We start from the raw sequence: 50,160 nt of genomic DNA, 5'->3' as shown, positions 1-50,160 counted from the left end.
CGCTCGACCCCAAGAACCTCGCCCCGCATACACCCTCCGTCTCAGACACGTCCCTAGCGACGTCGCTATGCACGTGTCTTAGCCATTCAGGTCAGGAATGGGCAGGCGGTGCCAACCGGGTGATTACGCTATTACGCTAAATCCCGGACAGCCGTTTCAGTAATTCCCGGACAGCTCGGGCACGGCTGATCCTCTGCCTGCAGTTATGTTTTTGATGGCATCTTCGGCCAGTCTGGCTCGGTCAGGTCCCCCGGTGGGCGGCCAACGCGCTGGAACACAACCTGCTTCAGCGTGGAATCGTCATCCCGGCCCTTGGGCAGCGGCCAGCAGTTCAGCCCTGCTTCCCGGGCCCGGTTCAGGTATGTTGCCACTGTCGTTTTGCTGAGCTTCAGACGCGCGGCAACCTCACGCGCCGAAAGCCCTTGTTCATGCGTCAGTCGCAGTATGGATCGTATGTCTTGCACAGTCGTGCGCCTCGCTCGCTTCTGTCTCGGCATGGTCCCTCCCGGCCTTGTTCAAGACCGGCAGAATGCCGCGACGGCGCAGGCGATGACCAACCGAGCCCAAGCCCTCCCGGAACTGCCCGGGAATTAGCGAAATAGCTGTCCGGTATTTCTGAAATCCGCACCCATCGCGCTCATCGGCCGGCAGGACGAGATCGCCGTCCTTCGCCATGCGCCGCCAAGCCGACAACTGGTTCGGCCGGATACCATACCGCGCCGCCACCGCGTTGACCGTTGCACCAGGCCGAAGGGTCTCCGCGACAACCTGCGCCTTCACCTCATCCGGCCAGCGTCGTTGACCGGACGCATAGACCTCCACCCCCAACGATCGGAGAAACGCATTCGTAGCACACATTGAGAAACGCACTCCCTGTCTTGTGACAGGACCGGCCTCGCATTGCCCGGAACCTGGTAGAAGGTGGGGGCCAGCTCGCGCTTACGCTGAAAAGCCCGTGGGGCCCAGCTGGCGCTTACCAGGGGTGGCCGAATACCCCGGAATCACTGACCGGATAAAATTGGATTGGGTGGCCGGATACTTTCGGAATCGGTGGCCGGATGACCTCGGATTACGCAATCGCCGCCAGCCATCCGAAAAACCTGATCGACGAGCTCCTCCCTTGGAACTTTCAGCCGTCAAGCTGAAAAGCTCGTGGGGCCCAGCTGTCGCTTACATACCAGTTCTTCAAGGTGATACCCACCTCTCGCTCGATCTCATCAAGTGATGCGGCCTGTATAGAACTGATGTCCGGCTCGAGCCCCAGAGAGGCCTGCAGACGACCCATCGAAGAGTGGAAACCTGCAAGAGCCTGATAGCGCAGTAGATCCGCCATAATTGCCTCTGCCTGAGCACCCACCAACTCGACGTCGCTAATGGTGCCGGCCTTGTGCTGATTCACCATTCGGAACTCGATCTCCTGCTCTACATGTTGCAGCTCTTCCGCGATATCGAGCCGACTTAGGGCGTTTCTCGAGTGAAGCGCCGCCATATGGACCTGTGCGACAACGGTCATCTGCAAGGCGACTCGGCGCATATGGGCAAGCTTTTCCCGAGCCTCGGCATGGTTCCTTACGTTTCTGATATTCAGCAAACTAAACAGGTTGTAGCCCACCGACAGCGCGCCTTCGTTCCACTGATTGTTGAGTGAGAAAGAGTCCGTAGTATATCTCGGCCCCCAGCTGAAGGAGAGGTCGGGCATCAAATCGAGCAAAGCAGTCCGGGTTTCCAGCCTTGCGATTTCAAGGCCGTAAAACTGCTCTTTGAGATCAGCATTATTATAAAGGGCCACCCTCTCAAGTACTTCCATCGGTTCTTCCAGAACTCGCGGCCGATTTTCAAGGGACATCGGCGGATCCAGATCTAACGGCTGATCAACTGGTGCATTGATCAAATTAGAGAGCTCAACGCGCGAGGCCACAAGCTCCTGCTGTACCTGCTTCATATCGCGCAGGGTCCTCAGAAGAGCCCGCTCGTGCCGGAGATGTTCCATCGGCCCCTGCGCGTTGCCCTGTTGGGCAAGCCGTGTGTCCTGAATGGCTGCTCGGGTTACCTGAATGGTTGCCTCGACCTCGGGCTCTAGAGCCTGGGCGCTGGCCGCACGCCAGTAAGCCGTCTGGACGTCCATGATAAGCAGATGCATCGCCCGACGACGTCGCTCTTTGGCGATCAGAAGCCGATTCGCATTCTGCTGGGAGTCGTAAAAGCTAGCTCCGAAATCCAGCAAGCTCCAGCTGAGCTCAGAGGAGAAATCCCAGCTGGATTGATCTGCGCTAATGGTGGGATCCGACTCCAGCTCCTCGCCGGTGACTGCATTAACCGATCGGGTGAGGCGGGGCTCGCTACGTATACTGTAACCGGCATCGGCGAGTAAACGAGGCAGCATATCGTAACGGCTTAAATCAAACTCTCCACGAGCGACGGCCTGCTCCATCAGGGTCACTCGATGATCAAGGTTGAACTTGATCGCTCGTGCAATTGCTTCCTCGAGGCTAAGTGGTCCGCTAAGCGGCGGGACATCTTTCTGGGCGAACAGGCGATCCTGAATCAGATCATTGCTCATGGTCTGCCGATCGATGGCCACCGGCTCAGCCGCACACCCGGCGAGCAAGATCGCGGAGAAACCGCAACATAGGACGACACCGCGCCAGCCGCGCGCCAAATTCTGGTCATTCATGGATTGAGCTCCCGTATCAGACTTAAGACGACTATACGTAAGTACTGTCCAGCCAGAGAAGCCGGTCGCGCACCTATTTTTAACCGGCCATAATGGACGCTAGTTACCCGGTTACGTCCAGTGCCGTCGAGCTCAACAACAACCCGATACGTCGCGCGTTCCGGGATTAGCTCACCGGCTTTTTCACGCGCTAGAATATCGCCGCCGAAAACTGAGGCCATTGCTGGAAACGACAGAGAATTAATCGCGTCACTTCCGATCTCTACCACCCGTCCAGAGATAACATCACCGTAGCTTTGCGAGAAAAAGGTAGCCTTGGCACCGATCGATACACGGTCGATAGCGGATTCATCAATCCAGGTCAAAACTTCCATCCCGCTATCCGCATCAACTAGCGTCCCGACGACCGTATCCTTTGCCAGCCACTCGCCCTCGGCAATGTCCGGATTGTTTAGCCGAAACGTTCCATGATATGGTGCGATATGCGAAAGCTTTGTTACTTCACGATTGGCGCGCTCGAGCTCGGCCAGTCTAGACTCCCGCTGGTCGTTGGCCAGCCGCGGCGAGCCAGCGCGCTCCTTGTCAAGGCTGGCGGCCTGATGTCGCCTAGTCGCCGTTTCGGCACGCATAGCCGCCATCTGCTGGTTCAAAAGCAACATGGGGGAAACTAGCTCCACCAACTGACTACCCGCAACCACTTCCGCTCCGTCGCTCACAGCCAGCGCTTTTACACGGGCTGCTTCAGGCACTACCAACTGCGTTGACCGGACCGGCCGCATCAGTGCCTCAGAGGTCACCGGCTTCGGCAGTGGTACAACAAACACAAGCAAGAATCCCAACGTCACCATGATTGTAGCGCGTGTACGAAGCTGTGCCCATATCTCCGCTCGGCGTTCCCACCACAGTTTTGCTTCCTTGATCACAGGTGCGAGGATGAACCAGTAGATTTCGACAACAAACAGGAGAAGTCCCAACACTTTAGTGAACTTGAAGTACACCAAAATAGCAATGCCAATAAAAAGGATGAACCGATAAGTCCAGGTGAGAATGGCAAACACCACGAGGAAACGCTGGAACCCCAAGGATAATGTCTCGGGTGGGGGCTCATCCAAGCCAAATAGTAAGCGACGGATTCGCCACCGTGCCAACGCCGAACTCCTCGCATGCAAATTGGGATAGTCCAGCCAGTCCATTAGCACAAAATATCCGTCAAAGCGCATGAACGGGCTGATATTGAGCAACACTGATAGCACCCAACTTACCGAGGCCAGAAAGAAAACTGCTGATCGAATTGCACCGTCGGGTAAAATCACCCAAAGTAAGGTTGCCCAAACTGCCACCAGAAGTTCTAAACGCAATCCGGCGGTTGAAACCGCGAGGCGCTTACGCCGATCGCTGATCTTCCAGACTTCGTTGGTGTCAGTGTAAGGCATTGGGAACATCACGAGGAAGGCCACACCCATCACTGGTACTCGGCAGCCGTACCTTTTAGCCATGAAGCCATGGCCGAATTCGTGAAAAACTTTCACGCTCACCAAGGCAAAGGCATAGGTCATAAATCCTTTTACGGAAAAGGTATCCAGCAGAGTCGACTGAAAGACCTCCCACTGCTGGCCCACCTTGATCAGCGAAAACAGGAGCACTATGCCGGTCGTCAGTGTAAAGCCCCGTGAGAAAAGAAAAATGCCAATAAAGAGCCAGCGTTCCAAGAAGCGATCCGGGTTGATCAACGGCACCCTAAAGAAGAGGTAACGATGCATCAGGTCAAGCCACCACGCTTTTTTACTCGCCTGTTTGCGCCGAGCAAGCTCCATGGCGTCCGCAAAATCAAGTCGCTTGACCAAGCAGTGCGTATTGAGAAACACAGCAACGCTTTCAACGTCCTCAAGTGTAATCTCAAGTGTCGTTTCCCGGTTCACTGCGTCAACGATGAGCTCCGGCGAACGATAGTCCCATCGACAGAGAATCTCGTAAGTGGGCCAATCCAGTCGGAAAAATTGATTTGGCGCCGGATCGTGTAGTACCCAGCTCGGATGCCCCTTAGACCCAGTGGGCCCAGGATAGACAGTGATTTCGTCGCGCAAGATGGAAAGGGCTGTCGAGTCTGTCATGGTTCAGGTACCGAGCCGCGTCCGCAGGCTGGCAATCGGCCGCCGCAGTATCCAGTAACCCAGCGTAGTCCAGCCGCCACTGAGTCGGCTTGTGCCTTTAAGGCCAACGCGGTGAAGATCCGCTTGATCAAGACTCGCGCGAACGCGGTAGGCCACGTTCCCGCTGGGTCGCTCCGTGGCGTCGTAGGCGACGTAGCGAACTTCCCCGCGGACCGGCTTGAGCGGCGCGGAACGAAGATAGAGGTTGACCGGTGAGCCGGGCGGCAAATTGACGGCATCTGCTACGGACAACCACGCCTCAATCTCGATTTTACCCGGATCGACGATGCGCAGGATCTGCTCACCCACGCCGACTGGCTGGCCAATCAGCGCCGAGACACTATCAAAAATCGCAACGCCACCAATCGCGGCGCGGACCGTTGAGTCGTTCAGCCGCGACTCGAGAAAAGTCAGTTCCGCGCGCGCCTGCTGAACCGCCCCCGCTGCTTCAATTAACTCGGCACTAAACTCGTCATTATCCAACGCCTGCTGGGTAAATTGCTGATACTGCTCCGTTGCGGCGCTCAGAGCTCGACGGGAGACTTCAACGCGCTTCTCGAGAATTTCATCATCGAAGCGGAAAAGCGGATCTCCCGCCTCGACATGTTCTGCCGGTCTCACCAGCACTTCCGAAATCACCCCCTCAATGGGGGCCCGGACCCTTAGCGGATCAACCGGCACAAGCTGTCCAGGTGCGATGACCGTCATGCGAACTGGGAGCAGCATAAGCACCAGAAAAACCGCAGCAATCCATATCAGCCGCTTGCGATACCATGGACGCTCTGCCGGCAACAGCCACTGCCTGACCACCCCAGGAGTGAGGCGCCGACGCGCCTCTTGACCGCCCTGGAGCGAGCGTTTGGCATGAGCCCAAACCTGCCACCACTCCTCGAGCAGGGTGCCTTCCTCATCGCTCCAGGGTATCGCCCGCACCAATAACAAGCCAGAGGGCACCGAGGTGGCCGTTATGTCCGGCAACCACAGGGCATACAACGGTAGGTATTCCTGCCAGGCCGCCTGATCTTCCTCACTGAGAGACTCAACATTCACCGGCCCCGCAGCACGATCACTCAATACACGGCGATGGAAGTTTGTCAGCCAGCCCATCATCGGAGCATTGGCATCCAGCGACATCAGCCCAGACAGAGCGGCAGGTTGATGGACATCGCGCCAGAGAATTGCCTGCCGATAGGGGGCCAAGCGATGCGTGGCATTAACAACAAGGTAGTCCAGCTCCTCGATACGCTCGACCATTCGCGCCTTACGCGAGAGCTCCACGAGCGTAACCATCCGATCGTTGACCTGCCCGGCTCGCGAGCGCAACTGTACTGCCATTCTTAACGGGCCTCGCGCAAGCGCTCAGCCAGACTGCGGGCGCTCTCAATGCGGATCACCTCACCGCTGAGGTGCAGTCGGATCACAAAACTTTTCTTATTGCCCTGGTCATCGGCGGCCGTCACCCGCAAAATAAGTTTGTCAGGTGCGTCCACTGGCGGCTCAATGATTAACTCACCCGTGCGGCTGTTGAACTGAATCCATTCTGGCAGCACCTCGTCGTCAAACGTATCCAGTTTCAGCAACACCTGTGCTGCCGGATCGGAGTGCACAAAGGCGTCGGGACGAATGACATCCATATAGCGCTCACCGGACTCCAGATGCAGGTCCGGGTGTCCTCGAAGGACCGCAAGACCAGGCACCTCCAAAGGCATCACTAGGGTGTGGAACCCACCACTGCGCGTGTATTCGAAGGTCGCGTCCATTCGCAGCCAACTCGTCGAGCGTTCGGTTTGCCACGGATCCGAAATAGTCCTAACCAAATCCATCATCCGATTGCCGCGCACGGCCATGCCACGCAAGGGACCTGCTTCGCCGAAGGTCTGTTGCAAACCGATGGGGGTTTGTTGGGCGATGCCCAAGTCACCTATTTCAGACTGCCTCAAGACAGCCGCATCCAGCCGATCCGGTGCGTTCTCTGCCCGTTTTTGCGGAAGGTGAATCTCCCTGTTGAAGCCGCTATCATTCCAACGATCTGCCGGCCTAATGTTACTCTCCACCATCGGAGGAACGCCTCCCCCGCCAGGAGAGACCGGCCCGGGAGAGACCGGCCCGGGAGAGACCGGCCCGGGAGAGACCGGCGTAATGGTTTCCTCGTCAGCAGTCGGCCTAAAGAAAACGCCAAACCCGGGATCGAGCACCACGCCGTCGGCTACGCCATCCACATCACCACGGCCGCCTTCACGGATAAACAAGGTAAATAAATCATAGAAACCATCACCGTCGGTGTCCTGCGCCCGTGCACCTGTCTGTGAGACCGGATCCCAGTCAAAATGCTCGACTGTTCCATCCGGATAGATCTTGTAATAACGCGCCTCAAATTCATCCACTGCGTAGGTGGAGTCCTCGATGTGCACATCGACCTGGTGGCGAACGCCGGTATAGGCTTCGCGCACACGGTTGACAAAGTCATTCTGTGCTTCTGGGCTGACATCGCCCCGATCCACCATGGTCTGAGGGTAGAGCCGGAAGCGCACTAAGTCGGTCGCTTCAAAGGCATCAAAGGCAGAATGCCCAAAGCGATCCAATAAATCCTGCTGGGCTATATTAAGGTCACTGACATCCGCACTTTGCGCACCCACCAAATCCATCTGTGTTTCGGCGCGCATCGCCCCACCTTCGGTGAGAATGATGTCGGAGTTAAGCTCACGAATGGCATCAATGCGATCACCCGTGGCATCCAAGGTGAGGTCATTTGAATCACCACGGATTGACAAGCGATCACGCGAAATCGCATCCAACAGAATGCCGGCCTCAACGTTATGCCCGAATGGATCATTCTCCGAGAGCACGTTTTGCGGCGAGCTAATCGTTAGCGACACTGCCTCACTTTGTTGCGAAGCGGTACCCGCGAAATCCACCAGCTGATACGACAAATCCCAGCCACCCTCAGGCAGAGCGTACAGAGGAATCAGCGAGCCGGTCTGGGCATGAAATACGCTCGGAATTTCCCTCGGATCATCACCATCGTCCGGCGCCAACATCAAGCGCACGGCACCCGTGTTGGCGAGGATATCGTCACTGCTAATATCGACTTGCAAGCGGATCGCATCGGCTGGTATCGAATTACTTTCATCCACCCCAGGAACTTGCAGCGTCGGGCCTTCGAAATCCTGAAATAGCGCTGGGTCGTAGTAGCGATAAGCCTGCGTGCGAATAGCGCTTTCGCGATCAGCCTCTTGCGTATCGACCACCTTAAATTGAACCGCTTTGCCGGTACCCTGCTCGACGGCGGCCCCGGTCCAGGTGAAGTGATTGCCATCCCAACTCACACCGCTAAGCTGATCGGGACCATTAAGCGCCTGCCAGCCATCCTCATCGCTCACCCCCGGGCCACCCGCGCCATCCATTCGGCCATACACCAAATAGCGGCCGCCGGTCGGATCAACCGCGACATCCAAACTTCCAGTGATTGTCACCCCGGTATCAGCAAGCGGTAGCGGCCCCCCTTGCAGCGCACCGGGTGGTGTCTCATCAAGTTCTATTGCCAAGCTGTTTGGTTTGGGCAGTTGATTGAGTAGCTCGGCGACCGCTTCGCGAATATCAAGATACTGATCAATCGGCTGTCTGGTCTCACCATCCGCTGGTTCAGGGCCTTGGAGTACGCTGAGCACACCATCGAGATTGAAGTCTGTAACGCCGGACATGCCCAGTAAGGTGAAATCGGCCGGTGTGACCGGGTCCGCTGGCTCGGCATTAGGTGAGAGGATGCTATTCATCAGACGCTGCGAGGCACTCGCCAGTTGATCGACCTGCGCAACCGTTGCCACCGCATCGGTGTCAGCCAGCTTCAGGGCCTCAATGAACAGTGTGGCCGTCTGATCCGCACTGTCACCCGGTGCGGGCATGATCTGTGCGGCAACATTAGCGCCAATCGCCGTGAAATCGGCCGCGACCGGGTCTACGGTGGTATCGGCATCGGCAGCAACACCATTCGCCTCGGCGAGAATCGCCGCATAGCTGCCAGTAATTGATTCTAGATCGGCTAGCGCCGTGTCATCACTGGCGTCTAGTACGACATTGTCACCGGCGAGGGCATCATTAAAGGCATCAATATGGACCGGTGAGTCGAACTCAATCCCGTTGAGCGCATAGTCGCTCGCTGGTGGCGCTTGATCCGATTCACCAGCGGCATAGGCCCGCAACCGATCAAGTGCGTTAAGCCGTGCCGCTTCGATGGATAGAACACGGAGTTCCTCAACGCTATCCACTGCCGTTGGATCACCGGTCTCGGCCACTAACCGATAGAACTGCTCAAGGTCATCCATCGACAAGGTACGAAACCCAAGCTCATGGAGCGCCTCGAGCGAGGTTTGATCCATGCCGGTGCCATCCGGTAGCGGCGCATCGGCGGCAAGATTCGTGGCTGACAGCGCCATTAGCTCATCCACTGTGCCGGCGAGCGACTCAATCATCGGCGTGCTGGCAATGGTTGGCACGGCTTTTCGCGTGATCACATCATTGAGCAGCGCGATGCCGTCGGCCGATAATGCGCCGGCGGTATTCGCACCGATAGCGTTGTAATGGCTAGTATCAGGCACCGCAACATCAGGCTCACCTGGTGTTGCTGAATGCATCAAAATCGCGGCAAAGCTATCAACGAGGGCTTGTAGCTCACTGACCGAATCGACATCTTCGCCAGCAACGACAGCGGTGGTTAGCGCGCTCGTCACCGCCTCATGGAGCAGGATGTTATCGGTGCCATCGGCCTCAATCGCGTTACCCTGCTCGTCGATGATCACACCGCCACCAGCAACTAACTTATCGATACCGGCCGCTTCGAAAATGTCGATACCTGGCGCCTCACCGCTTGCCTCACCCTGACTATCCTCGGTGAACTCAATGATTGCTCGTAGCGCTGCCGCTTGCGCGTTGGCCTGTTGCGCTAAGTCAAGTAAGGCGGCGTAGTCGGTGAGTCTGTCTGCCTCGGCGTAGGCCCGCTGCAGGAATGGCTCGACAGCCAACTCATCTAATGCAATTAAGCCCGCCTCGCTGGCATTGGCTAAAAACGCTGCCGGGTCATTAAGGGCTGCCGTATAATTGTCGACCGGATCACCATTGGCGAGCTCGGAGAGTTCGGCCACAAAATCCGCGGCAGCCTGAAGATAACCATGGCTAACCGGCCGATCGACGGCATCTTGAGCGACTAAATCATTGAACAAATCAATGCCCGCGTCGTATTGCCCAAACCCGGTGTCCGGATCAATCACCACACTGTCAGTAATGCCAGTGAGATCGACGCCAATGGCAGCAAAGTCGGCCGCGGGTGACGTTGTATCGCTGTTAACGTGGTTATAGGCATCAATAATCGCTTGCAGCTCAGCAATCGTGTCGGTTTCATCAGCCCCGATGGTAGCCGCCGCCAACACTGAATCGAGCCCGGATAAGTTATCCGCACTCACCCCTGAGAGCCCCGCCAAATCATAAGTGCTCGTTGTCGGGGCGGGGTTATCCGTTGGGCTATCGGCGTAATCCCGAATCTGCGCCAATCGATCACTCTGCAGCTGTTGCGCTTGGTTAACGAGCGCCTCAATATCCGCGCGGCTATCAACGGCAGAGGCGTCATCCGGTGTCTGCTCAACCAAATACAGGAAGGCAGGCATCAGCGAGGCATCAAGGCCTGTGATGCCGACATGTTCGAGGGCGTCGAGTGTGACCAAGTCAGGGTCACCATCACCCGCTAGTTCGCGCAAACCAACGACTAAGTCAGCGATTGTTTGCTGATCGGCGTGAGTCTTGACTGCCGCCTGATAGTCCATGGTATCGAGAAGGTCATTTGCTAAGTCAACGGCAACTGAATCATTGAGCTGACCCATCGCCAGGTCGACAAAATCCGCCTCGGTTAGCGGTACGCTGCCAGCGGTCGTGTTGGCCAACGCCTCGAGTTTGCCGCGAGCGTCGAGATACGCATCGGTCAGCGCCTCGACGTCTTTGAAGCTGTCTTTACTCTCGCTTGCCTGTTTGGCGAAGACCGCATTTAAGACCCCGGCGTCATAGGCTGAAATGCCCGAAATGCCGGCGTTGAGGAAGTTGCCGTCACGAACCGGTGTGGCCGTCTCCGAGCCATCCTGCCCCAAGGCTGCATCGACCAGCGCCTGACGGCCTTCGTTCAGCGCGGCGATGCCGTTGAGCACACTCTGCACACCAGCCATTGTCGGGGCGGGCTTGGTGTCGGTCGCAGAGTCATCAAAGGTTGTGCCGATTTTCTCGATCAGCTCATCGACGTTGTCGTCGGTCACATTGCGGATGCCGAGTGTCGCGAAGGCCGCCGGGTCAAGGTCATGATCAGCATCAGCACCCTGTTCAGCGACGGCAAAGACATCGTCGATGAGTGCGATCACACCGGCTAGATCGTCATAGGTCGCCACATCCGCGTTATCGAGCAGGTCGAGTGACGACTGCAGGAAGTCGGGGCGCTCGTCAGAGAGATTGGCAAAGCCCAGCGTGGCGAGCAGCGCATTATCCACATCGCCCGCATTGAAGTTAAAGGTATCGTCCGCGGCGGTGAAGACTTTGGCGTAGGCATCGGCAATAGCCTGGACATCCGCGGCAGTATCGGCATCGGTACCGACAACGCCATCGGTGGCAAGCACCGAGGTCACGGCTGTGGCCATTTGCTCGGCATCAAAGCCCTTCAGGTCCATGCCGATGGCTTGGTAATCATCGGCGTCAGGGGCAGGCTTGGTCGCATCACCAGCGTAGGCTTCGATCTTCGCCAGCGCCGCATCGAAATCCGCGACCGCGGCATCCACCACACTCTGCAAACTAGACTGCGTGTTCACGCTGCTGCTATCGCTCTCAGCGATGGCGCTGAGTATGGCGGCGAGGTTGTCGCTGGTGATGCCGGTAACGCCCAGGGCCTCAAGATCGGCTTTGGAGACGTCAGGAGCGGAGTCTGCATCTGCCGCCAGCGCCACCACCGCCTGCGCCTGGTCTGCCAGTGCTTGCAGCGCGGCTGTTGTATCAACCTCACCCACCATTTTGCCAGGCAGGACACTATTGAGAAGCACCGCGCCATCGGCATCCACCCCGGTTATGCCCAAGGTGGCGTAATCGGAATCACTGAGATTGAGGCTGCCGGGGTCAGCAGACGCAGCACCGAGGACGCTCGCGTAATCATCGACAATCGCCTGCACTTCGGCGGTGGTGTCAGCGTTTTCGCCAGCCATTGGCGCTGCGGCCAGCGCGGTGTTGACCGCATCGATGAGTTCACCATCGCTTACTCCAGCTGGGCTGACGACTGCGACGCCAGCGAGGTCAAAATCACTAGCTGTGGGAGCAGAGGCAGTGCCATCACCATCACTCTCGGCATAGTCCTCGATGACTTGAAGGGCGTTGGTGTAATCAGTGTTGCCGTCAGTAACTGCCTGTTGCAGTTCGGTGAACGTGTCAACGGCGGTGGTCGCTAATCCGGTGATTTCTGCAGTCACCGCATTCAGGTTGTCGTCAGTGACGCCCGTCAGACCCAGTTTCTCCAGATCGGCGACGCTTAACGCCGGGCTCGCGGTGCCACCGTCGGCAGCATCCATCACCCGACCGACAACCTCAGCCACCGCTTCAAGGTCAGCCCATTCATCGACCTCACCCACATCGGCGGACTTCGCATCCAGCACGCTGTTGAGCAGCGAGAGCCTCTCGGTGGCATCAGTGGTGAAATCCACCACGCCACCAAGGCCGAGCGCTTCGTAATCTGATTGATTGAGGTTAAGCGCTGTAATATTTGTATCCGTAGCATCAGCCGTGCGGATCTTATCGTAGGCGGCAAAGAGCGCTTTGACTTCCGCCGCCGTACTGACATCCGGCTCAGCCACATCGTCGGCACCTACGACCGGGCTGGATGCAAGTACGGTGTTCACCGAGTCGACTAGATCGCTGCTGTTGGCATAGCTCGCCAGATCAACACCCAGATCCTCGTACTGCGCATCAGTGGGCGCAGGGTACTGTGCATCACCGTTGGCACTATCTAGGCCAATGGCGTCGGTGCTGTCGCCAGCGTAATTCGTAACCGCCGCGCGGGCGGCATTGAAGTCGCTGATTGCAGTATTGACCACAGACGTTAAGTCATTCGTATCGTCGCTATCGCCATCAGAGAACGCCTGCAGATCGGCAGGATTACTATCAGCAATCGCTTGTAGCACCGCATCTAGATTGTCTGTATCGACGTTACTGAAGCCAAGCGTATCCAAATCAGAAACACTAAGCGTCGTGCTGCTCGCACCCGACGCCGCACTCGCAATCAGCTCATCAACCGTGCCAGCCATTCCCTCGAGATCACTCCACGAAGCGACGTTCGTCGTATTGACGCCCGAGCGCTCATCCAGGACACCATTCAGCAGCGCAAGCTTTTCGGTCGCATTGGCGGTGAAGTCCACCACGCCACCAAGCCCGAGCGCTTCGTAATCGGATTGATTGAGGTTAAGCGCTGGAATATTTGTATCCGTGGCATCAGCCGTGCGGATCTTGTCGTAGGCGGCAAAGAGCGCTTTTACCTCCGCCGCCGTACTGACATCCGGCTCAGCCACATCGTCGGCGCCTATAACTGGGCCTGAGGCGAGCACCGTATTCACCGAGTCGACTAGATCGCTGCTGTTGGCATAGCTCGCCAGATCAACGCCCAGATCTTGGTACTGCGTACCAGTGGGCGCAGGGTACTGTGCATTACCGTTGGCACTATTTAGGCCAATGGCGTCGGTGCTGTCGCCAGCGTAATTCGTAACCGCCGCGCGGGCGGCATTAAAGTCGCTCACCGTGTTGGTGATCAACGTATCTAATTCACTCAATGAATCGACGCTCGCAACATTGGCGTTTGCCAGAGCGGCGGTGACCGCGGCCAGATTATCGTTGGTGACCGGTTCATCGACGGTAACCGGATCATCGGTGAGACCCAGGGCATTGAGCTCGATGGCTGTCAGCGCAGGATTAGCAGGCGTGCCATTTGCAGTCCCGATGACCCGCGCGGCTGTATCGGCAAGCGCAGCAATCTCACTCCATTCATCCACCTCGGCCAGTGGTTTACTCTCGAGCACATCATCGAGCAGATCAGCGCTATCGTTATCTAAGCCAGTAATGCCGAGCTTTTGGTATTCGGCCGGCGATATATCAAGCGTTCCATTGCCACCCGCCGCCGTGCGGATCTGCGAATAAACATTACTGACATCGGTTACCTTAGAGGCGGCATCAACATCACTGCCGGCCAGCTGCGTCGAGGCAAGGGCTGAATTGAGCGAGCTAATAAGCTGTGGGTCACCCGCGAGTGCATTTAGACCAAGACGCTCGTAATCGCTTGCGCGTGGCACAGTGCTATTGCCATCGGCATCGGCATAGGCTTGCACCACCGAGAGCCCATTGTTGTATGCCGCCACAGCGCTTGTGACAACACTCTCGAGCCCAGTCTGACTGTTCACGGTAGCGGCATCACTGGCCTCAATGGCTGCCAATACCGCGGCCTCGTTATCGGCATCCAGGCCGGTTGCTGTGCCAATCAGGTTCTCTAAATGACTGCGATTGAGTGCAGTCGAAGGGTTATTGTTGGCCGCCGTATCCACGACCCGCTGGGCCTGCTTGGCGAGCGCATCGAGCTCGCTCCATGTATCGATCTCTAACTTCGTTTTATCGGGCAGCAGGTCACTGAGGAGCGCCGCGGCATTGGCATCCAATGTCAGGCCCAGCAAGGCATAGTCGGTCTCATCTAACGCGAGCGTGCCGTTCGGATCATTTGCCGCGTTGAGTATGCCGCTGTAGGTGTCGACCACGGCCTGCATTTCTGCCGTTTCATTGACTTCAGCGCCCGCTACGCTAGTAGCTGCAAGCACCGTATTGAGTGCCGTTGCAAAATCACTCGTACCGAGCGGTTCGGTTTGCTCAGCCAGATCTACCCCTGCCGCCCGATAATGGCTGGCTGCCGGCGTAACGAAGGCATTTTCGTCATTTGGGTCACTACCATCGGACTCGGCATAACGATCAATGATGGCTAATGCGTCGAGATGCGCCTGATCACCTGCATCGACGACGTTCTGTAAGTCAGTCAGCGACGTAACAGCCGCTGTGCCGGTTTGCGCGGCGATCTCATCAACCACAGCATTGATATTGTCAGACGTTACCCCCGTCCGGCCCAGGGCTTTCATATCCTCAATGTTGAGTGCCGGGATCGGGTTAGTGACGTTATCATCGACGGTGTCCATAACCCGACCAACAACGTTGGCGAGCGCCTCGAGCTCAACCCACTGATCGACATCAGTGAGCGCGCGCGCTTTGAGTGCGTCATCAAACAGCGCAGCACGATCGTTATCTTCGGAATCGCGAGTCGAATTATTGAGAAGGCCTAATGCATCACTCAGGCCAAGTGCCTGATAGGCATCTGCATCAAGGCCAGGTGCCGCGGTGCTATCACGACTCTTATCCAGAATTGTCTTGTAGGCATTTACAACGGCCTGAATGCCAGTGGCATCGGCAAGACTGTTCTCGGTGATTGGGCCTGAGGCGAGTGCCGTATTAACGGCATCAACCAGCTCAGTTGATGTGATACCCAGTGGCGGATCAAGCGTTATATCGGCCTTTTCATAGACCGCAACGGCCGGCGGAGCACCGTCAGCGTCATCGACTGTATCGCCGGCGTACTGACGAATGGCCTCCACCGACTCGCGGGCGAGCTCTGTATCGACAAAAGCCTGCAACGCGGCGCGATCCAGCGTTTTAGTCGCGCTCAAATCGAGTACGTCGTTAATCAGGGACGGACCAGAGGAAAGCGTCATATTTTCAATGACGAGCGTGCCCTCTAATGCAGAGAGATCGGGCAGCACGACGAGCTGATCCGACTTGCTGCCGTTTGAGGCGTTATCAACGTCGCTCTTATTGCCGGCAGCGTCATCAAACTCGGCCAGTTTGATGGTGAGGGTGTTACCCGATGCTGGCAGCTCACTCGAGTCGAGATTGAGGTAACCAGATTTTTCAGAAACCCCAGAGAGATCGTAAACGTTATTTGTCGCTGTAGTGATTTCTTGACGGCCATCCTGAATCTGGCTGGTTGTGGCAAGCGAATCGTTCGCCATCAAAAAGCCGAGTAACTCGTCGTCTGTCAGGGTGTTAAGCGAAGCTAGATCACTAACACCGGTTATACCCGCATAAGCAGTATCCGCCTTGATTAGATTCGTGAACTCGATACTTCCAGTGCCAATATTGGCGGTAAACGTGAGATATCCATTTGTCTCTTCCGTTGCCGAGATATTGGTCAACTCGGCTGTGAAATCTGCTTCGATGGAATCATTAACGGCAGCAATGTTATCGGCGGTGACACCGGTAACTCCGAGGATGGCGTAATCCTCTTCATTCGGAGCAATCGAGGCCGTCTCACCCTCGAAGTTGGCATTGGCGTAGGTATTGAGAATATCCAACGCCTCGGCCTTGCGATTGACCTCTAGTTTGATCTCATTGCTGAAGTCACTAACGTTGCCGGCTTCATCAGTGGCAGTGATCTTGAAGGTGTGTTCGCTCTCAGCCAGCGGGTCAGTAAAGGTGTAGGTCCAGTTGCCACTGCTATCAGCGTTGGCAGTCGCAATCGCCGTCGTTCCGGAAAAAATCGTGACCGTGGAATCCGCTTCGGCCGAACCGCTGATGGTCGGGGTGTTGTCTCCTGTGGTTGGTGTGCTGCCAGAGGTGTAAGTCAGCGTTGGGGTACTACCATCACGCTTATCGACAATAATATCGGCGCTCAACGCAGGGGCCGCAGGAGCCGTGGTATCAACAGTAAAGTCGAAGGTTTCCGCCGCACTGACGTTACCCGCCGCATCAACTGCAGTGAAAGCGATTGAATGCGCGCCATCCGCAAATGGCATGTCGGTGATTTTCCAGGAGTTATCGTTAGCCACAACGATTTCGTCGAACTCGTCGGTGATATCCGTTCCATCGAGCTCAATCTTAATCACCGCACCAGATTCTGCTCCTGAGCCGTTAAAGGTCGTTGTTTGCTGGTTGGTCGCCGCGGTACCAGAAAGATCAGGCGTCATCGTGACGGTGCCAAGCGCTGGCGGCGTGTTATCAATCGTCAACTCGTTACTGGAGACGTCAGTCATCATGACGTTACCAGCCGTCACTGAAACGGAGACATCGTAGGTGCCATCGACTAAGTCGTTAGAAATGCCCGAGAGATCCAGTTCCCAGGTTTTGTCACTGTTGTAAGACAATTCGGTATCGCCGGTGTCGCCATTACCAAGGCTGTAGGTCTTGCCACCAACCGCCACTTCCAACTGATCAGTTGATAGATCCAAAGCCACGGCGTCGGTACCGTCAATCTTTGCTGCGCTGCCCGTTAACGTTGGTTTTGGATCGTTGGTTAACTTCGCGTCGACTGTTGGCGTGCCTGGCGGTGCAATATCGACAACTAACGTCTGTGTGTCTGAAGAAGAGCGGTTACCGGCCTCATCGAACGCAACCACCTCAGCGATATAGGTCTCACCATGCTGCAGAGCAGCCGCTTCAGTATTGGACAACGTCAGGGCCCAGTCACCGCTGTCGTCATCGCTCAGATCAATGTTGTATCGCTTGCCATTGAAAACGACTTCTACCCGATCGGTATCTGAATCAGTCGTCCCTTTAAGTTCGGGCGAGTTTGCTACGGTTTCGAACGACTCAATGGAAATCACATTCGAGAATGATTTCTCTGTATCTGTCGACGTTGAGGTTTCATTGCCGGCTTCGCCAGTAGTCGTTTCCACCGTTGTGGTCACTTTAACGGTGTAGTCACCCTGGCCAAGATCAAGCGCACCATTCAGCGCGAGATCAAGGGTCCATGACTTATCCTGGTCGTTATAACTAAAGCCGGAAACAGGATTGTCGATATCATCTAGCGTCGCCGCGTGGACAGATTCGTTGCTGCTGTCGAGTATTTCGACTTTCAGCCCATCGCCGCTCTGCAGCGCTGTTGTCTCATTGACTCCTGCAAAACCATTGATGATCGGACGCGGGTTAGAGGTTGTTAATGTGTCTACCGTTGCTGTTTCACCACTGGTTAGTGCGCCGGCATCATTGCGGATTTCAGTGAATCGCTCGCTAGCATCGAAGGTGTTGCCAGAACCAGAGATGGTATTGATCGTAACCGTCGGTGCGGTTTTATCGACTTCGATGGTTTTGTTTGTGTCGTAGGAGACATTATTAAACTTCTCAACGCTGGTTTTGAGCGTGTAATTGCCGTCATTCAGCTTGGAGGCATCCAGACTCGAGCTCCACTGGCCATTTTGGACCAGCGCGGTTTTCGTCGTGTTTGTGCTGCCAGGGCCGGTCAGATTGATTGTCACTTCCGTGCCGTCGGCCACATTGGTCACCGAACCCGACAGCACGATGGGCTGATTCGCTTCGAGACTATTGATGACGTCATCGCCAGAAACCGTGGCGATCGTCAAGCTGGGGATTGAGGTAAACGCCTGCAGCTTATCCAGGGTGTTGATTTCAAGACCGCTGTCTTGTGAGGCGGCCAAAGCATCCAGCACATCGTCTATATCCGCGGTATTACCGGTACCGTCACCGACGTCAGCAATACCGATGGCTGTAAAATCTGAAGCAGTAAGTGGCGAACTAAGCGTTTCTCCAGCAGCCTGCCGCATGAGCTTATCGACAACATCAGTCAAGGCCTGAAGCTCTGCAACGGTGTCGACATCGACGGCCTTATTCGCAGTTTGCGCCAGAATATCGTTGAGCAGAGAAAGCCCATTGGGGTTACCTTCGACGGCCCCCAAGTCGACTCCTACGGCCAGATAATTCGCCTGAGCAGGTTCAGTGCTAACACCATCCGTTTCCGCCCAATCGAGGATGATATCGTAGCTATCAACGATGGCCTGCAGCTTCTCGGTGTTATTGACGTCGGCGCCGTCAAGACCGGCAATCGCATTTTGCACCGCACTTAGCAGTGGGTCAGATAAGGTGTCCGCGCCATCAGGATCAGCCACGCCAACCAGATCAAGATTGTCTGCAGTGGGTGCAACCGAGCCAGCTTCTCCATCCGCGTAATCTACGATGTCACCGAACGCGGCAATGTAGTTACCGATGCCGGTATCAACAGCACCTTGCAGGTCCGCCAAGCTCGCCATTGGGCTGGTGCCGTCAATCGAATCGAGCACCGCATTGAGGTTGTTGCTGGTAACACCGGTTATGCCAAGCGCTGATAATTCATCGGCCGTCAACGCTGGATCAGCCGCAGTTCCATTCGCGGTATCTTCAACGCGACTCACGGTGCTGGCTAGCGCATCGAGCTCAGCGGCTGAGTCGAGATCGCTCACTGATTTACCAGGCAGCACATCGCTGAGCAGGCTTGCCGAATCTGCACTTAAGCCATCGATGCCTAACTTTGCATAGTCAGTGTCATCTAACGCGAGCGTGCCGTTCGGGTCATTTGCCGCGTTGAGTATGTCGCTGTAGGTATCGACCACGGCCTGCACTTCTGCCGTTTCATTGACTTCAGCGCCTGCGACATCGGCATCAGCCAGCACCCCAGTGACGGCAGCAGCCATCTGTGTTTCTGTCAAAGGCGAACCGGTCAAATCGACGCCCGCAGTCGAATAGTCCGTGGCTGTTGGCGCGGTTGCGTCGCCATCGTTCTCGGCGTAGGTCTCTATTTTAGCGAGCGCAGAGGTGTAAGCCGTGTCACCGGCATTAACGGCATCCTGCAAATCGGTTAACGTGGCAAGATCACTGGTCGATGTTTCATCAGCAATCGCCTCAACGACAGCATTCAGATTATCGTCAGTGACACTACTCAGACCGAGCGCCGTCAGCTCAGCCGCGGTGAGCGCTGGATCCGCCGAGCCGTTACCAGCCGTGTCCATGACTCGTGAGACGGTATCGGCCAGTGCTTCAAGGTCCGCAAGTGTCGGCGCGGGATCGGCGCTCTGGTTGGCCATCGCCTCATTGAGCAGCGACGCTTCATCATCGCTTAGTCCTGTCAGCCCCAGCGCCGCGTACTCATCCTTCGTTAGCGAGGCGGCGGCGTCATTCTCAGCCGCCTCGAGAATCGCGGCATAATCGTCGGCCAGAGTCTGAATGTCATCGGCGCTATCGACGTCAGCGCTGCTGATCTCGCTACCTGCCAAGAGCGTGGCAAAGCCGTCAGCGAACTCCGCATCGGTCAGCGATGAGCCAGCGGGTGGCGTAAGCGTCACACCGGCGTCGCTATAGTCGCTGACGCTTGGCGCGCTACCCACCGGCGCATCGGCGTAGCTACCGATGCGTGTAACCGCATCGCTGTGCGCCTGAACGGCTGCATCGGTGACGACGGCCAGCTCATCCAATGAATTCAGATCCTGAGTGTCTTCAGCCGCCAACGCCGCCACGACGGCATCGAGGTTGTCCGCGGTCACTCCCGTGACACCCAAATCGTTGAGGTTATCAGCGGTTAGGGCGGGATCAGGGGTGCGCCCCGCTGCCGTCTCGATAACGCCATCAATGGTCTGTGCCAAACCGTTGAGATCGTCCCACGCGTCAACGTCAGCAACCGTTGCCGACTTGGCATCAAGCACGGAATTCAGCAGTGCGACCTTATCGGCACCGCCCGCCGTGAAGTCCACCGCTGTGCCAAGGCCAAGCGCTTGGTAAGCGGATTGATTGAGGTTAAGCGCTGTAATATTCGAATCAGTGGCATCAGCCATGCGGATCGCGTCGTAGGCTTCGACGATGATCTTCACTTCCGCGGCCGTTGCCACATCAGCACCCTCGACGGGCGAAGAGGCCAGTACGGTATTAACGGATGTCACCAAGCCACTGACGTCGGTCACATTCGTAAAGTCAATTCCCAGCGCCTCGTAATCACCCTGTGCTGGCGCCGTGCTGCCGACCCCAGTGGCGTTGGTGCTATCGCCCGCGTAGGCCTGGATATTGCCGAGCGCTGTATTAAACCCGGACACCGCCGCGTTCGCGACGTTATCAAGATCGGTTTCTGTGCTAACCCCCGACACACCGGCCGCCGCGATGTCTGCGAGCACGGCATCGAGGTTGTCAGAGTCAATACCGGTCAGGCCAAGGTTACCGAGGGCACTGTCCGTTAGAGCCGGGTCAGCATCCTTCCCCGCGGCGGTATCGATCACGCCGTTAACGGTTTCCGCCAGCACTTTGAGCTTGCCCCACTCATCCACGTCAGCAACCGTGGCCGATTTGGCATCCAGCACGGTATTGAGCAGCGAAACCTTCTCAGCGGCATCCGCACTGAAATCCATGACCGCACCGAGGCCGAGCGCCTCGTAGGCCGTTTGGTCAAGATTCAGTGCTGCAATGGTGCCGTCAGTCGCGTCAGCCGTGCGGATCGCCTCATAGGCGGTGAAAATGGCTTTCACCTCTGCCGCCGTACTGACATCCGGCTCAGCCACATCGTCGGCGCCTATGACTGGGCCTGAGGCGAGCACCGTGTTGACGGAAGCGATCAGGTCATCATCAGCGGGGCTGGCAACGTCGATGCCAAGGGCCTGATAGTCACTCGCTCCAGGCGCGGGGTACTGAGCATCGCCATTGTCACTATCCAGACCAATGGCGTCAGTGCCATCGCCAGCGTAATTCGCGACCGTGCCGAGCGCCGTAGTAAATGCCCCCGAGACAGCCGCAGTAATCGTATCCAGCTTGGTCAGATCGTCGACCGCCGCGCCATCTGTCTCACCGGCAATCGCGGCGACCACCGCGTCGAGGTTGTCATCGGTGACATTGCTAATACCGAGCGCGGTGAGCTCTGCCGCGGTGAGCGGCGGATTGGCCGGCGTACCATCGGCCGTCGCCGTAACGCTCGCGGCGGTGCTGGCAAGCGCCTTCAGTTCCGGCCAGGTATCGACATTGGCCACGGCTTTGCCGGGCAGCGCGTTGCTGAGCAGCGTCGCCGCATTGGCATCGGCAGCAACGTCTGTCAGTCCGAGCAGCGCATAGTCGGTTTCATCAAGACTGAGTGCTGTCCCCGCATCCGCCGCTGTCAAAATCGTGGCATAAGTCTCGACCACCGGGGTGAGCTCAGCGGTGGTATCAACATCGGCCCCCGCCACGCTGCCGGCTGCCAGCACGGTATTCAGTGCGGTTGCGAAATCACTCGGGTCAAGCGGCACGGTCTGTGCGGAGAGATCCACGCCAGCCGCCCGATAATCAGCGGCTGAAGGCGTCACGAACGCATTGCCGTCACTCGGATCACTGCCATCTTCTTCGGCATAACGCTCAATAACCGCCAATGCATCCGTGTGGGCCTGATCGCCATCATCAGCGACCGTTTGCAGATTGCTTAGGCTGGCCACATCGCTGGTCAATGTCTTCGCCGCAATGGCATCCACCACCGCGTTGACGTTGTCATCGGTCACGCCCGTGAGGCCGAGATCCGTCAGCTCCGCTGCCGTGAGCGCTGGATCGGCCGTGCCGCCATTAACCGTCTCCATGACCCGGGCCGCGGTACTGGCCAGCGCCTCGATTTTCGGCACGGTATCGATGGCATCTTTACCGGCGCTGCCAATGGCTTCGTCAAACAGATCAAAGCCATCGCTGGTCTTGACCGCGTCATCAAGCGCCACCCCGATCACCGCGTAGTCATCGGCACTCGGCCCACCTGTGGCATCGGTCGTTGAGTGCGTCAGAATGGCGGCGTACTCATCAATAACCGCCTGAAGTGTTTCTTTTTCGCTGGCGATGGCGCCATTAACAGGCGCGGTTAGCAGAGCACTATTCACTGCCCCCAACAACTGCGTGTTCTCAGCATCGGTCCCGGAATCCAAGCCAGCGACGCCCATTTGCAGGTACTGATCCAACGTGGGAGCCGCCATCGCCTCTACAGTGCCATCGTCCGCTACACGAATGCCATCGCCTTCGGCGTAATCCCGAAGATAGAATCCGGCGGCCAACGATTCAGCCGAGTCAACCATCGCGCCCAATGCGCTGGGTGAGGCGACATCTGAACCGTCATCTGAACTAAGCTCGATAACCTCCACGACCGCGGTAATGTTGGTGTTATCGACACCACTGATCCCGAGCGCGTCGAAGTCACTTTGTGACAACGCTGGCGACGGGGCCTCACCAGCCGCGGTCGCTAACAGCTTGTTATAGGCATCCACCATGGCCTGAATTTCATCGGCTGAGTCTTTGTCGTCGGTCGGCAATAACCCAAGGAAACTATTCAGATTATCGACTGTGCCTGCGCTCACATCGTTAAGACCCGCGGCGGCATAATCATCCGTCGATGGGGCTGAGCCCGAGCCGTCATACGATGTCAAAACCGCCAGTGGCGAGGTATCCACCGTTACCGTAAAGGCGTTGGATTCCGCTGAGATATTCCCCGCTTCATCGGTCTGGCGCGTTGTAAAGTTATAGCTGCCGGAAGCAAGCGGTGTTTCGGTCTCGATATCGATGGAGCCGTTGTCATTGCGCGCATAGCGCATGTCAAAGCTCCACTGACCAAACTGGTTGACTAGCGTCTCGCCGAGCTGAACGCCATCCTGATAGACCGCGAGCGTAGCGTCGGGCTCACCACTGCCGCGCAGCACTTGTTGCTCCAGGCGATTGACAATTGTGCCCGGCGAATCCGCAGCCGTCGCGCTAACGCCATCGATGACGGCCTTACTCGGTGCACTGGTATCAACCGTCAAACTAAATTCGTCTGAGGGGTCCGAGCGGTTACCGGCAATGTCCACAACAACCGCTTCGAGGCGATGATCGCCCTCCCCTAGTGCTGGCGACGGCGTCCAGGTGAACTGCCCATCGGCATCCGCCCGAATGGTGTCATTGATCGTGTCATCGGCATTGGTGATGACGACATCAGCGTTGGGCTCAGTCATGCCGGTCAGCGTCGGTGTACCGGTATTGACCAGAGCGTCACCTAGTAGCTGCGTCGGCGATGGCCGCTGCAGATCGACGCTGAAGGTCACCTCATCGCTCATCGGGCTGCGGTTACCGGCACCATCCACGGCAAAGGCCGACAGGGTGTAATCACCGTTCGCGAGCGGGCTCGCCGTGGTAAAGCTATAGGTGTTGTCGTTCAGGACATCGGCGGTGGCGATAACCACGCCATCCAAAACCACTTGCACGCTCGCTGCACTTACGGCCGTGCCGCTAAAGGTTGGTTGAGCGACATTGGTAATTGCATCATCGTTCGCGCGGCCAGAATCATCCGCCTGATCAAGCGCCAACGAAGGAGCGGCCGGGGCGTCCGTTGCCAAGGTTATCTCACGCGTTTCTGTGACCGCGTTGCCAGCGATGTCAGTTGCAGTCACCTCAATGCGCTTGGTCCCGTCATCGCCCAATGCCTCGAGCACGGATTCATTCAGCGACAACGACCAATGGCCGTTGCTGCTCACACTCAAGGTTGTATCGAGGACTTCGCTGCCACCGGTCTTGGCGTCATAGAGCTGAACACGCAGATCCGCGCCCGGCTCGCTGCTACCCGATAAGGTCACGCCCTGTTCTTTGAGCGAGGCATTGATGTTGTCGTTATTACCGACCTTGGCAATGCCAAGCGCCGGTGCTGCGGTATCCACTGTAACGCCGAGCGATGGGCTGGAGTCGCTGCGGTTACCCACGGCATCGACTGCGTAGGCCTTGAGGCTGTAATCACCGTCAGCAAGCGCGGAACCCAATGTACTGGTATCGAACGACCAGTCACCGTTACCGTCGGCCGCGGTGCTACCGACCAGCGCATCACCGTTAAATAGCTCAATATCAACGTTCGCTTCGGCCGTCCCAGTTACCGTAAAGCCGTTGTCTTTGGTAATCCCATCACTATCCAGACGGCCGCTGTCTGGGCTAAACCCACTGATGCGCGGCGCATAAGGCGCGGTGAGATCCACTGTGAGGCTAAGATCACTGCCCGCTGCACTGACATTGCCGGCAATGTCTTCAAGGGTCGCGCTCAGGGTGTAGCTGCCCTCGGCCAGATCTGCGTCCGGCCGCAGCGACGCGCTTAATGCAGTGACCATCGCTTGAGTCAGATCAACACTGGCGACGACATTGTTGCTGTCATCACTCAGCGTCAGACGGTCACCGACGGCGGCGCCACCAGGCAACGCCACATCAATCAACGGGCGCTGCTCGGCAGTGGCGTTGTTACTACCCGAGTCGGTATTGAGTGTCGGCGTAACCGCCCCGGGTGCTGCCGTGTCTAGGGTGACGACTAGCTCAGGAGAATCGGGTGAGTCTGTAACGCCACCGCGCACGACACGAGCAACCAATGTGTTGGTTCCCGCTGATAGCGCATTGTCAGTCGCGGCGATGGTCACATCGCCGTCAGCCCAGCTTGCGGTGCCCAGCACCGTCTCGCTGCTCCCATCAATCCGAACCAGCTCAACGGTGTCGCTGGTTGTTGGGTTTTCACTGCCGCCATCAAGCTTTGAAGCTGCCACATTGACCGTGAAACTGGCCGCCGCCTCGTTGGTGATGCGATCGGTGTTGCTGCGCCCGGAGTCGTCGGCAGCCTGCAGCCTCGGTGCTAAGGGCGCATCGGGCGCTGCGGTGTTAACCGTCAGCGCAAACGCCGTGTCCGATTGCCGCTCGTTGCCATAGGCATCGGTCAACTTGGCAAACACTTGATAATCGCCGTCGGCCAGTGCTGCGCTCGCAGTGAGCGTGACACTCCCCTCCAAATCCTCAGCAGCCAGCGTTGCCGACGCCAGAACATTGCCGTTGCCATCGACTAATTCGAGCGTATCACCGGCGGCTGGCAGGCGATTGGTGGCAGTACTATCAGGCAACCCAACATCAAAAGTGGGGGTATCTTCACTGGTGTCGCTGCTAGGACGCACCGGCACATCCGGCGCGGCCAGCGGCGTGGTCACCACGGTGATATCACGCTGCTCGGTATCGTCGTTGCCGGCAATATCGGTAGACGTCACAGCGATAGACTGCGCCGTGCCCTCACCCAGCGCGGCGTAGTCACTATCGGTGAGCGTGTAAGACCAGTCGGTGCCACCGGTCTCAGGGATTACCTGAACGGCAGACGAACCGGTGCCCAGTGTCAACACGACACGGTCATCGGCTGCCCGCGTGCCTGTCAGCGTCACGCCCTCAGTTTTCGCCGCGGCATTAATAACGTCACTGGCAGCCACGGTATTGAGCGCCGCGGTTGGATCGGTTTGATCGACCTCCACTGAGAAACTGCTTGAGGCGGCACTGGTGTTGCCAGCGGCATCGGTGGCTTTGGCCGTTAGTCCGTGGCTGCCCTCACTCAGCGCCGCGGTGAGGTCAAGGGTCCAGCTGCCACCCTCATCGGCGATGGCTGTACCCAGACTGGTCGAACCATCAAATACTTCAACCGTACTCTCTGGCTCAGCAGAACCCTGCAGTGTCGGTTTGTCGTTGTTGGTGACGGCGTCATCATCACGACGTCCCGAATCGGTCTCGCTCGACAGCCCCTGAATGGCCGGTGCCAACGGCGCCACGGTATCCACCTCAAAGAGGTGCTGGCGCAACATGCTGACGTTGCCCGCCACATCTTCAATCTGCACGGTGACCGAATGTTGGCCATCATTCAGGGACGCCGCGGAATTCAGCGCCCAGCTGCCATCATTACCCGCCACAACCAAACCAGCCGGCTCGCCATCAACACTGATTGACACCCGGGCACCGGCTTCAGCATCGCCGGACACATCCAGGCTGGATTGATTGGTGTAAGCCGCATCAACGGTGCCGTTGATGGTCAGCGCGGATACCGGCGTTGGCGCCGTCGTATCGACCTCGAGTGTGAAGTTATCGGAGGCCACGCTCTCGTTGCCCGCTAGGTCCACCGCCTTGGTATAGAGGGTGTGATCACCTTCGGCGAGATTTTGCCCGGCGAGGTCAAACTCCCAATTGCCCGATTCGTTCACATCCGCCGTTCCGAGCAGAGTGTCCGGCCCTGGGCTAGCTGCTCGATAGACATTGATGGCGGCACCCGCTTCGGCGCTACCACGCAACAGCATCAAATTGGTACGCGTTATGGCATCGCTGCCCGATAAACCGGTATCCGGGGTAATGCCACTAATCGCTGGCTTGGCGGGCGCGACGTTATCGATGTCAACCACAAATTCCCGCGACAGCGCGCTTTCGTTACGCGCCAGATCGGCGGTGCGCGCCGCAAATCGATAAACGCCATCACCAAAGGTTTTTATGCTTCCGCCGCTTTCCTGATACTCAAACGTCCACTCACCACGGTTATTCGCCTCAACCTCGGCGAGCACCGTGCCGGGGCTATCCATATCAAACAGTTTGATAATGCCAAATGGCTCAGAGCTGCCCTCCAGGGTGATGATCTTGGTCTGCGTCACCCCATCGAGCGCCGAGGCGCCGGTATCGCTGACCACAGCGATAATCGTTGGCACCTGCGGCTCAACCGTATCAATAGTCAGAATCAGCGAATCACTGGTATCACTAACGTTGCCGGCCAGATCAGTTGCTGTGATCAGGACCTCGTAACTCCCATCGGCCAGGTTGGCGCCCGCCGTACTCAGTGACCAGGTGCCGTCACTACCCGCTGTTGTCGTGCCCAACAACACCTCATTGGCCTCGACCCGAACCCGACTGCCCGCCTCCGCTTGACCCGCAAGCAATGGCTGGTTGTTGCGAGTGAAGAACTCATTACCCTTTTCGGTCTCAAAAACGCCAAGCTGATCAACTGTGGCCATCGTTGGTTTATTTGGTTCAACGGTATCGAGCACCACTGTCAGAGCTTCCTCGGACCAGGCCGACACCGTATTGGCCTGTGTCCCAGTGACGGTGCTGCCCGGCACTTCAATGCGCGCCTGAATCTCCAGCGTTTTCCCCGTCGCTTCGGTCAGTACAGCAGGGTCGAGCTCATCAATATTAATGACGGCCCGCCCCGAGGCCACTTGCAACAAGGTCAGCTCGATATCCGCAAGCACCTCGCCCTCTGCCGCGCCAACCTCGGCGAGCACCAGCCGATCGCCGGCGCTAACGCCCTGCGGGATGGTCATATCCAGACGGAAACCGTTGACGTTGGTCACGCCATCGTCGTTAATCCGGCCGCTGTCATCCGCGGCCAGTAGGGCTGGCTTATCCGGGACCGCCGGGGGGTTGAGGTTATCGACCTTGCTTGCGTCAATGTAGAAGCTCTCGGCGTGGTTGCCGGCGGTATCCCTGAGCAGCGTGGCGCCATCCGACACCGTGGGGCTCTGATAGGTGAGTGTCAGCGCCTGGCCACGAGCAACTGGTTCTTTGAGGACAACGAGAAGCTGTGTTGGGTCCTCTGAGTTCACAGTGACTGACGTCACGTCAACGATCGCACCATCCACGGCCACGTGGAACGCCGATACCGGCAGCGGTTCATCAATGGCCTCGGACATATTCAACGTGAGCTGGTTACCATCAAACGTGGCGCCGCCAACCAACGTCGGCGGAATGCGATCCTGCGGCTCGGTGGTCTGCTCGTCGTTATCGATCACGAGCTCGCGCGCGGTGGAGTCCGGCGAGATGTTCCCGGCCAGATCGGTACCGCGCACGATGATGCTGTGCGAGCCCTGCCTTAAGGCATTGCCGGTATAGGTAAACGCCCACTCGCCATTGGTGACCCCGGCGCGGCCGAGTTTGACCTCGCTACCATCCGGGAGCGCGTCATAGATATCGACATACACCGTATCCAGCAGCGAATCGTCCGCGCCACGACTTGGGATGCTGCCGGTTAGGGTGAACAGGCGATTGCGTTCGGTGGTGGCCGCCTGCGTATCAGGATCGGTTGTGCCATCGGCACTCATCAACACCGGCGTGCTCGGCTTGACCGGTTCACGAGTCTCGACCTGCAGGTTATAGGAACCAGAGACGGCGCCCAGGTTCATTCCCTTCCAGGCGCTTTCATTACCGGCCAAATCGATGGTGCGCGCTGCCACGTAAAGCTGCTGATCCGGCAACGTGGTGCCATCAGGCACAGCAAAGCTCAGCGTGCCGTTGTCGATATCCGCCTGTGTGAGGGTTCGTGTGGCACGGTATTGCTCGGTGGAGTTGGTCGATGATGAGTTCCGGATTTGGAAATCGATCTCCGCGCCTGGCTGCAGGCCGGATGAAAGCTCCACCTCAAATTCCGGGGTCGCCTCACGGCTTATCCGGTCATTGTCGAAATACCCGGAGTCGGTGCTGTTCACCATCTTGACGGCCGCCGGCATCGGCGCCGTATTCTCGATTTGGACGGTCAACGCCTGCGTGGTGGCATTACCCGCGGGGTCACGCACAACGACAATGTAGTTGTTCTCACCAAGCGGCTGGTTGTAGCGCGTGGTCATCGAGAAACTACCATCACTCCCCACGACCAGCGGATCCCAGTTGAGCCCATTCAATTGGTGGCGCTCACCTGGCTCGGCCGCCCCGGTGCCGTTGTCATCGCGGTAAAGCGTGATCTCACTGCCTGCCGGTGCCGTCCCACTGAACGTTGGCTGACGCGCGCTGGTCACCGCATCATCATCCGCCGCGCCGGTGTCCTTGCTCGCATCAAGGCCGACGGTGATCTCGCTGCTAGCGGGTGCGGTGGTGTCGATCACCAGGTCATTGATGGGTGACAGTGCACTGATATTGCCGGCGGCATCATGGGTGCGAATCGCGATCTCATGAGTGCCATCCGGCAGCGGATCGCCGTTGTACTCAAAGTGATAGAACCGATCAGGCCGGTGGGTAAACCCGAGACTCTCGAAGTCGCTCTCACCCTCTTTTCTGATCATGAGTTCGAGACGATACGTGCCGGTAGGTGGGTTATACCGATTGTCTCTCGCCTCAAATATCAGCCCGGTATTTCGGTTTGTGAGGCTATCCGGCCCGCCGTCATCTGAGCGATCGCGACCGGACAAGGTGGGGCTGATACGCCAGTTCGGGGTGTTGGTTGGCGCGCTATCAATCGTCAGATCAAAATAGGCCTGATATTGAATGTTCTCGGCCTGATCCTGCAGGTAATAGCGGAACCGGCCACTCACCACGTCAGCAAGCGCCGTGGCATCGGCATAGCCGCGATCCACATCCGCCTGCGTTAACGCATAGTTCACCTGAATACGCGACGTCGGCGTTGTCGTATCCCGATTGATAATCACGCGATTACCGGCCTCAGCATCAGGAGGCAACGTCACCCGGAAGGTCGGCTGCGTGTTGTTTGTCGTCAGGTCATGCTGACCGATGCCGGTGTTGTTATCAGGATGATCACTGTTGGGCGCAAGCCAGAACGTCTGCCCGCCCGATGGTGCGGTCGAGTCCACTCGCACCTTTACTGCATCGGAGATACTGGCTGCGCCATCTCCCGGCGAGGTGGTAACAGCCCGGAGGTTGTAAAGGCCATCGGAGATAAAACGCAAATCAACGTAATTCACTCCATCGCTTCTAAGCGTTATCGACCCGGTTTTATTCGTTGTGCCCTGATACGTCTGGAACGACTGTTCGCCGGCATCCTGAACACCATTATCGTTGACGTCATCAAATACCGAGATAACGCTACCCGGCGTGCCTTGGAAAACATACAAACGCGGTGGCGATGTGCCGGATTGATCGGTAAATATTATGCCGTTGGTATCCTCGGGCTCCGTTACCCGGTGGTTGGACCAAACATTCATGCCGGGCTTAACTGGCGTGTCAGTCTTAACCGTTAGATATTGATTGGTGTAGCCATTGTGGCCGCTTTCATTCCCGGCTCTATCAACCGCTGTTGCCCGAATGCGATAGCCGCCATCAGCAAGTGACGGCCCGTCATAGTGCATACTGAAGTAGCGGTTATTCCGGCCATGGCCGACGCCCAGCAATGACTCCGTCTCGGTCTGGTAGTCGTAGAGGTAGAACTTCAAGTAAGCGGCGTCGCTGTACCCCTGAGCGTATAGGGTGAAATCACTGCCACTCCCAACGATCGTCCTGTTAGCAGCAGTTTCTTGGCCATCACCGGCATCTAGTTCAACGTAGCTATTACGGGCCTTGTTAGGATTACTCGCATCGACATAAACAAATTGCTCAAGACGATGGTTACCGTTTCCGTACTCCGTGGTGTACCAGTAAACGCGCAGCGCACCGGTGAAATTGCGCGTTGTCTGCAAGTCCACATATCCGTTACCCACATCAGTCGTTGTGAGAGACGTCTCGGCACTGGCCCAGTTTGACCCTGCACGCAAGCGGACGCTGTCGCCCACCTCGGCATGGCTGCCCAAATGTATCCGCACCATTGGCTTGGCGATATCGGTGAGCACACGGTCGATTTCGTCGGCGTATCGGGTTACGTTGCCATCCTCGTCGGCAGCGACCAACTCCGCGTACTGGAACACTCGGGCGTCGTTTTCGACCGACGGGACAACCTCAACCCAACGGCTCGCACCAGTCCGGCCTTCATAGCCTGACTGATTGACGACCGAGGCACGGAGGTTGTCGTATACCCCCACGTCCAGCGCCGCATCGTCACGTACGGTTAAATCCACATAGCCCGCGGTGATATCAGCGCCTGCCAGCGTGGCGCGAGCCAGTTCAGTGCCGTCGCTGCGCAGGATCACCACATCGCCAATTCCGGCATCATCGGCCAGATCAATCCGGAACGTCGGCGTTGTATCGTCCGTGATGCCATCCGGCTGCATCGTGCCGTCATCAGCAACCAGCACCGGCGGTGCGGGCATATCCGGTGGCGGGTTGCGATCCGAGGTTAACGTCAGTGTGGTATCGCCCACTTCAGTGCCATCGGCGGCGATCGCATAGGCGCGCAGGTTATTCGCGCCCTTAATGAGGCCGACATCACTGAGTGTGAACGCGCCCTGGGCGTTGGCGGTGGTGCTGCCGATGAGCACGTCAGCCTCGCCCGTCACCTCACGATAGACCCAAACCGTCGAATGGGCAGGCATATAGCCCTTGAGGCTGACTCGATTACCCCAGGTATTGATGGTGCCGTCATCGGCGTTGCCGGAGTAATTCTCCGCGTTAGCCAGCGTGAGCGTGTTCTCCCGGCCGGTGACCGGGTCGAGGGCCTGCGGATCAATCTCTAGGACCATCGGTCCAGACGGATCACTCGTATTCCCGGCGGCATCCACTGCCCGCACCACGATGACATGCTGGCCTTCGGTTAACGCGGTGCTGTCGTGGGTCCAGCGCCAGTTATTGGTGCCATCAATCACCGGCGTACTGCCTGCCAGCGAACCATTGATGTAGACATCAACGCGCTGAGCCTGCGTCCAGTTATCCACCGTGCCCTCAAGCGTGAAGCCATCATTGTGCGCGGTAATAACATCGGTATTGTTTGAGCCGGTGTCATCGGCGCTGCGCAGGCTCGGAACTCCCGGCGCATTTGGCGCGGTGGTATCCACCACCAAGTGCTGCAAATAAGTCTGCGGGCTGAGGGTGCCGTCGGGCTTCAACAGCCGGGCGTTAATCGTTGTGTGAGTGGTCTCGTTGAGGAAGTAAGGATGACTGCCGGAAAAGCTCACATCCGAAGCTTCTAACGTTGCTGTCCCGGTATTAACAATCGAACTACCGTTAGGAAAGGCAAAGTCAAACGTGGCATCCGGTCGGGTCGTCGAGGCCACTTCAGTGGCGCTAAGCTCGGTGCCCTCCCATGACTGATAAGAGTAAATTTCACCCGTAAACGAATTACTCGCATCACTCGAATACCCAAGGCGCTGAGAGACACCCCAATCAAAGTCTGAGTAGGTTGTGGTTGGGTCAGATGCAACCAGTGCTCCATCAACATAGAGATGATGGCCGCCATTGCCCAAAGTAAACGTGACGGTATGTACCGCGCCGTCCAGAAGGTTAAGCCCTGAAGACTCTATCGTCCCGCCTTTATAGACGCGCGAGTGAATATTCCCATCGGCAGTGATGTAAAGATGACGGTCGTGCCCACCATCCCTGACCTCAAACAGACCACCAGCCGTTGTGGTGCGGAATGTGATTTCTCGGCTAATGTTTGTTTCAGGCTCATTAATCTGCAGATCGATATAACTATTGCCATTAAGCCGCAAGATACCGTCATCTTCCGGGCCGAGATCGACATAGCCCTCAGAGATATCCACTTGGCTGAGGAACGCCTGACCGAGCAGCGAACTCGTGTTGTCGTTCTTGTAGACGTTAATGGCATCGCCAACCTCAGCGCGCTCAGGTAGGTAAACCCGATAACTCGGATGGGTCTCTGAGCTAACACGGTCGCCATCAGATAACCCGTTATCGGACCCCGGTTGCAGGACAATGCCCAGCGGGCGATCTGCGGGGGTTTCGGTTGTCCAGTCCGTCGAAGCCTCGACGTCGGTACTCGGGTCGGCCGATGTACTATCAAACGCCACCCAAAGCGGATCCGTGGGCCCAGACCGATTACCGGCCGCATCCACCATCACCGCGCGGAAGGCGCGGGTGCCATCGGCGTAGGGCTGGCCTTCGTAATTAAACGACCAGTAGGTGGTAGAGCGTGAGAGGATAACCGCTTCACCAATCGGGTTATTGGGATCCAGATCGTCATAGATTTCGACTGCGACAACATCCTGACTACTATAAAGCCGGCCCCGGAGCGTGAAGTCCGTAGATCGAAGCGTACGGCCCTCACTATCAAGGCCATTATCAAACGTAATCCCACCCCGGATTGTAGGAGCATCGAGCACGGTAAAGCGGGGCATGACCTGCTTGGCGCCGACATTGCCGCTGGCATCGGTCACCCGGGCGTTCAGGTCATCATAGTCGGCCGCGCTGAGCGTGCCGGCCGCCAATGTGAGTGTCACAACGCCTTGCTGGCGTGCACCGGCCCCAATTGTAGTCTGCGCGAGCTCAGTATTATTTTGCAGCAGCGTTACCGTATCGCCCACTTTGGCATCATCGGCCAAGTGCACCCGGAAGCTCAGTGGCTCATAGACACTGGTCACCCGGTCATTATTCAGCACGCCCGTATCACTGGAGGACGCCAACTCAATGCGCGTGGGCGGCGCCGGCGGCTGCATATCGATACTGACATCCAGTGCATCACTGGCGCTGCTTTCGTTACCGGCCCGGTCATAGGCAACGACGCGTAGCGCCCGATCGCCTGTGCCCAGATCAAGGTCGTCGAAGCTAAAAAACCCACCGGCATCGGCGGTGGTTTCGGCAAGCATTTCGCCTGCCTCCACATTGCCATCGCCATCCAGGTCATCAAACAGAATGACCCGAGATCGTGCGTCGGTATTATCATTGTCAATGATCGCCTCGGCGCGACCTTCAAGATTGACCACGCCATCGACGGGCGGGTTAACCAAGATCAAAGACGGGGTGTCCGACTGGTTATCCACCACCACGCGAAGATCGCCGGCGGTGCCTTCATTACCCGCTGCGTCCACCGCCCGCACACTGAATATTGCGCCACCGGCGGGAAGTGCCTCGCTGAGGGTGTGCTGGAATTGCCGGAGATCTAGATTCGGATTGCCACCGAACTCGGTGCGGTCAAGGCTTGTGACTAACTGCGTTCGCTGACCAGCGACGTACCCATCGATACCCGCCACACCGTAGTCATCTTGATCATCGCGCCCGGTGACTTTCGCCGACCGGTCGCCATTGGCCCAGGCCGCATTCACGGCGGCTTTGCTCTGCACCTGATTGCCCTCGGCATCCACGGCATCGAGCGATCGGGCATAGGTCTCGCCATCACTGCGCACGTCAACGAGGAGCTGCACGATGCGCGTTTTATCCGCGGCGCCATCGTAGGCCGCTATCAACCAGCGGCTGTCGCTATCGCCATAGCGGAAAGCCGTTGCCGGCAAGGGGCCACCCAGCCCGGTGCCGTTGAGCGTGCCGCCGGTCAGGGTAATCGACGCGCTGTCCAGCGCATTCATGCCCTCAAGCAAATCACCCCCAACCGCAGTGGTGATGGCACCCACCCCAAAGTCATCGGCGACGAAGGCGAACCCTTCCCGCAAGCGCGGATCGGCGCTGGTGCGATAAATATTGAGCGCCTCGGCATCCCCAGGATACGTGCCTTGCAGGGTCAGATGGGTATCCCGTCCGGTGAACCCATCGTTATCCAGACCGCCGGTGTCATTGCCCGGCGCGAGCCCCAAGTTGGTGGGGGCTTCGGGGCCGACCGTATCAACGGTGACCTTAATCGACGGCGAGCTGCGACTGTTGTTGCCTGCGGCATCCGCTACCTTCATGGACAGATTATGGCTGCCATCCGCGAGCTCGCCGCCCGCTGGCAGACGTACATCGATAAAGCCCGCTGCGATGGCTTGCTCATCGGCCAGCAACGAATAGATCTTGGTATTGCCGTTAAAGAGCTGCACCAAGTCGCCGGCCTGCATCTCCCCGGGCAGGGTCAGGCGCAGTTCCGGCCGAGACTCGGCCGTCAGGAAGCTACCGCCGCTAATGCCGTCTTCGGCATTGAACACCGTGGTGTCACTGCTCGCCAGCAACGAAATACTGATCGGCTCACTCGCCGGAATACCGCGGCGAATCACGGTGAAGGGTTCAGAGGCGACCGGGTCCGCTAAATCCGATGATGGGATCGTCACCGCGCGCAAGACGTTGGTTCCGGTATTGAGCGCTAAACCGACAGAGAATGCGCCCGTGGTCGCGTCACTGGTGGTTGTAGCTACTCGCTCGCCGACGGTGTACTGCCCGTCGCCATCCAGGTCATTGAAAACCATGACGGTCTGGCCGGGCGTGAGCACCCCCTCAACCGTGACACTGCCTTTGTTAGTGATGCCGTCATTCTGGCTCAGCCCGGTATCGTCACCGGCCTTGAGCTGGAGCTTGCCAAACTGCGGCACCGGCGACTTTTCGGTGGGGTCGATGATCAGCTCGAACTGCTCGGTGGGCGCTGTCGGCACGCCCGGGGTTCGATGCGTGACGGCGGTTATCCAATAAACCCCGGCATCGAGATCGGGGCCGTCATAGGTGAATTTGGCATATCGATTGTCATTAGGCGCGGCGGTGCCTAGAAGGACACCATTGGCGTAGAAATCAACTTTGGTTACGTTAATGCCGAGCTGGCCTGTGGTCAGCGTGAAGCCTGTCTGCAGCGCCGTGATGTTGTCGTCTGAGGCTACACCGGTATCGTCTTGATCCAATAGGCCTAGACCCGACGCGGCGCTAGGCCCACCCACGTCGACAAACGCATACGGCTCAGCCGCACCTGGATCCCGAATACTTGAGGCATTACCGGCTTGGTCAACGATGCGGCCAAAAAAGGCGTATTGCCACGAACTAAATTTGATACTGGTGCCATCGAATGTCCGCCGATTGGCCATATCGTCTGCGGGCGTGACGTCGACATAGCCGCGCTCGATATCGATCTGAGTCAGTAGCGGGTTATCAATCAACTCGCTGGCACGCGGCGAATCTGAGGCCGGATGGCGGTAATACACCTCGAGCCGGTCGCCCTCTGCCACCTGATCAGGCAGATAGGCCCGCAGCGTCGGGCGCAGCGTGTCGTAGATCCCATCGTCAGGATAAAGCCCTGAATCCTCGGCGGCAGTGGACGGCGCGATACGCACCATTTGCAGCGATGCCACTGAGGTGTCGATGGTCAGGGCAATGGGTGCGCTCGGTGCGCTGTAATTGCCGGCCTCATCCACCTGGATGAAGCGCAGAACATGCCGGCCCTCGGGTAGGTCATGGAGGATCCGCGCATTGAACGTGCCGTCGTTGTCGACGTTTCCGCTGTAGAGTTCAATCTCTTCGGTCGGATCAAAGCGGCCATCGCCGTCTCGATCGGCGAACAGAATCAACTCTGAGCCGGGCTCACCACGGCCCTGGAACCACGGCTTGGTGACATTGGTCAGCCGATCACCGGCAATGCCGCTGTCTGAATCACCCCGCAGGCGAATGTCGCTCGGCGCAGTGACCGAGGTATCGACTATCAGGTTTAAAGCGCCCGAGGCATTGCTGCGATTACCTGCGGTGTCGACCGCCACAACAGTAATTTCATGATTACCATCAGCTAACGGCGCCGCAGTGTTGGGGACGGTAAACTGCCAGCGGCCGCGCTCGGATAATGCCGTTGTGCCAAGCAACCGGCCATCGGCATAGATTTCGGCAAACGCGACCCCCTGGGAGGTGTTCATGCTCCCGTAGACGCTAAAACCATTACCGCGGCTAATGGGACTGTTCTCGCCGACTAACTGCGGGTTACCGGGGTTGCTGGGTGCGCTGGTGTCAATGACGAGCGCCGGCATATCGCGGGCCGGGCTGGTCGTACCGTCGGAGACGACCTTAGCCGAAATGCCGCTGCTTCCCACGTAGGTCGCGTTATTAGACAACGGCTTCCACGGCGCCAAGTCGATGTGGCCGTTGGTGATATCCGCGGAGTCCAGCTCACGCGACACAATCAGTGTGGTGCCCTGATAGATCTCCACCGTGTCGCCAGCGGCAGTGCCGCTATTGAGCGACACGCGGAACGTCGGCACGACGCGATTGGTGATGGCATCGGCACTCGAAACGCCTTCGTCGGTATCCGAGGTCAGCGTGATGTCGTCCGGCCGAAGGTTAGCGGAGTCGGCTACCGGATCGGTGACGAATACCTCGTAACGCGATGTGCTGGTTGACACATTGCCGGCACGATCGGTGGACTGTGCAATCACCTCGTAAGGTGTATCGGCGGCCTCTAGCTGATTAAGCCGTGGAATCGTCAGCGTCCAAGTGCCATTGCTGCTGTCAGGTAGCAGTCCGGCCTCGGTGGTGTAAGTCGTATTGTCGACTTCGACTTCAATATCCGGCTTTTCGGCATAGGCAATGCCATCAATCAACACCACCAGATGGTTCGTGTCGGCAGCGTCATAAGTGCCGGTCAGGGTGGGTGTGCCGGTTTCATCGACCACGCGATTGACCGTCGGCGCGCGCGGGGCGATTTGATCCACACTCAGCGCCAGCGCCTCACTGGGCACACTGGCATTGCCGGCGGTGTCGAACTGCACCACCCGGAGCCACTGATCGCCTGATGCAAGTGTGATGTTGCTAAAGGTATAGGCGCCCGTCGTGCCGTTCGCCGTTGTGCTGGCCACGAACTGCTCATCGCCCACGCGGCCGTCGTTTCGAGAATCTGCATAGAGGCGGACCTCAGCACCCGGGTCAACCACACCACTAAAGGCCAGACCGGTGTTCTCGCGGGTGACATTGTCACTATCCGATACGCCGGTATCGTCGTCAGCCGAGAGGCTCGGCACCCAGGGCTTGGCCGGTGCGTTGCCATCAATGGTAAGCAGGAATGGATCCGACCGGTCGCTGACATTACCCGCCCGATCGATCGACACGGCCGTCAGGACGCGGGTGGCATCCCCATCGGGCAAGTTGTCATAGCGATACACCCAATGGCCATCGTCGGTGAAATCCGCCAGGCCCAAGCGCGTGTCGCCATCGTAAACTTCGACGCGCTGGGTGTTCTTTTCCATCGTCCCCTGAATGACAAAGGCATCCTGGGACTGGGTAATCCCGTCAGTATTGGATGAGCCAGTGTCCTCAACCTTTGTAATCCCCGTGACCTTGGCCCATTCCTTGCTGGTATCAATGGTAAAGCCTTCGGCCGTATTACCGCCGCCTGGCATACGGCTGATATTGCCGGCGACATCCACAATGTAGCCATGAACGGCATTGGTGCCGACATAGGCCTTATCCGGCATGTCTTGCTTAGCGCGCAAATCGACATAGCCGCGGCCGCTGGAGGGCACATCCGCCTCGGTTAGGACATACCGCGACAGGACGGTATTGGCGTCGGGATCCGTGGTGTAAGCGTTTCCGCGGATCAGCCACAGGGTGTCACCGGCCTGATGGTTCTCGTGCAGGCGTACGCGGAACTCCGGGCGCTTCTCAGCGGTGTAGCGATCATCATTGCGGAAACCGGTATCAGAGTTAGATCGCAGCGTGATGGACTGCACGGGCTCCGGGGCCTGGACATCCACAAACAGCTGCAACGACGGCGAGGCCAGACTGCGGTTGCCATACGCATCTGAGGCGATCGCACGCAGAAAATGGGCGCCACTGCCGAGCGAGACATTTTCACTGAACTCGCCGGTAGTGCTGTTCGCGTCCAGCTCCGCCAGCAATTCGCCATCATCAATGATGTTGTCGTTATTGCGGTCATCAAAAATCTGCACTGACGCCCCGGGCCGCGCTATGCCGCTGACTGAGATGCCGGTGGTTTTATTGATGATGCCGTCACTGGCGCTCTCACCGGTGTCATCATCACTGTCGAGCGAGAGGCGGCTCGGTGGTGGCAGCGATCCAATAAACTCAATGGTTTCCGTTGCCGCGGGGCCTTCGTTGCCAAGCAAATCAACGGCGCGGGTCTCAATACTGTAGACACCTGAGCGAAGGGGTGCGCCACTGTAGAGGAAGCTAAATTCCGCGCCGGTCTCGGTGAGCGTGGGGATGGCCTCACCCAGCAGCTTGCCGTTGGCATAAATGTTGACCGAAATGGCATCCGCACTGACCAGGCCAGTCAAGGTAAAACCGGTGGTGCGGTTGGTCAGGTTATCGTCACTCGCGATGCCCGTATCGTCACTGGCAATCAACCCGAACTCTTCAGGCGCTGGCAAACCGGTGGTGTTAATCACCAGCGACTGCAGCGCCAAATCGGGGCTGACATTACCGGCGCGATCCACCAGCCTGACTTTCAGGTCGTCATAGACACCATCATCCAGGCGGGCTGCTGGCGTGACCTGCAACTCAATCGCGGCACTGGCCAGATCACGCAATGTCACGCTCTCGCGAATGATCACGTTATTGCCGTTCATTAACAGCATTTCATCGCCGACCTGCACACCCTCCGGTAGCTGCAGGGTCAGCTTGGGCTCGGCATCGTTGGTAACGGTGCGGCCTTCCGAGTCGGTGAGTTCGAGACCACCGGCAGTAATGACCTGGGCGTAATTGGGCAGGAAGGGGTTATCCAGATTAACCGTGATCTCAAGGGGCTCAGCGGGTTCACGGGCATCCCCCACCAACCGAGACGTCTCATCGGTCTCGCCGGCATTCAGCGTTTCCAGTGCCCGAATGCGATACTCGCCCACACCCACGATAATGTCGGCTGCAAACAAGCCCGTGGTGGCATCCGCCTCTAGCGTGGTCAACTCGTTATCGCGGTCCGCTTGATAGACGGTGGGTGCCTCGCCAGCATCCACAATGCCATCGTCATTGCGATCATCGAATAGCGTAACCGTCGCCCCAGGCGTCGCTCGGCCGCGGATGGTGAGCTTGGTCTCGTTGGTAATCCCGTCCTCAGACACGGGCCCGGCGTCATCCGCCTGATCGAGCCACAGGTAGTCGCGCTGATAGGCCTTGCTATCAACCCGCATAAAGATCGGCGAACTGCCGGTGCCTTCAACGCCGTTAATGCCGACGCCACGGGCAAAAATTGTATGCACGCCGTCAACAAGCGCAGGGCCCTCGTAGGTAAACGACCAGGTCCCGGCGATATCGCTAGGCTGCACTTCACCGAGTAGACGGCTACCCGCGTAGATACGCACCAGGGCAGAATCCCGCCCAGCCCCACCTGAGACGCGCCAACCAGTGCCCTTCGCAGTGACGCCGTCACTATCGCTCACTCCACGATCATCGGCATCATCCAGGGTAATCGAAGGCGAGCGCGGCTCACGGTCTGGATACGCATAGTAGGTCTGGTCAAGGCGCCCGCCGGCATCGCTATTATCCGCCTCATCAGTGATGATCGCCCTGACCTGCGCAAGCTCGCGCAAGTTATTCCCGCGCCACGTACCCCAGAGCTCCCAATCGGTTAGACGCACGACCGTATAACCATTGGTGATGTCGGTGGCGGTGACCTTTGCGTCCCCAGAATATCGCCAGGCTGTGCCCCAGCGTTGCTGAATCTCAATTTCGTCGCCGATACCCACGTTCTCGGACAAAATCGCCCTCAGCGTTGGGTGCCGACTGGTAACAAGGTTAATGTCATCAAGTAGGCCATCTTTTGCCTCAGGCACCGGTACGACTGTCAGCACCTCGCCCGGCGTGCGATCCACGGTGATGGTGAGCGGCCCGCTTGGCGCGCTGCGATTACCCACCGCATCCACTGAAATCACCCGAATCTGATGGGTACCTTCCGTTAACTGAAAGGGCTCAATGTGGACAGAGAAGCTGCCGTCGGTCCGCGATACGGTGTAGTTCTCGCGAATGATCAACCGCTCGCCAGAGTCCATCGAGCCGTTGCCATTGAGATCATTGAAAAAGATCAGCTCAGTCGAGCGGTGAGCGCCATCCACGTAGTAGGAAGGCTCAGCCCGACCCTTTATGTAATAGGTGTGGTAAACCGCCCGATTGGTGATGTTATCGCCATCAACGCCACTGTCGTAGCTTGGGTGCAATTGCAGGTTGGAGGGCGGGGTGATAACCGTATCGACAAGAATATCGAAGGTGTTTGACACCTCGGTGCGATTGCCTGCCAGGTCAATGCCAACCGCTGTGACTTCGTGGTTGCCATCGGCAAGCACTGCTTGGCCTTGGTTGTAGTCAAAAACCCAATCACCATCTTCGGCAACAGCCGTCGTGCCGACCTTTTTGCCGTCGATGAACACATCAACCGAGACCACCTCGCGATGATTACTGGCCGTGCCGTACAAATGAAAGCCATTGCCGCGATCAAGCCGGCCGTCTGAGTCTGTGCCTGGATATTTCAGCGTCCCAGTGTCATCGCCCTGCAGCACCCCGGTGACGGTGGTGTTGGTGTAACTCGTCCCATTGGTGTCAATCACAACCCGCTGCAGGGTGGTCTCCGCACTCGTCTGATAGCCATCCGCCTGCAGCCGCAAAATCTGGGCATGGATATCGTAATGGGTGGTTCCATTCCAGCCACCGCTCGCCAGTGATGCATGTGGCTGCAGATCAACGTAGTAGGTGCCATTACCCTCCCGATCGACTAGGTCGCTGGACTGCAGCGTATAGCGCAAAATGTCCGTGTTGCCTTCAGCAAGGCGAACCACGTCACCCGCTTGAACGCCATTGCTGCCATCCACATTCAGGCCAATACGGAAAAACGGCGCGACTTCCCGGGTGATCCCATCATCGTTGTAGAGCCCGGTGTCGCTTTGCGGTGCCACGGCAATTGAGGTCGGCGCTAGGGCGTCGGGGTCAGTCGGCGGCAGAATGCGAACTGGCTCACGCCCCTGACTCAAGATGACGTTGCCCGCCAGGTCATCGCTGCGCACGATGACATCGTAATTCGTGCCGCCATCGCGTTTGAGCTCGTAGGCCTCCTCAATCGCGATCGACCATGTCCCCGCACTGGAATCGAGGGTGAGACCCGCCACCGTCGTACGGTCGGTATTGTCATCGACGCGGACCACTTCACCAGCGGTCTCGCCGTAGACTCGATCACCCACGCGCACATACAGCGCATGGGTATCGGTGGCGTCATAGGTACCGCTGATCGTCGGCGTGCGATCGGTGCCTGAGAACATCTCAACAGTGGGGCGAGTCGGTGGTTCGACGTCCACCTCAACTCGCAGCGATGTGCTGACGTTACTTTCGTTACCCGCCAGATCGTCCTGACTGACGCGCAGGAAGCTCACCCCGGGCGCCAGCGCCATATCGGTGAAGCTGTATTCGCCATTACTGTCAGCCTGCTTCTCCGCAATTAAGGTGGCATTGGCCGTATCCGTGTCTGTGTTGTCATCGCCAAAGTCATAGAGACGAACGATGGCATCGGCATCCGCCTGACCGCTGATGGTCAGGTCGTCTTTGAGCTTGGTTATGCCATCGCTGTTGGAGGCACCGGTATCGCTGTCGGTACTTAATTGCGGCGCACTGGGTGCGCTCGGCGCGGTGGTGTCGACAGTGAAATGAACCGGGTTACTGTCACCAGACCAGTTGCCGGCGTTATCCATCGAGCGGAACCGAATGGTGTAGTCACCATCGGCTAAAGCGTTATGTCCGCCATTGCCATCAGGAATACCTGGCACCACAAAAATCGTGTGCCGGTTCTCTGGGGTGGTCGACGTCGTATCGATTAGATGGGTTTGGCCACTCGGGTCGGTCAGCGTCGCCTGTGTGCTCACCGCGTGGGTGTGCTGCAGGAAATTAAAGCCTAGATTGGTGTTGTGGCTTGTTACCCGATCACGGTTGTCACGCCCTGAATCACTCGAATCCATCAACGGCGATGGATAGGTCGAGTGGTTCATATCCGGGGCAGTAGGCGGCGTGGTGTCCGTGCGCCATGCCGGCAGGCTCCAGCCTACCTGTCGTGTGCTTTCGTTGCCTGCAGGATCGGTCAGCACACCGCGCAGGCGCCAGCCACCGGTCCAGTTGCCGCCGTCCCACATGTCCTGGACATACATCGAGGTCGTGATATCGACCTGACCCAGACTTATATCCGCTGCAGTCAGAATATAACTGGCAAGTACCCGGGAGTTCGCCTCAAGCGTAAGGCGCATACCCTCACGTGCGGCTACTGAACCATGCACATTCTTGGGCAATTCAAAACGGAAACTTGGGCGCTGATTGTTGGTGACAAAGTCGATATCGCTAACACCGGTATCCGCCCCATCCAGCGGAATCGGCGCATCGGGCCCGAAGGGTGATTGGCGATCGACCGTAATGACCAACGGGTCACTTGAGGTGCTGTAGCTGCCATCAGGTTGCAGGATGACGGCACGCACGCTGTGCGTACCCAACCCGAGCTCAAGGGTCGTCGAGAAGTAGCCATTGCTATTGGTGGAAAGCGGCGAAGCCGTCAGCCATTCGCCCTCATCGACGGTGCCATCGCCGTTTTGATCACGAAACAGAATGATCTGGCTGTTCGGGTTGGCATAACCACTAACACGCTGCGTCACCTTAGACGTAATATCGTCACGATCACTAAAGCCCGTGTCATCGGCTGAGTTGAGCTGCAGGTCGTAGGGGGCCTTACCGCCAAAGCTGAAAACGTTGGCTAGCAGCGGCTCATCACCCGTATTAGCAATGGTGTCCCCGGCCAGAAAGGCCAGTCTGTAGGCTGGATCGGGGCGCGTTTCTGAGCCAACCTCTTCAGGTGTTAATTCTTGATGCCAAGACTCATAAGATGTTATTTCGCCGACAAAGTTATTTCCACTGTGGCGGTCTTTTCCGATCAGCTGGTGGGTGTTCCAGTCAAATTCCGAAGCGAGTGCTGTACCGCTCGCAACCTCATTGCCGTCGACATAAATGTAATGCCCATTAACCCCTAACGTGAACGTAACCGTATGCACAGCCCCATCGGTGAGATTCAGGCCCGTAGAGCTGATAATTTCGGCATTACCCCCCCCGATATATACCCGTGAGCTGATATTGCCATCAGCTGTAATCCAGAGACTACGGTCGTGCCCACCCCCGTCCACCGAAAAAAGCGCTCCGCCCTGGGTGGTGTTAAACGTAATTTCACGACTGATGTTGTCCTCAGGCTCTTGAATTTCCAGACGGACAAAGTCAGAGCCATTGAGCGTTAAGTTGGAATCACCCTCGGTCTGCAGGCGCAGTTGCAGGGTCTTGTTGCTGGAATCCGTCTCGACGTTGGCCAGGCGCAAGGTGTCGCCAGTAGCAATGGTCGGGTGACCTGTGGCTGAGTCATTGATTGTCAGGCCGCCACCCGAGGCGCTGCCGGAATACCGCACCAGCCGCCAGCTGCCCCAGTCCCGGTTACTCAGATCGCCATCACCGACACTGACCTCGAGCGAGCCCGCCAGATCCATATCGGTGACACCCGTGATTTCGGCGTCTTCACGGCTGTTGCCGTTATCAACCAGCGTCATGTCCAGTGTGCCGCCGTCCACGATGGTCAACACACCATTGATATCCAGCGGGCGGTCGAGCGCTAAGGTGCCGCTATCTTCAACCGTCATCGAACTGGTGGTCTTTCCACCGCCCGAGAAGGTACCGCCGCTCTCAACCGTCACAGCGGTCGAACCGAGGCTGCCCGTGAGCTTGAGCTCACCGCTTTGAACGGTCGTGGCAGCGCTATAGGTGTTTGCTCCGGAGAGTTCGAGCGTGCCGGTACCAGTTTTGATAAGGCTGCCGGAACTACTGATCACACCGGAGAAAGTGGTGTTGGCATTGTTGGCACCGACCGTCAGCGTGTGACCGTAAAGATCAATTGCACCTTCACCGGCAATCGATCCAACCGACTGACTCTCTGGATAGACCTCTAGCTCGGCACCCTCGGCCACGTAAACGGCGGTTTGATCTGAGAGTGAATCCACAACCGTGCTGTTTGGGCCAGTGTAGCCAAACCGCAGATACCCAGCCAAAACCTGCGTCCGCCCGGTGTAGGTGTTGGCGCCGGTCAGCGTCATCCGCCCGGTACCATCCTTGGTCAGCCCACCACTGCCTGAAATGACGCCACTGAACGGATCGTTGCCGTTGAGAACGGTGAGTATGCCGCCAGCCCCAGTGTCGATATTGCCGCCGCCGTTATCCGGCCCATCCCTAAACGAAACCCTCGCGTCCTCAAGATAGGTCACTGCCTGGTTGTAACCATTGAGGTTGAGCGTGCCATTGCCATTGACGATCAGATAACTCTCCCGTGCGAGCAGGTTCTCGCCGGTCAGCGTCATCGTCCCGTTGTTAACGTAGGTGTTGCCGTTGTCGGTGTGCCGCAGGCGCTGCTTAATTTCGAGCTCGCCGGCGCCGTTTTTAATGAAATGTCCATCGCCCTCATACGGCAGATCAAACCCTGCGGTATGGCCTGCCGCATGGTCGTATATCAGCGCGCCGTAATGGTCCGAATAGACACGAGCTGCTTCGAGAGAGCCCGTCGTGCCGCCGGCACCAACTTGTAGCGAGGTCTTATAGGTACCGGTCGCCTTGATTGTGATTTCACCACCGATATTGACGTCACCCGTCAAAATGATAGCCGTGTCGGCCCTTGTATAAGCCGTGAAGTCCCCTGCCCCTGAGATGTCGCCGGCCAGGGTCATGGTTGAGCTGCCGTTAATCGCATTGAGGTGCAGCGTGCCATCAGCGGTAATAACGACATCATTGGGCAGGACCGGCTGAACGTTGTTATCCGTCTTGAGCGTCGCTTCACCGGTCACCGTCACCGTGCCAGTGCCCAGCCCGGTCACATCGGTGCCTCCAGTGCCGTCAAAACCCGCGATCAGCAGTGTGCCATCAACCAGCGTTGTGCCGCCGGTGTGGGCGTTCGCACCGGCGAGTTCAAGCTCACCACTGCCGTCTTTGATAAAAGCGCCCGCACCCGTTAAATCACCCGCTGCCATCGTGCGATTGCTACTGCTATCGAACGCGAAGACCGCGCCGCTCGCGACAGTCACCCCAAAGGTATCGGGGAACGTGACACCATTTCCGTTCCCGATTCGTAGCTCACCGCCATTAACCGTTGTCGCGCCGGTATAAGTCTGATTGCCTGACAAGATGAGCTGTCCAGAACCCTGCTTAACCAGCCCCCCCGCACCGCTGATAACACCGGAAAGGTGGTGATCGCCCCCATCACCCGCTGTCAGCGTGGCAGAACCCAGACTGATATCACCCGCCCCGGCGATGCTGCCCACCGTGAGGTTGTGGCCATTGAGATCGAGCGTTTTATTGTTCTCAATCACCACGGCAGTTGACGACGCTAACGTGTCGGCGCCCGCCTGTTTAACGGTGCCATTACGGACCGTGAGTTTTTCAATGCCGGAGTAATCGACGCCATCAGCAAGGGTTAGGACATCATTACCATTTTTGATCAGGTGAATGCCCTCGCTTTGAGACCCAACCAGTAAATCCGTCTTAAGCTCAAACGCGGAATGGTAATTGCCGATATCAAATTTTGCGGTCTGCGCGCCATTGTTGATAACGGTACCCTCGCCAATCACTTCATTAACTGCAAGACGTCGGCCGTTCAGGTCGAGGGTGCCGCCTGCTTCAATTTTTATGTTGGCGTATTCATACACCTGAGTGATTTCGTCGGTGTCGTCGAGCGAGTCACTGCCGGCAAGTTTCACCGTCGCGCCATCTTCAATCGTGAGCGCCAGCTGCGTCGCGCCATTGCTAATCGCCATGCGCTCGTTGTCACCTGAATGTTTGTCGAGCACGACAGTGCCGTCGGTGACCCGCATGGCGCTGGTGCTGTTGTTGTCTTCGCTGCCGCCTAGCGTGAATTCCCCCGTGCCCTGTTTGATCAGCTCACCGCCACGGCTGGTGTTCAGCGTGCCGTTAAAGCGTGTGTCCGCACTGCCGCCGAACGTTAAATCATATCCCGAGAGAACCAGCTCACCCGCCCCGGCGATACTGCCAACGGTCTGGGCGCCATTGGTGTAGATATCCAGCTTGCCGACATCAGATATCAAAACATCAGTATTCGCACTGAGCTCGCCGCCGCCAGACTCCAACCGAATCTGCCCCTCGGCGATAAATGTCCGCCCGGTATGATCGCTTACACCGTGCAGGTCTAAATAGCCCCCTCCGCGTTTAACCAGTTCACCAAACCCGGTGAACTTGGAATAAACGTCTCGGTTAGTGTTGCTAACGCCGATCTCCAGATGGCCCGCATTGCCTGAGCTCCCCAATACAACACTAGAGGCCAACGATGAATCGCTGTTGAGGTCGTTTATGACTTGCGTGTAACCGTTAATATCCAGCGTCACGCTATCGTGGAGGTCGACAAAACTCGCTGGATTAAGGGCGTCATCTGCCCCCAGCTTTAAGGTGACGCTACCGGTGAGATCTGTGCGTCCGGTGTAGCTGTTTTCCCCCGATAAGGTTTGGGTGCCGCTACCTTTTAAATAAAGACTGCCGCTACCCGAGATCTCGCCGGAAAAATTCGTTACTCCAGTGGTGTCGATGGTGAGGTTTCGCCCACCCAGCTCAACCTGTCCAGCACCTTTTAACCCACCAATTGTTTGGTTGTTGTTGGTTAAATCGAGCACTGCATCGGTGCTGACTTCAACGATCGCCGTATCGTCGAGACCATTGCCGTTTGTACTGGTAAGCCGGCCTTCGTCAACTTTGACGCCTTCGCTAAAGTTGTCCGAATTGGTCAGCTTGAGCTCACCTGCGCCCGACTTAATTGCCGGGCCGCCGTCGCCAGTGATTTTGCCGTTGTAACTGACAGTTTTACCATCAGCGACGGCAATCACTGCACCGCTCTCAAGTGTGATGCCACGCCGGTAATCCAGCGCTAAATTTTCATCCACTAGCAGCGTAGCACCACTTTTGACCGCAACTCGATCTGGCGCACTGTCAAGGTTACCCAGCTGATTATCATTGCTGATCCGCAGCGTGCCGCCTTCAACAATCGTTTGACCGGAGTGGGTGTTCTCACCGGTCAAGATCAGCTCACCGTCTCCGCTCTTGACCAAATCTTGGTCACCGCCCAATCCACCAATGTGCTCTAGCGTGACGCCAGTACCAACATTCACCTCAGTGAGCTGGGCAGTGAGATCCGGCGCGGTCAGACTATTATTGGCGGCGTCTTCTAACTCATTGCCTTGAAAATCAAGCTCACCGAGCCGGATGCCTTTCGCCAGCAACTCTGCTGTCAAAAGCGGATCCTCAGTTGCTTTGACTTTATAAACTAGGCTATTGGTGGCACTGCTACTGTCGTCATAGCTCGCATTAAAGTCGAGTCCGCCAATATTGACGTAAAGGCTTGTCTTAGAGCGGTCTGAGTTGCCCGCAATGTCTTCACTGATCGATAGCGTAATGGCGACCTCGTCCGAAGCGACGGCGAGGCTAACGTTGTCAACGAACGGCTCGGTGGCATCAAGCTGCCAAGCCAACTCATCAAGAATGTCAGCGGTTAAAAGTGGTGCGGCAGTAACCTTGCCAACTTCGACTTCCAGCTCACTATCGCCCCCGTCGGCCGGCGCTGCCGTGGTGTCGTCAGATGCCGCAATATCTGCGCCGGTGAGCGTGGAGAGACTATCGACAAACACCCGCCCCGTTTGTTCTGCACCGATGTCACAACCATAGAGCAACAAATCAGCACCTGAGCGCATGGCATCGGTCCAGCCTGATAAGGCGGCCGTGCGCTCAGCTAATCGCTCACGGTCGATCACCTCATCGCCGACCACCAAGGCACCGGCCCGCCCGTGCGTCACCACATGTAGCTCAGAGACCTGATCGTACTCAGACAAAATAGCGTCGATCTCGGCCAACGCATCGCCGCTACCCTCAAGGACATGAATACGGGCAACATCGCCAAGCGCGGACTGCAGCTCGGGTAGATTAGGCAGATAGCCACTAACAACCAAAACCCGCTCGCCGGCTGCCTCTGTGCTCGAGGACTGATCGGTCGGCTCGGTTGCCGTCTCCACCTCAAGCGGGCTTGAGCGCAGCCGCGGTGTGCGTGTCTCTTGCTTGGGTTTGCCCTCATCCGCAGAGCGCGTATCACGCCGCGGGTCGACCGGATTGGTAGGCTCGTCATCAATGCCGTCGAGCGTTGGCACGAACGCGCCATCAAATATCAGCCGCGGCTCTAGCGCCAGCGGTGCCGGACGCCAAGTCAAGCTGGCATGCGAGGAGCGCTTACGATCTGTCATTGCACTGCCTCAAAGCGCACATCACCGCTCATGCCAGGCACAACGCCGCCCAGCTCATCAGTTAGCTGACCCTTGAGTCTGACCGTGCGGCTGACGGGGTCCACACGCACACCGATCTGGTGAACCTCGCCCGACAGCTGCAGAGGTAATTCATTGAGATGCAGCTTGAATGGCTCATTCCGGTCGAGCCACGCGAGCCAGTCCGATGGCACAAGGAATTCGACCTCTAGTGCAGTTGGATCGATCACATCGAGCAGCGGCTCACCGACCTGGATATACTCGGCCTCTCGCTTCCGAACACGCGCCACGACACCATCGAAGGGTGCGCGGACAATACATCGCTGCACCTGAGCGGCGGCCACCTCGACATCGGCCTCGACCGTCCGCTCTCTCACCTGCGAAAGTGTCAGCTCCAGATCACCCACCGAACGCAACTCTGCGAGCCGCTCATTTGTTTGGCGAATCTTCACCGCCTCTTCCAGGCTGGTATGTACTTTTTCAAGTCGTGCCCGCTCGACATCACAATTCAGTTCGGCCAGGGCATCTCCATGCTGAAACGCGTTCCCTTCGGCTACGTTCAATGACCTGATACGTCCTGACATCTCTGCGGCAAGCAGAGCCTCGTGCTTGGCGATGATCCGGCCCTGGGCAACTCCCCTCTCTACCGCAAGCAATCTCTGCTCCAGGTCGGCGCTGTTTGACGACTGCCCAGAGACCTCAGTAGCGGCTCCGCCTACCACCTCCACGACAAACAGCCACAAAATCCAATTAAGCCTCCCAAAAGACCCCATATCATATCCTTTCTTCGATCCGTCATTACTAGCACTCCAAAAACGCAGCTGAGAGGTTACCGGGGAATGTCCCGCTTGATGTTGAAACTTGCCTGAGTGGCGCAGCTTGATGCGAGGTTATGCGGCGTCCTTGATCTGGTCAAGCTGGTCCTTTTGGCGGTGGTCGATAAGGGCCTGCTTTAGGATTG

Annotated in this window: 6 protein-coding genes and 1 pseudogene; all 7 read right to left on the bottom strand. The window is 57.7% G+C overall.

Annotated features, from left to right (window positions below; all coding sequences use genetic code 11):
* Positions 1-227: 227 nt before the first annotated feature.
* Positions 228-497: pseudogene (locus DFK10_RS15380) on the bottom strand (sigma factor-like helix-turn-helix DNA-binding protein); the annotation flags it as partial.
* The gene (locus tag DFK10_RS15375; RefSeq protein WP_109389920.1) at positions 427-858 is read right to left on the bottom strand and encodes a transposase; all 432 of its coding nucleotides are present in this window, start codon (positions 856-858) and stop codon (positions 427-429) included. The gene DFK10_RS15375 and the pseudogene DFK10_RS15380, both read right to left, overlap by 71 nt.
* A 271-nt stretch (positions 859-1,129) precedes the next feature.
* Positions 1,130-2,674, bottom strand: a complete 1,545-nt coding sequence (locus DFK10_RS15370; protein WP_109389919.1) for a TolC family protein — start codon at positions 2,672-2,674, stop codon at positions 1,130-1,132.
* Positions 2,671-4,785, bottom strand: a complete 2,115-nt coding sequence (locus DFK10_RS15365; protein WP_109389918.1) for an HlyD family efflux transporter periplasmic adaptor subunit — start codon at positions 4,783-4,785, stop codon at positions 2,671-2,673. Before DFK10_RS15365 ends, DFK10_RS15370 begins: the two co-directional genes overlap by 4 nt.
* A gap of 3 nt (positions 4,786-4,788) precedes the next feature.
* Complete coding sequence (locus tag DFK10_RS15360) at positions 4,789-6,078, bottom strand: efflux RND transporter periplasmic adaptor subunit (protein ID WP_217810181.1); 1,290 nt, start codon at positions 6,076-6,078, stop codon at positions 4,789-4,791.
* An 83-nt stretch (positions 6,079-6,161) separates the two neighbouring features.
* Positions 6,162-49,181: an Ig-like domain-containing protein gene (locus DFK10_RS15355; protein WP_109389916.1), complete on the bottom strand. Its 43,020-nt coding sequence runs from the start codon at positions 49,179-49,181 to the stop codon at positions 6,162-6,164.
* Positions 49,178-49,972: an efflux RND transporter periplasmic adaptor subunit gene (locus DFK10_RS15350; RefSeq protein ID WP_109389915.1), complete on the bottom strand. Its 795-nt coding sequence runs from the start codon at positions 49,970-49,972 to the stop codon at positions 49,178-49,180. The genes DFK10_RS15355 and DFK10_RS15350 overlap by 4 nt, the downstream gene beginning before the upstream one ends.
* Positions 49,973-50,160 lie beyond the last annotated feature (188 nt).

The sequence above is a fragment of the Salibaculum griseiflavum genome (assembly GCF_003129565.1).
Taxonomy (GTDB): domain Bacteria; phylum Pseudomonadota; class Alphaproteobacteria; order Rhodobacterales; family Rhodobacteraceae; genus Salibaculum; species Salibaculum griseiflavum.
This window is presented reverse-complemented; position numbering and strand designations above follow the sequence as displayed.

Excerpts from the sequence above, each read along its gene's own strand:
- DFK10_RS15375 (WP_109389920.1), bottom strand. The coding sequence starts at position 858 with ATGTGTGCTACGAATGCGTTTCTCCGATCGTTGGGGGTGGAGGTCTAT.
- DFK10_RS15370 (WP_109389919.1), bottom strand. The coding sequence starts at position 2,674 with ATGAATGACCAGAATTTGGCGCGCGGCTGGCGCGGTGTCGTCCTATGT.
- DFK10_RS15365 (WP_109389918.1), bottom strand. The coding sequence starts at position 4,785 with ATGACAGACTCGACAGCCCTTTCCATCTTGCGCGACGAAATCACTGTC.
- DFK10_RS15360 (WP_217810181.1), bottom strand. The coding sequence starts at position 6,078 with ATGGTCGAGCGTATCGAGGAGCTGGACTACCTTGTTGTTAATGCCACG.
- DFK10_RS15355 (WP_109389916.1), bottom strand. The coding sequence starts at position 49,181 with ATGACAGATCGTAAGCGCTCCTCGCATGCCAGCTTGACTTGGCGTCCG.
- DFK10_RS15350 (WP_109389915.1), bottom strand. The coding sequence starts at position 49,972 with ATGGGGTCTTTTGGGAGGCTTAATTGGATTTTGTGGCTGTTTGTCGTG.